This is a genomic window from Uniformispora flossi (assembly GCF_049534875.1).
GTDB lineage: Bacteria > Actinomycetota > Actinomycetes > Streptomycetales > Streptomycetaceae > Yinghuangia > Yinghuangia aomiensis.
Genome location: NZ_JBMULZ010000010.1, coordinates 1 through 57,254, shown reverse-complemented (window position 1 = coordinate 57,254; position 57,254 = coordinate 1). Strand labels below are relative to the sequence as shown.

Below are 57,254 nucleotides of genomic sequence, written 5' to 3'. Positions count from 1 at the left end.
GCCGGTCGCGGGACTGGCGGTACATCTGCTGGAGGATGTTGTACGCCGTGTCGATGCCGACCAGGTCGAGCACCGCGAGCGGGCCCATCGGCAGGCCGCAGCCGAAGCGCATCGCGGCGTCGATGTCCTCGCGCGTCGCGTACTTCTCCTCGAACATCGCCGCGGCATGGTTGAGGTACGCGAACAGCAGGCCGTTGGCGATGAACCCGGCGCGGTCCCCGGCGACGACCGGCGACTTGCCGAGCTTCTCGGCGAGCGCGACGACGTCTTCGAGCACCTCCGGCTCGGTGACCACGGTGCGGACGACCTCGACGAGCTTCATGACCGGCGCCGGGTTGAAGAAGTGCAGGCCGACGACCCGCGCGGAGCGGCCGGTGGCGACGGACAGCTCGGTGACCGACAGCGACGACGTGTTGGTGGCGAGGATGGTGTCCGCGCGGCAGATCTTGTCGAGCTGCGCGAAGATCTCCAGCTTGGCGTCGAGCTGCTCCGGTATGGCTTCGAGGACCAGGTCGGCGTCCGCGACCGCGCCGAGGTCGCTCACGAGGCTGATGCGGTCGAAGATGGCGCGCTCGTCGTCCTCGGTGAGCTTGCCGCGCTCGACGGCCCGCGCCGTGGAGTGCTTGATGCGGGCCCGGCCGCGTTCGACCGCGGCGTCGTCGACCTCGACGCCGACGACGGTCACGCCGCCGCGGGCGAGGACCTCGACGATTCCGGCACCCATGGTGCCGAGGCCGACCACGCCGACCGTAGTGATGTCACGCGCCATCATGCGCTCCTTGAATGCCGTCTCCCGGAGAAGGGAGTACGCCTTGAGGGTTGCCCTGAGGGTTCAGCGGTACTGCAGGTTTTCCTCGGGTTACCGCCTGGTAATCCCGTTGCTGCGGGGAGTATGGCAGGCCCGGCTTTGCACCGGAATTCCCGGGTTTCCCGAGATGCGGAGACGTGGCCGGAAACGCCGGCCGTGACGGTGGGGATCTTCCTGCGCGCGGCCTGGTTCGAGGCCGTTTCCGACGAGGCATGGATCGCCGAGCACCCTGGTGTGCCGTACGGGTTGTGCCCGTCACGGTCACTTTTGTCGCCATGCTACTGGGGCGTAGGCAGAGCCTGCGAGTAGGGACGGCGCATCAGTGTGTCAGCGAACGCGCATTCCGCTTTACTTGCTGCCCGTCCGCTCTGCCGCGTCTACCCCGCGCGCCCTGCCGCCGCCCCGCGCGTGAGCGGCGTCTCCTCCCCCACCCGGGTCAGCTTCTCCGGGTTGCGGACGTAGTAGATCCCGGCGATCCGGCCCTCGGACACGGCGATGGCCATGACACCGTCGAGCACGCCGTCCAGATGCACGGCGAGACCCGGCTGGCCGTTGACCTCGGCCGCCGTGATGGCGATCGCCTCGTCGACCTTGCCGCTGCCGCCGACGATGTAGCGGGCCACCTTGTCGGCGCCCACGACCGCGCGGCGCCCGGCCTTCTTGATGCCGCCGCCGTCGCCGACCAGCACCACGTCGGGCGCGAGGACGTCGAGGAGCCCCTGCGGGTCGCCGGTTTCCAGGGCGCGCCGGAACGCCTCGACCGCGGCCCGGTTCTTGGCAGCGGAGACGACCTGGCGGGGCCGCCGGGCGTCCACGTGGCGGCGGGCCCGGTGGGCGATCTGGCGAACGGCGTCGGGGGTCTTGTCGACGGCGGCGGCGATGTCCGGGTAGCCGACGTCGAAGGCCTCGCGGAGCACGAACACGGCGCGTTCGGTCGGCGACAGCGTCTCCAGCACCAGCATCATCGCCATCGACACGCTCTCCGCGAGTTCCACGTCCTCGGCGACGTCGGGCGCGGTCAGCAGCGGCTCGGGGAGCCACTCGCCGACGTAGGACTCCTTGCGGCGCTTGAGCGTGCGCAGCCGGTTGAGCGCCTGCCGGGTGGTGATGCGGATCAGGTAGGCCCGCCGGTCCGTCACGCGCGCCAGGTCGACGTTCGCCCAGCGCAGCCACGTCTCCTGGAGCACGTCTTCGGCGTCGACGGCCGAGCCGAGCATCTCGTAGGCGACGGTGAAGAGGAGGTTGCGGTGGGCGACGAACGCCTCGGTCGCGGGGTCGGCGCCGTGGACTTCGCCGGGCTTGCCGCCCTCGCTGGGCACGCCGATTTCATCGGGTGCGCCGACTTCGGCGGCGTTGCTGGCGTCATGCATGGCGGGGACCTCCGAGTACCGCACGTTACCCGCGTTCCGGGCTGTGGTCTGGCCGGGGAGCGCGGGGTCAGGCGCGCGTTTTCGCCTGGTCGTCCGTCGGTTCGTCCTGGGTGCGGTCGCGCGGCTCCCTGGTGACCGCCCGGTGCAGCGCCGCTTCGGCCTGTGCGGCCATGGCGGCGACCACGTCGACGGCGGGCGGGCGGTCGGTGATCAGGTCGACGCCTTCGCCGGCCCAGACCGGGATCGGCGGGATCGCGCCGGCGGCGATGTCCTCCGCGTAGGCCGCGCGCGCCGGTGCCGGATCGTTCGCCAGTTCGGTTTCCCGGCCCCGCCAGCGGTCGAGGTAGGGGTGGCCGAGGGTGCGGGCGGTGTACGTGCCGGTGGGCCAGCCGGCCCCGCGGGCGAGGTCCAGCACCGCGTTGCGCTCGGTGTCCTGGCCCCGCCCGGCGACCAGCGCCCAGCCGATCGACGGGTCGATCGCCGCCTCCGCGGTGGCCTGGAACCGGGTGCCGACGAGCGCCCCGGCCGCGCCCAGCGCCAGCGCGGCGGCCAGGCCGCGCCCGTCCGCGATGCCGCCCGCGGCCAGCACCGGCACGGAACCGGCGAGGTCGACGACGAGCGGCACGAAGGGCAGCGTCGACCGCCCGTTCCGGGCGCCGTGGCCGCCGCTCTCGGTGCCCTGCGCGACGAGGACGTCGGCGCCGACCTCGAGCGCCCGCTTCGCCTCGTCGAGGTCGGTGACCTGCACGATCAGCACGGCGTCGGACCGGCGGACGGCATCGACGAACGGGGCCGGGTCGCCGAAGGACAGGAAGATGGCGTCGGGCCCGTACTCCAACGCCCGGACGACGGCGTCCTCGTCGGCCGCCCAGTTCCAGAAGCCGACACCCCACGGCCCGCCGGCGTGTTCGGCGACGACCGGCAACTCGCGTTCCAGCCACACCGGATCGCCGCCGGCGCCGCCGAGCAAGCCCAGTCCGCCCGCCCGCGACACCGCGGCGGCGAGCGCGCCGCCGGCCGAACCGCCCATGGGCGCCAGCGCGATGGGGTGCCGCACGCCGAGCAGGTCGGTGAAGTCCGTCGCGAGTGCCATAGCCGTGAAACCCTTCCGGTCGGTGGCGCGGCGGGTGCCGCCACGCCCACTGGACACCGGGGCACAGGGGCCTGTGACAGCGTGTGAGCCGACTCACAAGGGATTCACAAGGAGGCCACAGGCGCGTGCCAGCCGGTCAGGGAGCGGCCGACTCCCGCACCACCGGTGCCGCGGTCACGGTCGTCGTTTTGGTCGCGCGCCACGGCAGGACGAGCGGGGTCGCGAGCAGGAGCACACCGGCGAGGGCAAGGCCTTCGCGGACGCCGATGACCGAGGCGAGCAGCCCCCACGCCACCGTGCTCAGCGCCACGGCCGCGTTGTTGGTGACCGACCAGGCGGCGAGGACGCGGGAGATGTACGCGCTGTCGGTGCTGCGGAGCCGGTAGGCGGCGAAGACCGGGTTGAAGACCCCGATGCACGTGATGAGCACGAACTCGACGGCGACGACCAGGACCACGCCCCACCAGCCGGGACCGACGAACGCGAGCAGCACGGGCCAGCACACGCGCAGCACGCCGGAGCCGAGCAGGACGCGGCGTTCGCCGTGGCGCGCGACGAGGAGACGGCTGAGGCGGGAGCCGACCAGACCGCCGAGACAGGCGATGCCGAAGGCGAGGCCGTACTGCCAGGGGGCGACGCCGACGATGCGGAGCATGAGGACGGCGAGGAGCGGCCCGGTGCCGAGGATCAGGCAGCGCATGAGGACGCTGTTGACGAACAGCGGGCGGAGGACGGGGTGGCGGAGGATGTAACGCCATCCTTCGGTGAGGCCCGGGTTCCGCTGCTCCGTCGCGTGCGCGGTCTTCGCGGGCGGCTCGGGCTCGGCGGTGCGGATCGCGCGGACCCCGAGCGCGGAGAGCAGGAAGCTGACCGCGTTCGCGACGATGGTGGCCAGCGGACCGAGGATGCCGATCGCGGCACCGCCGAGGGGCGGGCCGACGACGCTGGAGGTCCAGAGGGTGGCTTCGTAGCGACCGCTGGCGAGCAGCAGTTGGTCAGGCGGCACCAGCGCCTTGAGACACGCGCCACTGGCCGCGAGGAAGACGATGTCGGCGGCGGCGATGACGGTCGAGACGGCCATCATCTGCGCGAAGGAAAAGGCGCCGAACAGGTACGCGACGGGCAGCGTCATGAGCGCGGCGAAACGGACGACATCGGCGCCGATCATCACCGGCCGCTTGCGCCGGAACTCCACCCAGGGGCCGAGCGGGACGGCGACAAGGGCCCCGACGGCAAGGCCGACGGAGGCGAGGAGGGAGATCTGGGTCGTGCTCGCGTCGAGGACGGTGAGGGCGACGAGGGGGAAGGCGTCGAGGGCGAGGTAGGTGCCGAGGGTGCTGATGGCATAGGCGAACCAGAGCCGGGTGAAGTCCGCGGGTAGCGATTTCTGCGGCATTGGATCCTCCACCCACCTGCGGTTGCCGACCGGGGTCGATCCAACCGGGGGCGCGGATCAGCGGCAAACAACCTACGCAGGGGGGCAAGACAACTGCCGGTTGTGCTCCATACGCCGACGCATTCGCTCCGTACGGTGAACTGGCACCGAACCCAGGACAGGGATTAACCTGGACCTTATGTTCGCCCCATGTGGGAGATCACCCTGCTCGCCGAGGTCGAGGATTGGTTCCTGACCGTATGTGCAGCAGATCCGGTTACGGCCAAGCAGATCGTCGATGCGCTGGACATCTTGGAGCGTGTCGGCCCCGGCCTGGGAAGGCCGCTCGTCGACACATTGGAGGGCGGGAGACTCGCCAACCTGAAAGAACTCCGACCGGGTTCAACGGGACGCAGCGAGATCCGGATCTTGTTCGTTTTCGACCCGAACCGCGAGGCAATCCTGCTGGTCGCAGGCGACAAGGCAGATCGATGGTCCCAGTGGTACGAAGAAGCAATTCCACTGGCCGAGGAGCGGTACAGCCGGTATCTCGACGAGAGGAGCACACAGTGATTGCTCGACGCTGGGAAGACGTGAAGGCCGAGGCGCACCGCCTTCACCCGCGGATGGAGGACCCGGAGGTCAAGGCCGCTGCCAAAGCCCGCCTCGATGCCTACATCGCCGGGTACCACCTCGCGGAGCTGCGCAAGTCCGTCGGCAAGACGCAGAAGGAAGTCGCCGCCGCCCTGGGGGTGTCTCAGGCTCGGGTGTCGCAGATCGAGCACGGCCGAGTCGAGGTGATGGGCGTCGAGACGCTGCGCGCGTACGCCGCCGCGCTCGGCGGCGAACTCGACATCACCGTGCGCGTCGGACCGCACAGCGTCAAGGTTGCGTAGTCCCGCCCCACCCCGGGCGGCTCAGCGCATGCGAGCCGCCCGGAACAGCTCCCGCCGCGTCGTCAGCTCCGTCCGGGCTTCGGCGGTCAGGGTCCGGAGCAGTGCCCGCCGGTCCACCCCGCGCCGCCCGAACGCCCCCGCCGCGCAGGCCGCCAGGAAGCCCGGCGTCAGCAGCTGACCCGGGCGCCGCACGCGCGAGTACACGTCCAGCAAGCGCCGGGAGCCCTCCGGTTCCTTCGCCAGCATGCGGAGCATCTGTTCCTGCAGCGGGTTGACCTCGTCGGCCCGGGCCAGCCGGTTCGTCCAGTGGTACGTCTCCAGGCATTCGGCTTCGCGGCGCAGCTCCCACTTGCGCAGGACCGCGTCCAGCCGCGCCGGGTGGCCCAGTACCGGTGCCGCGGCCTCGCCCAGCAGTCGGCCGAACCGCAGCGCGTCCCGAATACCCTGGGCCGTGACCGGGTCCTTGAAGTGCCCCGCGTCCCCGGCGAGCGCCCACCCCGGGCCCGACGAGCGCCGGAAATACGACGGTTGTTCGACCGACTGCACGATCTTCGTCACCCGGGTGCAGCCCGAGAGGCGTTCCGCCATGCCCGGCAGCACGGCCACCGTGCGGTCGTACTCGCCTTCCAGGTCCAGCCGGAATTCGTCCGCCCGCTCCTTCGGCGGCATCAGCAGGCTCAGTGCCAGGCCGCCGTCCGTCGGGAAGACCGTGCCGAGTTCGCGGCCCGCAAGCCACATAGCGGCCGTGCCGCGCCACTCGGTCTGCGGGTCTTCGTAGTACGCGTAGTAGCACGCCCGCCCGTTCGGGGTGCTCAGGTGCTCCGACGCGCCGACCAGCCGCGCCACTGTCGACCGCCGTCCGTCGGCGCCGATCACCAACGGTGCCCGCAGGGTGTGTTCGCCCTGCATCCCACGTGCGGAAACCCGCACGCCGGCGACCCGGCCGTCCTCCTCGACGAGCGACGTCACCTTCACGCCCTCGCGGACGTCCGCTCCCGCCGCACGCGCCGTCTCCACCAGCGCGAGGTCGAGCCCCGCGCGCCGCACGCACATGCCGTAGGCGATGCCGTCCACCGGCGAGTACGTGCCCCGCACTTCGGCCCCCGGCATGCCGATGTACGCCTCGTCGTGCCGCGGCGCGCCCAGCGCCTCGACCCGCTCCAGCGCCCCCACGCGCGCGAGTTCGGCCACACCGCCCGCGAACAGCAGGTGTGTCGAGACCGTCGTGGACGGGAACTTCGCCGCGTCCACCGCGACCACCCGCCGTCCGGCTCTGGCCAGGGCCGTCGCCGCCGCCGAACCGGCGCAGCGTGCTCCGACCACGATCGCGTCGACGTGCTCTTCGGACACGGGATCCCCCTGCGTGTGCCTCTGCGTGATGCCTTTGCGCGATGCCTTTGCGTGATGGCTCGTCAAAACCCGGGCGCAGTACCGATGATCGCACCGACAGCAGTGTCGGTTATCGCGACGGTAGACCCGCCGGTCCGCCTCGGACAAGACCTTTCCCGCAGCTAGGCTGAGGGCATGTCTGCGCTGCCGAGCCCCGAGCCGGCCCCCGACGCGACCGAGGTCGACGCCTCCGAGGCCGAGACCCCCGGCAGCGCCGCCCGCAAGCCCGTCCGCCGCCGCATGTCCGGCCCCGCCCGGCGGCGCCGGATCGAGGACGCCGCGCTCGCGGTCTTCAGCGCGAAGGGCTACGGCGCCGCGTCCATGGGCGAGATCGCCGAGTCCGCGGGCGTGACGCGCAGCGTGCTGTACGAGCACTTCGCGACCAAGCGCGTGCTGTTCCTGACGGTGCTCGGCACGCAGAACGCCGCCCTGGTCGCGCACATGGGCACCGCCATCACCGGCCGCGGCGGCCGACGTACGCGCATGCGGGCAACTGTGTCCGCGTACTTCGACTTTGCCGAGGCCAACCCGACCGCCCGGCGCCTGCTGTTCGACCAGACCGACGAAGGCGATCCGGAACTGAGCGCGGTCCGCTGGGGCATCCGGCAGACCCGGACGCGTGCCGTGATGGCGATGATGGCGCACGACACCGAGCGCGCCGGCCTGGACCCGCGGTCCCCCGACGCCGAGGTGCTCATCGAGCTGCTCATCAGCAGCCTCGACGGCGTCGCCCAGTGGTGGGCGCACCACCCGGACACCCCGCGCGCCACGCTGGAGACGATGGCCGCGGACGTCCTGTGGAGCGGCCTGGAAGGCCTCAACCCGCGCCGGGATCCGGCCGAATGAACATCTGACAGACAGTCAAAAACACGCGCATACCCGGGTCTTGACCCTGCCCGCCGGGCCCGGCGATAGTCGCTCTGCATGCTGCCGACAGGTGTGTCGGTTACAACTCCAGAGGAGCACCGCTAGGAGGATCCGTGTCCGCGCACGAGAAGCACCTCCCGCACAGCGCAGCACTCCCCGCAGAGCCGAAACCACGGCCCGTAGAGCCCTCCCGCGACCAGGCCGCCCCGCCGTCGCGCCGCGCGTTCGTCACCGGCGCTCTCGGGGCGGGTGCCCTCGGCGCGGGCGTCCTCGCCGCCGGCGTGGCCGCCGGAGCCGCCCCCGCCTTCGGCGCATCCCTCGTGTCCTCGTCACCGGGCAAGCGGGTGGCCGTCCTCGGCGGCGGGATGGCGGGCCTCACCGCGGCCCACGAACTCGCCGAGCGCGGCTTCCAGGTCACCGTCTACGAGCGCAAGTCGCTCGGCGGCAAGGCCCGCAGCATCCCGGTCCCGGGCACCGCCGGGGGCGTCCGCCGCGACCTGCCCGGCGAGCACGGGTTCCGGTTCTTCCCGGGCTTCTACCGGAACGTCCCGGACTCGATGCGCCGCATCCCGTTCCCTGGCAACGCCAATGGCGTGTGGGACAACCTGGTGTCGGCTCCGCAGGCGATCTTCGCGCAGGCCGGCCGCCCGGACATGCACCTGACCCTGCCGAACGGCATCGAGAACATCACCCCGGAAGCCCTCCGCGACGCGCTGACCGCGGCCGCCAGTGTGGCGAGCCAAGTCCCGCTCTGGGAGGTCGCGTTCTGGGCCGAGAAGATGGTCGTGTTCCTCACCAGCGGCGACCTGCGGCGCCGCAAGCAGTGGGAGTACATGCCGTATTCGGAATACCTCCAGGCTGACAAGATGTCCGCGGGCTACCGCAACATCCTCATCAAGTCCTTCACGTCGACGCTGGTCGCCGCCAAGGAGACCGTCGCCAGCACGCGGACGATCACGATGATGGTCGAGATCTTCCTGTGGACGATGCTCGGCCGCGGCAACGACGGCGCACCCGACCGGGTCCTCAACGGCCCGACGTCCGAGGTGTGGGTCGAGCCGTGGCATCAACTGCTCACGTCGCTCGGCGTGACGTTCAATGTCGGCTGGACGGTCACCGGCCTCGACTACGCGGGCGGCAAGATCACCGGCGCGCGCGTCACCGACCCGCTCGGCAACGCGGGCGTGGTCAACGCGGACTACTACGTCCTCGCGGTGCCCGTCGAACGTGCGGTGCCGCTCATGTCCCCGGCGATGATCGCCGCCGACCCGGCACTCGGCCGCCTGCGCCGGCTCCAGACCGACTGGATGAACGGGCTGATGCTGTACCTGAAGCAGAAGACGCCCATCACGCACGGCCACATGGCGTTCATGGACTCGCCGTGGGCGGTCACCGGCCTCACCCAAGGCCAGTTCTGGCGCAACGACTTCCCGTCGACGTATGGCGACGGCACGGTGCGGGATGTCCTGTCCCTCGACCTGTCCGACTGGGACGCCCCGGGCCTCCTCTACGGCGTCTCGGCGCGCAAGTGCACCCCGCGCCAGATCGTCGACGAAGTCCTCGCGCAGGTCCGGGCGAACCTCGACGACGGCGCGACGATCCTGCCGGACTCGCTCATCCACTCCTGGTTCCTCGACCCGGGCATCACGCAATCGGGTACGCCCGCGGTGGCGAACGACGAGCCGCTGCTGGTCAACACGATCGGTTCGTGGGACGACCGGCCGGATGCCGTGACGCGCATTCCGAATCTGTTCCTCGGCGGCGACTATGTACGGGTGTCGGTGAACCTGGCCACCATGGAGGGTGCCAACGAGTCCGGTCGGCGGGCGGCGAACGGCGTGTTGCAGGCGTCCGGTTCGTCGGCCACTCCGGCCGGGATCTTCGAGCTGTACCAGGAGCCGGCGTTGAAGGGCTTCCGCGACGCCGACGACTGGCGGTACCGGCTCGGGCTGCCGAACGCGTTCGACGTGATCAAACCGTACTGGCCGTAGTACGCCCGGCAGGGGGCGTGCCGTGACGGAGGGGTACCGGGTCGTGCCAGGTAAGCAAGGACCGAAAGACGCTGTCCCTCCCGGGCCCGATGTGCGGCGGGTGGCCATCATCGGCGCCGGTTTCGCCGGCCTGTGCATGGCCATCCGCCTGCGGCGCGCGGGAATCGACGACTTCGTGGTGTACGAGAAGGCCGACGACCTGGGTGGCGTGTGGCGCGACAACACCTATCCCGGCGCGGGCTGCGACGTCCCCAGTGTCCTGTACTCCTACTCCTTCGCCCAGAACGGCCATTGGTCGCGCTCGTTTCCGCTGCAAGGCGAGATCCTGGACTACCTCCACGCCTGCGCGGCCCGCTTCGACCTGGCCCGCAACCTCCGCTTCCGCACGGAGGTGACGGCGGCCCGCTACGACGCCGCGGCGGGTCTCTGGCATATCTCCCTTTCGGACGGCACGGAGGAGTCCGCGCAGTTCCTGGTCACCGGCGTGGGCCAGCTCAACCGCCCGCGCTACCCGGACGTGCCGGGCCGCCACCAGTTCCTCGGCACGTCGTTCCATTCCGCGGAGTGGCGCCACGACCACGATCTGACCGGTCGCCGGGTGGCGGTGATCGGCACCGGCCCCAGCGCCGTGCAGTTCGTCCCGGAGGTGGCCAAGCAGGCGGGGCGACTGTACGTGTTCCAGCGGTCGGCGAACTGGGTGATCCCCAAGCCCGATCGCGAATACGGCCGTGTGACGCTGACGTTGCTGTCCAAAGTGCCCCCGGCGCGCCTGGGCTTGCGCGGCGCAATCTACCTGCGTGCCGAGACCGCGCTGTACTGGGCGATCCGCGGGCGTCGCCGGGGCAAGCTCGTCGAGTTCATGGCCAAGCGCCACCTGAAGTCCCAGATCCCGAACCCGGCCCTGCGGGCGCGCCTGACGCCGACGTTTCCGATCGGCTGCAAACGGATCCTGATCTCCGACGACTGGTACCCGACGCTCGCCCGGGAGAACGTCGAGCTGGTCACCGACCCCATCTCCCGGATCATCCGCACCGGCATCGACACAGCGGACGGAACGCACCGCCCCATCGACACGATCATCTACGGGACGGGCTTCCTGGCCACGGAGTTCCTGCGCCCGATGGAGATCACCGGACGGGACGGCGCGCGTCTGCACGACGTGTGGAAGGACGGCGCGGCGGCGTATCTGGGGTTGACGGTCCCCGGCTTCCCGAACTTCTTCATGCTCTACGGGCCGGGCACCAACCTGGGCCACAACTCGATCATCTACATGATCGAGTCGCAGGCGGAGTTCGTGCTGAAGCGGGTGTTGCGGGGTGGGACGCACGAGGTCACGCAGGGCCAGTTCGACGCCCAGCAGTCGCAGGTGGAAGCGGCGTTGCAGGACACGGCATTCGCGGCGGACTGCAACAGCTGGTACAAGACCGCGGACGGCAAGGTGACGACGAACTGGCCGCTTCGGACCCTCACTTACCGGATGGCGACAAGGCGAGGGTGAGGAAGGAGGACCAGGCGGAGGAGGTGAGGGGAACGATGGGGCTGCCGGCGACCTTGGAGTCACGGACGAGGATCGCGGGGTGGGCACAGGCGACCTCGACGCACTGGCCGCCTTCTGCGCCGCTGTAAGTAGCTTTGCGCCAAGCGATTTCCACGCAGTCTCCGCCTTCTGCGCCGCTGTAGCTGCTCTTACGCCACTCGACCTCGACGCACTCCCCGCCCAATCCGGTGCTGTAGCTGCTCTTGACCCACCCCAGCATGTTGCGGTTCACAGCTCTCCCATCAGCGACTCGACAAACGCAAGCGACTCGTGCGGAGTCAATGCTTGCGCGCGAATGATCCCGTAGCGCGCAGCCAGTGACGCCGTTTCCTTGCGGTCGGCCACCAGGATGCTGCGCCCCTGGGCTTCCATATACCCCACCCGCTGCCCGCCATCGCGCGTGAACAGCGTGAATCCTCCGTCGACGCCTGCATTGTCATCCCTGTCCAACGGCATGACCTGCATCTCGACGTTCCGCATTCGCCCGACCAGCAGGATCTGCTCCAGTTGGCCTCGCAGGACCGCTGCCCCGCCCAGACGCCGCCGAAGCACCGATTCCTCCATCACGAAGCTGAACAGCGGCGCCGGATTCTTGGTCAACACCTTCTGCCGGTGAAGGCGCGCGGCAACACGCTGCTCGATGATCTCCTCCGCGAGCACCGGCCGCCGCATCCGCAGCAGAGCGCGGGTGTAGTCCTCCGTTTGCAGCAGCCCCTTGACCACATGCACGTCGTAAGAGCACAGCTCCACAGCAGCACTCTCAAGTCGCGCGGCATCCCGAAAGAATGCCGGATAGCGCGCCCGCTCCACCTCCTCCTTCATCACGCCCAACAGGCCGCCGGTGTCGAGTACTTCGTCCGCTCGATCGATCGCTTCCGGTCGGGCGATCCGCCTTCCCAGCTCGATCGACGTGATCTGGTCCTCGCCGTACCCCAGCCGCGCGCCCAGCTCCGCGCGGGAGAGGCCGGCCGCCTCACGCAGGATCCGCAACTGCCGCCCAAACGACCGCAGGAACCCGGCATTGTCATCCTGATCCGCCATCACAACCCCCGAACACGCTGTGTTGCGATCACGCTACGGCGTGACACTTCCCCGCATGGCCAGTTGGCGAAATCTCTCTCCTGTCAGCCGTGTACAAACTCAACCGCCGCGTGTACAAAGCGCCTCCCGTACCCGCGTCGCAGCTAGTTCCAGCCATCCCAACCCCGTCAATCTCCTCCCATGGCCGACTTCTCCATGCGCTTCACCCTCACCCCTCGCGGCGCCCGACTCGCCCGTCACCTCGTCGCCGATCAGCTCGAAAAGTGGGGCTACCCCTTCGACGGCGTGACCAGCGAGACCCTCTCCCTCATCACCAGCGAACTCGCCACCAACGCCGTCCGCCACACGTCCGGCGACGACTTCCACCTCCGCCTCACCGCCGGCGCCGACCACACCCTCCGAGTCGAAGTCACCGACGGCAGCGGGCAGCTCCCCGTCAAAGCAGCCCCCACCCCCGGCACCGAATCCAGCCGCGGCTTACTCATCGTCGAAGCGCTCGCCACTCGCTGGGGCTGCCACGAGACCACCCCCGGCAAGACCGTCTGGGCCGAACTCACCGCCCCGGAAAACCAAAAGCCGCCCGGCGCATAACGCACCGGGCGGCTCTCGGGTCAACGGCTACATCTGCTGCGGCCTCTGCCGCGTCCACCACACCGCGAGCGCACCCAGCAGCACCGTGAACACGCCCAGCGCGATCAGGTACGGGATCCGGCTCGCGCCCGTCTTCGGCAGGCTGCCCTCCACCACCGGCTCGGCGGCGACCGGCTGCTGGTCGTCCGGCTGTGCCGCCACCGGGACGTCAGCGGGCGGCTGCTGCACCGGAGGCTGCGACGCCGGCGGGGTCGACGGCACTTCGGACGGCGTCGCCGACGGGCTCTCCGAAACCGAGGCCGAAGGCGAAGCCGACGGAGACTCCGAAACCGACGCCGACGGGGAAGGCGACGCCGACGGGGAAGGCGACGCCGACACCGAAGGCGACGGCTTGGGCGACGTCGACGGCGACTTCGACGGCGTCGGGCTCGACGACGGCGGCTTCGGTGCGCACGCCTTGCCGCCGTTCCAGCCGGCGATCATGTTCGTCGGGTACTTCTTGTCCGGGTAGTGCGGCGTCTTCGCGCCGGTGAACTTGTCACCGCCGCCATACAGGTCGATCTGCCCGTAGCAGGGCGGCAAGTACTTCTTGATGTCCAGCGTCGCCGACGGCTTCTTGGCCGTCAGCGTCACCGTGTCCTTGCCGATGTAGCGCTGCGTGCCGGACGTCTTCCAGGTCGGGCCGTCCGCGCTGTACGAGGCGAGCGACACCTTGTACTGGCAGTTCTTCTCGACCTTGCTCTTGTCGGCCAACCGGACCTGGATCTTGCCGTAGAAGCCGCCGATCAGACCGGAGCGGGTCCAGGTCTTCCCGCCGTCCTTCGAGTACTCGATCTTCGCCGGGCTGCACTTCGGCTTCGGCTTGGGCTTGGTCGAAGCCGACGTACTCGGGCTCGGCTTCGTGCTGGGCTTCGTACTCGGCTGCGCACTCGGCTTGGACTCCGGCTTGCTCGGCGAGGAACCCGGCTTCGGGTCCTCCGCCTTGGAATCCCACGTCGAATTCGCCACGTTGTTGCGCAGATCGGGGTCGATGTCGACCGCACCCGCCCCCACGCCCTCGATCTCGTGCCGCGTCCCGGTCAACTTCACCGTCAGCGCCACGGTCTTCGACTTGCCCTTGGCGATCGTGCCGAGGCCGCACGTCACCGCGTCGAGGTCGTGGCGGCACTCCTTGGGAAGGCTCCCGAAAGCGGCGCCCTTCACCAAGGCCACATGGACCTTGCCGTCGGGTGCGTCCCCCGGTCCCTTGTTGCTGAGCGTGTAGGTCAGGGTCGTGGAGTCCACGCCCTTCTCGCTCTGCTCCTTGCCCTTGGCGACGCTCAACGCCACATCGGCGGTAAGCGTCTCGCGGGGGGCTTCGACAGCTCCCGCGTTGGCGCCGAATCCTGTCGACACCGCGGCCAACGTCACCGCCATCGCGGCGACACTCGCGCTGCGCCCCGCCACGCGCCGTCTCGCGCGTCCAGTCATGTCCCACCCCTCCGAGAGGCATGCCCGCCCCCGGCCACGACGGCATGACGGGGCGATCGAACGCCACGTTCTCAACCGGAACGGCCAGCGCCCGCCCCCTGGCGCGATATGGCTGAATACCCGCGCCACCGCGACGCCCGAGGACCGATCGGCACAGCGACACGGCACGGCAATCCCCGGAATACCGTGGCCGCATGACCGACAACACGCAGCCTCAGGTGTTCACCAATCGCTGGGCAAATTCCGTCGGCCCCAACACCGACACGTCTCCGCAGGACTTCTGCACCTGCGTTCCGGGAAACCGCACCCGCGGCCGGGCGGCGCATGTGCCGCATTTCCACCGCGAACTCCAGGACATCACCGCCCCCGGCTGGCTGCGCCTGCTCGAACTCGTCGACGAAGCCGCCGAGGACGGCCGCGAGGAATTCCGGCCGCTCGTCGAACTCACCGCCGAGCAGCGCCGTCAGATCGTCACACTGCCCGCGAGCATCGCCAAACTCACCGCGGTGAAGCACCTCGATCTGTACCGCAGCAACCTGGTCCGCATCCCGCCCGAGATCGGCATGATGCGAAGCCTTGAGGAGTTCACGCCCTACACGTCCTACCGCCTGCACTGGTTCCCGTACGAGATCACCCGCTGCCCTGCCCTGCGCCGCAGCACGGTCAGCACGCGCGCCCTCTACGGCAACTACAAGGTCCGGTCGCCCTTCCCGGCCCTGCCCGCACCGGGAGACGCCGCCGCCGACCTTCCCGGGACGGATCCTGCCGTCCGCGGCGCCACCGAGATCCGCAGCTGCAGCGTCTGCGACGGGCCGGTGGACGGCACCGCGCTCCGCCAGGTGTGGATATCCCTCCGCACCTCCGGCGCCGACGTCCTCCCCCTGCTCGTCAACGCCTGCTCGGCGGCATGCGTCGACGCGCTGCCGACACCGACCGACGGCTACATCCAGGAACCGCACACCGGCGGACCGGGCGTGGTCCAGCCGCCCCGCAGGTAGGGCTCACGCCTCCGGGCGCCGGGCCGCCAGCGCGTACAGGAACGGCAGCTGCGTCTCCCCCAGCGGAAACCGGTACAGCCCGTCGACCGGTTCCGGGAGCAGCCCCCGCGGGTCCAGCTCGGCCTCGACGAGTTCGGCGAGGCTCTCGATCGCGAGGCCCGCGTCCACCGCCGCCGTCACGACCTCGCCGAGCGAGTACGGGTACTCGACGGCTTCGTGCGGCTCCATCGCCACGTCCGGGTCGGCGTAGGTCGTGGTCGACAGCTCGCGTTGCTCCTCGCCGCCGCCGTACGGCCAGTCCGCCACCAGCGGCTCCCGGGACGCGAAGACCTGGTACAGCGGGTGCACGTCGACCAGGACCAGGCGCCCGCCCGGCCGCAGCGCCCCCGCCGCGCCCCGCATCCAGGCGCCGAGGTCGCGGATCCAGCACAGCACCCCGTAGGTGGCCACCACGATGTCGAAGCGCCCGTACAGCGACGCAGGCAGCGCCTGCGTGTCGGCCTCCACGAAGTCCGCCGCCAGCCCGGCCCGCTCCGCCAGGTCGCGGGCCCGGGCGACGGCGTTCGGCGAGAAGTCGACGCCGGTGACGGTGGCGCCGAGCCTGGCCCAGTTGAGGGTGTCCATGCCGAAGTGGCACTGCAGGTGCAGCAGGTCCCGGCCCGCGACGTCTCCGGCCAGCTCGCGTTCGGTGCGGTAGAGCGTCTGGCGGCCGGAGAGGAACGCGTCGACGTCGTAGAAGCGGTCGTTGGCCGTCGTGCCGTGCGCGAGGGCGCGGGCATCCCACAGGTCGCGGTTCGGCGGCGTCGGCTCGGGCGGATTCGCGGTCATGTGCCGAGTGTCGCCGACGACCGGGCCCGGCACGCACCCGTTTTCCCCCGGTCGCCGCGAAATCACCCAGCGCACGGCCCGCTCGTGCACGAACGCCGGGCCCCCCGACGGTCAGCCCGCCGCGGACCGCGGGCGCACCCGCCACACCCGCCGCCGCAGCCCCCGCATCACTTCCGGAACCTCACCCCCACATACCGGTCCAACATCTCCATCGTCTTCGCCGTGCGCCGGAACGTCGCCGGGTCCATCGGCGTCGCGAACCGCTTGTGGGTGACCGACTGCGCGCGGGCGAACTCGCGCAGGCCGTCCTCACCGTGGATCCGCCCGAAGCCGCTCTCGCCCACGCCGCCGAACGGCAGCGACGGGATCCCGGCGAACGCGATCACCGCGTTCACCGACACCATGCCGGTGCGCAGGCGGCGGGCGATCTCGGTGCCGCGGCGGGTGGGGCCCGCGTACACGGACGCGGCGAGGCCGTAGCCCGTCGCGTTCGCCAGTCTGACCGCCTCGTCGACGTCCTCGACCGTGCGGACGGTCACCGTCGGACCGAACGTCTCCTCGCGGACCGCCGCGCTGTCCTCCGGCGCGTCCACCAGCACGACCGGCGCGATGAACGGCTCCCGCACCGCGTCGGCACCGCCGACGACCGCGGTGGCGCCCTTGGCGATCGCGTCCTCGATGTGCCGGCGGACGACGTCCACCTGCGCAGGCATCGTCATCGGCCCGTAGGAGCGCTCCGGCTCGTCCGCACCGGTCTTCAACTCGGCGATCCCGGACTTGAGTTCGTCCAGGAACGCGGATTCGAGCCCGCGGACCACGTAGACGCGCTCGATGCCGACACACGTCTGCCCGGCGTTGGCCATCGCGCCCCACAGCGCGCCTTCGGCGGCCGCCTTGACGTCGGCACCCTCGGCGACGATCAGCGCGTCCTTGCCGCCGCACTCCATCAGCACCGGCGTCAGGGTCTCCGCACACGCCGCCATCACCTTGCGCCCGGTGCGCGCCGACCCGGTGAACGCGAGCTTGTCCACACCCGACGTGCACAACGCCGCACCGGTCGCGCCCAGGCCGGTCACAACCTGGAAGACCCCGCTGGTGGCATCCGGGTTCGCCCGCGCGAACGCGTCCGCCAGCCACACGCCGACACCCGGGGTGAACTCGCTCGGCTTGAACACCACCGCGTTGCCCGCGGCCAGCGCATACCCGATGGAGCCCATCGGCGTGAACATCGGGTAGTTCCACGGGCCGACGACGCCGACCACGCCCAACGGCCGGTACTCCAGCGTCGCGGCCTGGTTCGCCATCGCCAGACCGCTCGGAACCCGCCGCCGCTTGAGCACGCGGCCGGCATGGGCCGCGGCCCACTTCAGGTGCTCCAGGGACAGCAGCAGTTCGAGGAACGCGTCGTCCTTCGGCTTGCCGTTCTCCTCGTGGATCAGCGCACACAGCTCGTGCCGTTCCCGGGCGATCAGCGCGGCCCACGCGCCGAGCCGCCGCTTCCGCTCGCCGGGCGTCAGCCCCGCCCACCACGCGGCACCGGTCCGCGCCCGCGCCACCGCGGCGGCGACCTCCTCGGGCCCGTCCACCGGATAGCGGCCGATCTCCTCCCCGGTGGCGGGGTTCAACGACGCGAACGTCTCCCGCGCAGCCGGTCGCGCCGTCGCCTCGACCGACGTGGTCATGAGGCACCTTCTTCCGTCGATTGTGCCGAAGTCCGGGTGTCTTCCGCTGCTGCTGCTGTTGCTGTGGCTGCGGTCGTTGCTGTTGCTGTTGCTGTTTTGGTTGTTGCTGTTGCTGTCTCCGCCGCTGCCGATCCGCCCGGCCCCGCGATCCCCGTCCCGCCGTCGTCGGCGTGTTCTCGCAGCACCGTCTTGGCGACCTTCCCCGCCGCGGTCAACGGCAGTTCGGTGACGAACTCGACGCTGCGCGGGCACTTGTAGCCCGCGATCAGGCCGCGCGTGTGCGTCCGGACGTCGTCCTCCGTCAACACGGCGCCCGGATGCAGCACGACGACGGCGTGCACCCGCTCGCCCCACCGCGCGTCCGGCACGCCGATCACCGCACACGACGCCACCGCCGGGTGGGCGCCGATGGCGTTCTCCACCTCCGCCGAGTACACGTTCTCGGCGCCGGTCACGATCATGTCCTTGAGCCGGTCGACGACGGTGACGTAGCCGTCCTCGTCCATGAACCCGAGGTCGCCGGTGTGCATCCAGCCGCCCCGCAAGGCCGCCGCGGTCTCCTCGGGCCGGTTCCAGTACCCGAGCATGACGTGCGCGCCGCGCGCGGCGATCTCCCCGACGGCACCCCGCGGGCATTCGACGTCGTCGGCGTCGACGATCACCACTTCGGTGTGCGCCAAGGGCCGCCCCGCGCTGCGCAGCCTCTTCGCGTTCCCGGCTTCGTGGTCGGCGGGCATCAACAGCGTGGCCAGTGGTGAGAGTTCGGTCTGCCCGTAGGCCTGACACAAGCGGGCGCCCGGCAGCGCGGCGCGGGTCCGGTCGAGAAGGGCGGCGCTGATCGGGGATGCGCCGTACGTGAGGAAGCGCAGCGACGTCAGGTCGTACTTCTCGAAGTCCGGGTGGTCCAAGACCATCTGCACCATCGTCGGGACGAGGAAGACCTCGCTCGCGCGCCGCTCCTGGATCGCCTCCATCACCGCCTTCGGCTCGAAGAACGGCAGCATCACCTGCTGCATGCCGAGCAGCGACGCGATCAGCCACGTCCCGACACCGGCGATGTGGAACAGCGGCGCGGCGTGCAGCGACACCGCGTCGTCTCCGGCTCGCAAGCCTGCGGTGGCGACGAGGCCGCCGTAGGCCGAGGTGAGGAGGTTGGTGTGGCTGAGCATGACGCCTTTGGGGAAGCCCGTCGTGCCGCCGGTGTAGAAGATGCCGGCGAGGTCGTCCCCGGTGCGGCCGACGTCGACGACGGGCTCGGCGGTCGCGAGGAGTTGCTGATAGGCCAGGGTCCCGTCGGGGGAAGGCCCGTTTCCCATGTGCACGACTGTCGCCAGATCCCGGCTCAACTCGCGCAGCTTCGGCACCATCGCCGCGAAGACGTCGTCCACGAAAAGCAGCTGCGTCCCGGAGTCATCGAGCGAGTAGGCGATCTCGGCGGGGCTCCACCGGATGTTGACCGGGTTGACGACGCCGCCCGTCCAGACGGTGCCGACCAGGAGTTCGAGGTACCGCACCGAGTTGAGCGAGAGGATCGCCACCCGGTCTCCGGTCCCGACACCCAGCCCGCGCAGCACACCTGCGGCCAGAGCGGTGCGGTCCCGGAACTCCCGGAAGGTGACCGTGGTGTCGCCTTCGACGAACGCCACCTTGTCCGGATTCTGCTGTGCTTCGCGGTGCAGCGGCTGCGTGATGCCCATGGGCTCCCCTGGAGGAAAGGACGACAGGAGGAGGTGCGGTGGGTGCGGGGGCGTGCCGTGCGCGGGTGCTTGGCAGTGCTTGGCAGTGCTTGGCGCGTGGTGCATGGCGCGTGGTGCTTGGCGGTGCGGCGCAGAGTGATACCCGAGCGCTCGCTAAGCCCCAGCAAACCGCAGGCCGGACCTGCTGGCAACAGACCCGGCCGATGTCATTGACGAGCATTCAGTTGGCGACGCGCCTCACGCGTTCCGTGCAGCCGCCTTGCTCAGCAGTCGCGCAACAGCGGTGACTGGTTGAGCAGTTGCCCGCGTACGGACGTGAACGCGCGGTACCGCGCGGAGTCCTCCGTCCCGGCCGGGAACACCCCCACCCGGTGGCAGTTCTGGAACGCGAGCTTCACCCCGTGGTGCCGCTCCAACGCACCCCGGATCGCGTCACTCGCCATGGCCCGCAGCAGCTGCCCACGCGCCTGCTCGTCCGGCGGCGGCACCTGATTGTCCGCGAACTCCCCACCGTCCACGTCGAGCCGAACGACCAACTCGGCGACCATCTCCCATGCGTACGGCAACGACGTCCGAATGCACTCCACGAACGCGGCCTCGTCCACTTCCCCGGCTTCCGCCTGGGCCAACAACTCCGGCGAGACATCAAGCGACACGACCTCAGCTCCTCTCCCCCGGACGACCCCGCCGCCCGGTCGGCAACCGTGCATGTGCTCCGACCTGACTCACCGTAGGCCAGCCCTCACAGGAGAACCAGGCCAGATCACGCACTCCCGATCAAGACCGACCCAATCCCGCCAAACACTCTCTCCGGATTGGCGGGTTGGCCATGACGCGACCTGCTGGCCTGCAGCCATCGCGCCCCGCGCGATGTTCACCGCAAACCCCACGGGGGAGGTTTCCGACGACCACGCCGTCGTTTCCGCGGATCTCCCAGCGGCTCGACCAACTGACGAACGAGATCTCCTCGGACGCGACCGAAAGCGACGCAGCGCTGTACCGACATGACGAGCGTCACAGCCAGCCCTGCCCCGCCCTGCCCCGCCCGACCCCGGCCGACCCCGGCCGGGCCGCGGGGGCGGCAGTCGGTGTCGGTGGGGGCCGTTAGGCTGGGCGTCATGCGTCTTGTCATCGCCCGCTGCACCGTCGACTATGCCGGGCGGCTCTCCGCTCACCTGCCCTCTGCGCTGCGGCTCATCATGGTCAAGGCCGACGGGAGCGTCAGCATCCACGCGGACGACCGGGCGTACAAACCGCTGAACTGGATGAGTCCGCCGTGCAGCCTCAAGGAAGAGGACGGCACCTGGACGGTCGTCAACAAGGCCGGCGAGAAGCTCATCATCTCGATCGAAGAGACCATCCACGACTCGTCCCACGAGCTGGGTGTCGACCCCGGCCTGGTCAAGGACGGCGTCGAAGCCCACCTCCAGGAACTGCTCGCCGACCGCATCACCACGCTCGGGGCCGGGTGGACCCTCGTCCGCCGCGAATACCCGACCGCGATCGGCCCCGTCGACATCCTGTGCCGGGACTCGGACGGCGCCACCGTCGCCGTGGAGATCAAGCGCCGCGGCGAGATCGACGGCGTCGAGCAGCTCACCCGCTACCTGGAGCTGCTCAACCGCGACCCGCTGCTCGCCCCGGTCCGCGGCATCTTCGCCGCACAGGAGATCAAGCCGCAGGCCAAGGTGCTGGCCACCGACCGCGGCATCGGCTGCGTCGTCCTGGACTACGACGCGCTGCGCGGCGTGGAAGACGACAAGCTCAAGCTGTTCTGACGGAGGCCGGGGCGCGGGCTGGAGTGCAGTCCGCGCGCCGTACCAACCTTTCGGCGCGTCAACGGGTTTGCCCCGGCTGGATGCGGTTCGGATAGGTAGCCTGGTGGCGGACCTAGAGGCCGACCCCGCAGCCGATCAGGAGGCATCCCGTGGCGGACGACGCGCCTTCCGCACTCGACTGGCTCCGCGAGCAATTGCGGCGCAAGGGTGAGGGCGAGGCGGCTCCCGGCATCCGCGGCCTGCGCGTCTCCAAGGGGCTGGCGGTCGCCTTGGTGCTGGCGGTGGTGGTGATCATCCTGGTACTCACGTCCAAGAACGGCGGCACCCCCGCCAAGTCCGCCGCCAAGTCCGCCGCCAACTCGGCCTCCCCCAGCGCGAGTTCCGACGCCACTCCGGCCGAGCAGGCCGACCGCACCCCCAACCCGCAGCCCTCCGGCGGCGGCAACGCCGCCAAGCCCGGCGCGACCACCAAGCACTCCCCGAGCGGCACCACCGGCTACACCCGCCAGCAACGCGCCCTGTTCCTGCGCGAGAAGCCGGACACCGACGGCCGGATCCTGGAGAACCTCCCGTACGACACCGAAGTCACCCTGATCTGCCACACCGAGGGCCCCTCGATCTACGGCATGAACGGCCGCGCGTCGAAACTGTGGGACAAGGTCCGGACCAGCGAAGGCAAGGTCGGATACATCCCCGACGAGTGGGTGGCCACCCAATCCCTGACGACGGAACTCGTGGAAGCGTGCTGAACCCCGGCCGTCACGGCTCCCGCGACGGCGGTGGAGGGTAGTAGGCGTAGGGCACTTCGCCGCCGGCGCCCGGCGCCGCGGGCGGCGGCCGGCGACGACCGCGGAGCACCACGACGGTGAGGGCGGCGATAACGATCACGCCGCCGATGATCGCTCCGGTGGCGATGAGGTTGATCGAGCTTCCGCCGCTGTTGCTTGGCGCGGCTTGGGCGGGGGCGGGGGAATCCGCCGGAGCCGGGGCGGCAGAGACCGCCGAGGGTGCGGCGGACGGCGAGGCCGAGGCCGAGGCTGGGGCCGCCGGAGGGTCCCCGCGCTTGCCCACGAGCGGATTGACGTCCGGCGGGCCCGGATCGCCGGTCCAGCCAAGCGCGCGGCGGGGGCTGATGCCGCCGTAGCCGAGCATGTTGTCGAGACCGGATCCGTCGGAGGGCTTGTTCGCCGAGTCGATCAGGACCTTGATGACCTGGTTGGCCGTCCAGTCCGGGTGCTGGGACCAGACCAGCGCGGCTACACCGGAGGCCAGGGCGGTGGAGTTGGAGGTACCGCTGCCCTTGCAGTAGCCGGTGGGGCCGTTGCACGCACTGACGATGTCGACGCCGGGCGCCGAGATCGAGACCCAGTCTCCCTGGTAGCTCCCGCTCCAAAACGTCCCGCTGCGGTCGAAGGAGCTGACACCGAGAACACCGGGGTAGGCCGCGGGGTAGGCCCGACCGCCGGAGACCGGCGTTTCCAGGTTCCCAACACCTGCGATGACCAGTTTTCCGCGACTCTGCGCAAGAGCAATGGCTTGGGCCAAGCCCGGATCGGCGGCACTTCCCATGGAGACGTTGATGATCTTTGCGGACGATTCGGCCGCCGCATTGATCGCGTCGATCATGGCGCCCATGCCCAGGACGCCCATGTTGAAAGGCACTTGATAGGGCAGGACCTTGGCTTCGGGTGCGATGCCGTAAACGCCTTGCCCGGCAACGCCTTTGCCCGTACCTGCGATCAGGGCCGCCATCGACGTGCCGTGGCCCTTGCCCTGGGTGTCGCTGTCGCCCTCTTTCGCTGAGGGGAGCACTTGGCCACGCAGGTCCGCATGATCGGCGTTAACACCACTGTCGATCAAAGCAACCGTGATGCCCTGTCCCCGCGAGATCTTCCACACTTCGTCGATCTTCCAGGCGTCCAGGTACCACTGCATGGGACGAATCGGTTCCGTCGCATGCGCCGGGCCCGCCACTGCCACGAGCACGCTCACCATGACGAGCACAACAACGCAACGCAGCAAGCGCAGCGGAGAGAAGCTCACGTGCCGCAGTCCTCTGTTCGAAGTCATCCGATGACCGGCGGGACGGCACCAGGTCCGCGACCGTCCCAATCGTCTTCGTCTGCTTGCAGGTAATCGGGACGTCGCGCCCGCCGCCGCCCGGGTTCAGAATCGTTCGGGCCCTGGCCACCGCCCATGGGCCCCACGCGACTATTTCGCCCTGCACTCCCCGGCTCCGCCCGCGTGCCGCCCCCGGCGCGTCCCACCGTCTCCGCCCGATCGGCGCGCAACCCTGATCCGCCGGGCGAGAACGCCGCGCGTCCCGCATTGCCTTCGGACGACGACGGCCGACCTCCGACGATCCCGCCGGGCATGCCGACAGGTCGTGCTCCTCCTCCGACGCGGCCGCCACGCGGTCCACCACCACCTGCAGGCATCCCGCCGGGTGCTCCGGGTGCACCCCCCATCGGCATACCGCCACGCATCGGCGTGCCCAGCCCACCTGATTCGCCCGGCTTCGCGAGCCGAGAGATTCCGCCGCTGACTTCCTCGCCACGCAGACCCGCGGTGCCACTCCGGCTCGGGGCACTCTGCTGGCGCTCGCTCATACCCGCGGCTGGCCTGCCTAAGACCGGGCCTCCGCCCCAACTAGGGCGCATGCCTTGCGGATCGCCCTGTCCCAAACCGCCTGGCGGAGACGATCCAGGCGCGGTCACGTTCGGCTGCACCTGTGAGCCACCAGAGAGTGTGGTGTCCGGGAGAGGGCTTGACCCAGGCGCGTTGGCCGGACGGCCACCGGGCGTGAAGCCCACCTGATGGTCGGTGGTCACCACCTGGGGCACCGCTCCACCCGGTGTCCCCGGCCACATCGCCTGGGTCCGGGAAGCCGCGCCTTGGATCAGCGTTTCGGCGTGGGGAGGAGCACCTGTGCCCGCATCTGGATGAGCTGCCAGCAGGCCGGCTGCGGTTGCGGCGGCCACACCGGTCGCTGCACCGACGTCCTCGGGGCTCGGTTCATATCCGAAGGGATTCCCTGGCGGCGGAAACCCCGGAACCGACAAACCCCCGATGTTGGCGATCCCCGACTGATACACCATGACGATGTTCCGCATCTGGGACAACGCCGCTTGGTGGGCTTCCTCGACCGTCGCCTTCAGCTCGGTCTTCAGCACCTCGCCGGTCTTCCCGGTGTCGGGGTCGACCTGCGCAAGCACCGTCGGGTCGGCCTTGCTCAGCACCTCGAGCTTGTCCATGGCCTGCTGCGGCACCACGGGCATGCGGGCCATCGCGTCCGCGAGTTCGCTGCCCAGGATGCCCAGGTGCATGCCCACCATGTCCGTGTAGAACGCGGTGTCCTGGCCTGCCTTGGCCACTTGCTCGTTCCACGTGCGGAAGGTGTCCGCCGCCTTGCCTTGCCAGACGATCTGGCCTGGTTTGGCCAGCACCCGATCGGCGGCCTCCTTGATTCGGGCAGCGGCTGTGCGGATCCGGTCCGCCGCCACCATGACCCGGTCCGCGTTCACGGGCTGGACCATGTGGTGGATTTCGGGGTGGGACAGTCCGTCGACGTTCGTGGCCACGTCCGCCCCCTCAGCCGACCTGGGCGTTCGAAGGCTTAGTCGGCGCCCCGTCGGCAGCCGCCGCCGGAGCCCCGTCCGCCGGCCGCAGCCCGAGGTCGTACAGCATCTTCGCCATCCGATGGCGATTGCTCTCTTCCGCCGCCGCCGTCGAGTCACTGGCCATCTTCACCGTCAGTGCCATGGCCTCGATGTGCTGGTGCAGCTTGTCGGCCAGGTCCGAGATCCGCATCTCGGTGAATGCCAGCAGCACCGCAACGGCCGGGACTTCCTCGAAGTCCTGGCCGAAGTCCTTCATCGAAACGGCGCCCGCCACCGGGTTCTTGAGCGAGACGTCCCCACCGCTCATATCCGCCAGTACGGCCTGCACTTCGCGCTCGAACGTCCGCAGCGACTCCAAGTCGACCGTCATCTGGTCGAGTGCTGCCTTGTCTTCCGGCAACAACTGGCCCATCGTCCGCGCCTCCCCCGTGGAAGCTCACAACCGCTTGGTGCGGCGGTGCGAGTCTATCCGTCACGTCGTGCCATGTAACGGTTCGCACCGCCGCGAAGCGGACTGCGGTCAGGACGTGGACGCGGGCGACGACGGTTCGCCCGTCGGTTTCGTGGTCTGTGTCGACGGCTCGTTGGTGGGCGACGACGGCCTTGATGTGGCCGGCGACGGCGGCGGATTCCCCGGCGACCCCGGCGACTCTCCCGTCCCCGGCGGCGGCGCCACCTGCGTGTTCCCCTTGGTCGACGTGGCCGACGCCGACTTCGTCGACGTGGCGCTCTTCGTCGCCGTGGACGTAGCCGTCGCCGTCGTCGTCGCGCGTGTGGCCGACGGTGTACCCGATGTCCCGGGCGCGTTCGACGACCCAGGCGCGCCCGGCGCCGCCGGGTCGCCGCCGACCGCCGGGACGCCGTTGGTCACGCTGACGGACGTGTTGCTCGGGTTGCCGCCGCCGCTCGGGTCGTCGCTGCCGATGGCGACGACCACGGCGAGGGTCACCACCAGGACGCCCGCCGCCGCCAGCGTCAGCACGCCGCGCTTGCCCGCCATGGTGACGCGCCGCTGCACGACGCCCGCTTCGGCACCGAACGTGCCGGGCCGTTCGCCGGCGAGAACGAGGATCCGGCGGTCGGCCGCCAACCCCCGTTTGTCCCCCGCGTCCCGCAGCCGGGAAGCCGTGGACGCCTCTTCCCGCGCCTTCGCGTTCTCCCCGGTACACAGCGCCAGGATCGCCAACTCGTGGTGGAACCACGCCTGGTCGGCCACCGCGCCGGTGGCCGCGGAGGCGGAGCTGCCGAGCAGGAGCGTCGCCCGCCACGCCTCGAACCGCAGGGCGGTGGCGAACGCGGGGGCTGCCGCCCGCGCGAGCACGCGTACCGAGCTGGACTTGCCCAGCCGCTCGACCTCGCGCATGCACGCCAGGACGACGTCGGCTTCCTCCGCGATCTCCGCGGGCGTGACCGTCGGATGCGACACCCACCACGTGAAGTGCTGGATCGCCGCGACCGCCCACGACGACGGTCCCCGCATCTGCCCCGCGGCCTCGTCGGCGACACCGCCCGCCAGCCGGTACCGGCCGTTCTCGACGACGACCAGCCCCGCCTCGACGAGTTCGTTCGCCGCGCTGTGCGCGCCGTTGGCGCCGGTGAGCGCCGGCAGGTGCGCCGGGTCGGGAAGGACGCCGCCGAGCGCCGCGCCCAACCGCAGGACCTGTTGCGCCGGACGGGACAGCAGCGGCACCAGCCGCGGCACGAACAGCTGCGGCTCACCCGGCGACGGGAGTTCCGGCAGGGTGTCGTACTCGTCGCGCGCGACCGCCGTGCCGAGCCGGGCGAGCAGCGCCCCGGCCTGCGCGAACCGGCCCGGGTGGCCGTCGACTTCGAACCACAACGCTGCCGCCCACGCCAGTTCCTCGTCGTCGAGTTCGCGGCCGACGACGCGGTTCAGCAGGTCGAACGCCGCATCCTGCGGCAGCCCGCCCAGCATGATCTCGTGGAACGGGGATTCGGCCCGGGAAAGTTCGCCCCCGAAGGCCGTAGTCGCGGGAGCGGGGGTCCCGTCGGGGGCGGGAGCCGGTGACGGCGCCGATACGAGGAACACGCACTCGGGCGCGATGGCCAGTAGTTCGGTCATCTCGTCCGGCCGCAGGTCGAGGTCGTCGATGACGATCAACGCCGCGACACCGCCCAGCAGTTCGCCGAGCGCCTCACGGGTCGGACGGTACGCCTCCGCCTCGAAGCACGCGTCGTGGAACTGCTGGAGCAGGTCGTCCAGCCCGCTGCGGTACCCGTCGAGGACGACCACGCCGTCGGGCGCACCGGCCGCGTCACCCGACGCCAAGTGCTTGAGCAGCGTGCTGCGGCCGATGCCCGCGGGACCGCCGATACGTACGGACGTACCGCGCCCCAGCAGCCCCCGCACTTCCGCAATCTCCGCCTGCCGCCCCAACGGGGGGTACCCCGAAGGCCGCCGGGCGGCCGCACGCCGCCGCGGCAACGGCCGCGACGAGGCGGGCAACGGCACCGCCTCGGTACCGTCGGGCCCGCCGACGGTCAGCAGGTGGTGTCCGACCGCGACCTGCGTCAGCGTCGTCGGCCCTGGCGCGGTGGACGACACCCCGCCACCACCGACACCCGCGGCACCCACGCCAACACCTGCCCCGGCGCCCGTCCCAGGCAACCCCACCCCGCCAAACCCGTCCGCGGCCCCCGGCACAGCACCAACACCCGTACCGACACCCGCGCGGACACCCGCACGGACACCGGCATCAGCACCGGCCGACGCACCGGCAGCCGCGTCCTGGAACCCGACCCCGACCCCGACCGAACCCCCGCTCCCCGACTTCCCCTTGCTCTTCCCCTCCGCCTCAACTCCGCCTTTACCCGCGGCCCCGTTCCCGCTCGCGCTGCCGCTCCTGCCCGAGACACCGACCCCGGCCTCGAACGCCGCATCAAACCCCGCGTCGAAGTCCTCGGCGAACCCCGACGCACCACCGGGCACCGTCCCGACCTCGGTCTCCGGATCCTCCGAAGCCTGCGCATCCTTGGACGACCCAGAAGTGCCGGAAGCCCCGGAAGTGCCGGAAGCCCCGGAAGCGTCCGCAGCCTTCGCGGCCCCGCGGTCGCCCTCTCCGGCCGCGGGGCCGAAGATGTCCACCAGAAACGACGTCGCCGAGACCTCCGACGAGGCCTCCTCCCCATCTCCGCCGCCCGCGGTGCCGTCCGCCGACGCGCCGCCGTACTCCGGCACCACCGCGTCCTCGAACGCCTCGTCGATGACCCGGGCCCACTCCGCCGCACCGCGGGCCGCGCGGGCCTCGCGCATCCGGCGGGCCTCCTCGGCCGCCCGTTCCCGGTCCGCCGCCGCGGATGCCCCGTCGGACACGGCGTCGGCCGCGGCCGCACCGGCCGCCGCCGCGGGTGTCCCGCTCAAGCCCCCGGACGGGGCAGCCGCAGCAGCCCCGGCCCCTGCCTCGGTCGTGGCCTCCGCCGGAGCGCCGCCGAACCAACTCGCCCCGCCCGCGCCGTTCTCGCCGCCCCGGGGTGCGGCCCCGGGCCGTGCGGTCGCGTGGTCGTCACGTGCCGACTCGGTCGACCGGGCGGGCCTGCGCCGCGGCAGCGGCGGTGCGGCGGCGTAGCGCTCCGCCGCGGTCCGGCCGGGCGCGTCGCGCGCCGGTCGGCCCGATGTCTCGTCATGCGCCTCGTGTCCGCCACGGACTTCGGTGTCCGGCACCGGCGTCCGGGCCGCGTTCGCGGCCTCTCCCGGTGCACCTGCGGGCCCGGGGGCGCCCAAGGCGCCTGCGGCGCCCGCGGTCCCGGTCTTCCCCGGTCCCCCGCTCGTGCCCGTCGCGGTGCCGGCGCGGCCCTGCGGTGTCGGCGGCTCGTCCGCGACATCCCGCGGGGTTGCGTTCATGCGTCTCCTTCGGTCCCCGTCGCCATCGGCGCATCCGCCCCCGCTGCACCAGCCGTACCAGGGAGTACGGCCCGGATGTGGATGATCAGTGTGCCGCGCCGCACCTCCGGTCGCCACACCACCCCAGCGTGCCATTGCCGTGGAGGAGACGGCTGTGGTCGAGACCAAACCTTCGCCCACTCTCCACAACGCCCCCAACCCGCACGACGCCACTCGTCCGCTGCATATCCCGGTATACCGCCGCAAAGCGCCGGGCGCCCCGCAGTTCCCTAACGGATCATCAGTCTTCTTTAAGGCAAAGCGATCCCGACCAATACCCGGGCAGACCTATCGTTCTCCCCATGTGTCCCCCGCGGCTCGGGGGTACACCGGATTCGCGCACACCGCACTCGCACACCGCGCCCGCGGCCACCCGGCCCGGCGGCCGTCCGACGAACCGCGCACCGCATCCGTACCGGTACATGCCCAGGGGGGCTCCATGACCGGCACCACCCGATTCCGCACGCCCACTCGCGCCCGCAGGCTGATCGCCGCGGGCGCCGCGCTGCTCACCGCGCTCACGCTCGCGTCCGCCCCGTCCGTCGCCGGCGCCGCCGGACCGGCGTCAGCAGCTGCGTCAGGACCGGCACAAGCCCAAGCCGCCGCGGCCGGCACCGTTCCGGCCTCGTTCCAGGACCAGACCGTGTTCTCCGGGCTCAGCTCTCCGGTCGACGTCGAGTTCGCCTCCGACGGGCGGGTTTTCGTCGCCGAGAAGTCCGGCATCATCAAGGTCTTCGCGAGCACCTCCGCCACCACTCCCACGGTCTTCGCCGACCTGCGCACCCAAGTGCACAACTACTGGGACCGCGGCCTCCTCGGCATGGCCCTCGCGCCGAACTTCCCCGCCGACCCGTCCGTCTACGTGCTGTACGCCTACGACGCCCCGCCCGGCAAGTCCGCCCCTTACTGGGGCACCGCCGGTGCCGACGCGGACGGCTGCCCCAACCCGCCCGGCCCGCAGACCTACGGCTGCGTCGTCACCGGCCGCCTGTCCAAGCTCACCGCCACCGGCAACACCGCCGGGCCGGAGCAGGTGCTGATCACCGACTGGTGCCAGCAGTTCCCGTCGCACTCCACCGGCTCCCTCGCCTTCGGCCCCGACGGCTACCTCTACGCCTCCGCGGGCGACGGCGCCAGCTTCGACTGGGCGGACTACGGCCAGACCGGCGCCAGCGGCCCGATCGCCGGCAAGGATCCGATCCCGGCGAACCCGTGCGGTGACGCCCCCTCGCCGGTCGGCACCGCGCTGACCGCGCCCACCGCGGAGGGCGGCGCCCTGCGCGCGCAGGACGTGCGCACCACCGGCGACCCGACCGCGCTCAACGGCTCGGTCATCCGCATCGACCCGGCCACCGGCCAGGGCGCGCCAGGCAACCCGTTCGCGAGCAGCAGCGACGCGAATGCGCGCCGGATCGTCGCGTACGGCATGCGCAACCCGTTCCGCATCGGCTTCCGCCCGGGCACGAGCGAGCTGTGGGTCGGCGACGTCGGCTGGTCGACCTGGGAGGAGGTCGACCGGATCACCACCACGTCGTCCGCGACCAACTTCGGCTGGCCCTGCTACGAAGGCAACGCGCGCCAGGGCGGCTACGAGTCGAACAGCCTGAATCTGTGCACGTCCCTGTACGCGCAGGGCGCCGGTGCCGTGAAGGCCCCGTACTACACCTACAACCACGGCGCCGCGGTTGCCGCGAACGACGGCTGCCCGACCGCGAACGGCTCCGCAATCAGCGGGATCGCCTTCTCCCCCGCGACCAACTACCCGTCGCAGTACCAGAAGTCGCTGTTCTTCGCGGATCACAGCCGCCGCTGCATCTGGACGATGGCGCCGGACGCCAACGGCCTTCCCGACCCGACCAAGATCAGCGTCTTCGCGTCCAACGTGAACCCAGTGCAGCTGAAGACCGGCCCGGACGGCGACATCTACTACGTCGACCTCGAAGGCGGCCGCGTCGCCCGCCTGCACTACACCGGCAACCGTCCGACGGCGCGCCTGACCGCGACGCCGACGAACGGCACCGTGCCGCTGACCGTCGCCTTCGACGGCACCGCGTCCAGCGACCCGGACGCCGGACAAACGCTCGGCTATGCGTGGGACTTCGACCGCAACGGCACCACCGACGCCACGACGCCCACGGCCACCTGGACCTACTCGGCGCCCGGCACCTACCATCCGCAGCTGACCGTGACCGACCCGACGGGCCTGACCGGCACGGCGGAGACCACGATCGTCGCGGGCAACGCGCCGCCGACGGCGGTCATCGACACCCCGGCGGCCACGCTGACGTGGAAGGTCGGCGATCCGATCCCGTTCGGCGGCCACGCCACCGACCCGCAGGACGGCACCCTTCCGGCGGCGAACCTGCACTGGCAGCTGATCATGCACCACTGCACGACGCCGAGCGCCTGCCACGAGCACGTCATCACCGCACTCGACGGGGTGGCGAGCGGGACGTTCACGGCGGTCGACCACGAGTACCCGTCGTGGCTCGAAGTCCGGCTGACCGCACAGGACTCCGGAGGCCTGACCAGCACCGCGTCGGTGCGGCTCGACCCGAAGACCGCCGACATCACGCTCACCAGCTCGCCGCCCGGACTGACGCTCGGGTTCAACCAGACCCAGCAGGCCGGCCCGGTGACGAAGACGCTGATCGTCGGCGGCACAGGGTCCATCGCGGCGCCGTCGCCGCAGACGCTCAACGGGAAGACCTACCAGTTCGTTTCGTGGTCGGACGGCGGTGCGCAGTCGCACAACATCACCGCACCCGCGACGGCCACGACGTTGACCGCGGTCTACCAGGAGGTCGCCGCGCCGAGCGGGCTCGTGGCGGCGTACGGGTTCAACGCGGGCAGCGGCACGGCCGTCGCGGACGCGTCGGGCAACGGCAACAACGGCACCGCGGCGAACGCGGCGTGGGGCGCCGGCAAGTTCGGGCAGGCGATGACGTTCAACGGGACCAGCTCGATGGTGACCGTGCCGAACACGGCCTCGCAGACGCTGACCACGAAGATGACCCTGGAGGCGTGGGTCAAGCCGACCACGGTGAGCGGCTGGCGCAACGTGATCCTGAAGGAACGCAGCGGCGGACTGTCGTACGGGTTGTACGCGGGCGGCGACGACTTCGCGGCGGGTTACATCCGCATCGGCGCCGACGACCAGGGGATCGGGGCGACGGGGAACCTGCCGGTCAACGTGTGGTCGCATATCGCGGTGACGTACGACGGCGCGACGCTGAAGTTCTTCGTGAACGGCGTGCAGGTCGGCTCGCGCGCGCAGACCGGGACGATCGCGGCGGGGAGCGACCCGCTGCGGATCGGCGGGAATGCGGTGTGGGGGGAGTACTTCAGCGGGCAGATCGACGAAGTACGGATCTACAGCCGGGCATTGAGCGCGGCGGAGATTGCCACGGATATGAACACGGCGATCTGAGCCCGGAACGCAGCGCCCTGACCGGACGCCAAAGATCCCCCTTGGCCGGTGTGATCATCGCACCGGCCAAGGGGGATCCCCTTGCCAAAAGCCTTCCGAACCCAGCGCAGAGCCTGCAACCGGCTGTCCACAGTCCCCGCGTCGTCCACAACCCGGGCGGGGTCGGCCCAGGTCGGCCTCACTCCACCGGCAACCCGTTGGCCTTCCGGATCTCCCCCACGATCCGCCCCATGATCTCGGTGATCCCGAAGTCCTTCGGCGTGAACACCGCCGCCACTCCCTGCGCCAGCAGCGCCTGCTCGTCCGCCGCCGGAATGATCCCGCCGACCACGACCGGCACGTCGTCCAACCCCGCGTCCCGCATCCGCGCGAGCACGTCCGGGATCAGTTCCAAGTGCGACCCCGACAGGATCGACAGTCCCACGCAGTGCACGTCCTCCTCGACCGCCGCCGCCACGATCTGCGCCGGGGTCAGCCGGATGCCCTGGTACACCACCTCGAAGCCGACGTCGCGCGCCCGCACCGCGATCTGCTCCGCACCGTTCGAGTGCCCGTCCAGGCCCGGCTTCCCGACCAGCAGCCGCAGCCGTCCGCCGAGTTCCTCACCGGTCGCCCGCACGGACTCCCGCACCGCGGTCAGTTCCGCGCCGCCTTCCTGCACGCCCACGACGCCCGACACCCCGGTCGGCGCCCGGTACTCGCCGAACTCCTCGCGGAGCGCCCCGGCCCACTCCCCCGTCGTCACCCCGGCCCGCACGCACTCCAGCGTCGCGGGCATCAGGTTGACCGCGGCGTTCGTCCCCGCCGACTTCCACGCCCGCGCGTCGACCCGCAGCCGGTCCAGCGACGCGTCGACCGCGGCCTGGTCGCGCCCGGCACGCCACGCCCGCACCGCCGCCGAGGCGGACGCCTCGACCGCCGCGTCCGGCACGAAGATCGCCGTGTCCAGGTCCGCCGTCAGCGGGTTCGGCTCGGTCGTGTCGAACTTGTTGACGCCGACCACGGTCTCCAGGCCGGCTTCGATCCGCGCCCGCCGCGCCGCGTGCGACGCCACCAGCTGCGACTTCATGTAGCCGGACTCGATCGCGGCGACCGCGCCGCCCATCGCCTGGACCCGGTCGATCTCTTCCTTCGCGCCCGCGATCAGCTCGGCGACCTTGCGCTCGACGACCACCGACCCGGTGAAGATGTCGTCGTACTCCAGCAGGTCCGACTCGTAGGCAAGCACCTGCTGGATCCGCAGCGACCACTGCTGGTCCCACGGCCGCGGCAGCCCGAGCGCCTCGTTCCACGCCGGAAGCTGCACGGCACGCGCCCGCGCGTCCTTCGACAGCGTCACCGCGAGCATCTCCAGCACGATCCGCTGGACGTTGTTCTCCGGCTGCGCCTCGGTCAGGCCCAGCGAGTTGACCTGCACGCCGTACCGGAACCGCCGCTGCTTCGCATCGGTCACCCCGTACCGCTCGCGCGTCAGCTCGTCCCACAGCTCGACGAACGCGCGCATCTTGCACATCTCTTCGACGAACCGCACGCCCGCGTTCACGAAGAACGAGATCCGCGCGACGACGTCGCCCATGCGCTCCGGCGGCACCTGCCCGCTGTCCCGCACCGCGTCCAGCACCGCGATCGCCGTGCACATCGCGTACGCGATCTCCTGCACCGGCGTCGCACCGGCCTCCTGCAGGTGGTACGAGCAGATGTTTATCGGGTTCCACTTGGGAATGTTGGCGACCGTGTACGCGACGGTGTCGGTGATCAGCTTCAGCGACGGCCCGGGCGGGAAGACGTACGTCCCCCGCGACAGGTACTCCTTGATGATGTCGTTCTGCGTCGTCCCGTTGAGCTTGGCGATGTCCGCGCCCTGCTCCTCCGCCGCGACCTGGTAGAGCGCGAGCATCCACAGCGCCACCGCGTTGATGGTCATCGACGTGTTCATGCCCTCCAACGGAATCCCGTCGAAGAGCTGCCGCATGTCGCCGATGTGCGACACCGGCACGCCGACCTTGCCGACCTCGCCGCGGGCCAGCTCGTGGTCCGGGTCGTAGCCGGTCTGCGTCGGCAGGTCGAACGCCACCGACAGGCCGGTCTGGCCCTTGGCCAGGTTGCGGCGGTACAGGGCGTTCGACTCGGCGGGCGAGGAGTGGCCGGCGTACGTGCGCATCACCCACGGACGGTCGCGCTGCGGCCGCTCGGCGGGCGACTGAGAAGAAGGGGAAGAAGGGGAAGGCTGAGCTGAGGGCGTCTGGCTCGCCACGGGAGACCTCCGGAGGGTTCCGGGCCGGCACGGCCACGACGACTGCCGGCCCGGTGGTCGTGGCGGGATCCGCGATCCGCGCACCACGTCCGAAGGGTCCGGCGTACGCCGCACCAGCGCGCGGCCCTGCTTACCTCGGAGTGTACTGACGGGTAATAGCAGTGGGGAGGGTGTGTCACGCCACAACCCGCCACGGGTTCCGCCATCCGGCTGACACCGTGTCATTCCGGCGCGCAGCGGACACCCCTGCCCGCCTTGGCGGACCGGGCCGGGTCAGGCGGCGACCGCCCCTTCCAGCGCCAGGATCCGGTGCAGTTTGGTGATCACCAGAATGCGGTGCACCGGGGGTGTCACCCCGCGCAGCACGAAGCGCCGCTCCCGGCGGCCGGCGCGGCGGTGTATGGCGACGAGCAGCCCGAGCCCGGTCGCGTCGAGGATCTCGACCTCGGACACGTCGAGGACGAAGTCCCCCACACCGCGGTCGACCGCGGTGTGCACGCGCTGGCGGACATCGGCGGCCGTGTGCACGTCCAACGCCCCGCGCAGATACAGCTCGTGGTCGTCGCCCCAGACATGCATGTCGCCTCCTCCGGGTGGGAGCGGCCCGTCGGGCCTCTGCTGGCGCCTGGCCGCCGGGCGTGCACGTCAGGCCTTTGCGTCAGAGAGTGCCCATCAGACCACCGGAGTTCCCGATTGCTCCGATTCCTTGAGGAAAACCACCCCTTCGAGCGACAACAGCCGGTCCGGGATCATTCCCGGACCGGCTGCGCACCACCTGTCGCGTACGTCTCATCACGCACGCTCCGCCTCCCGACGCCGTTGTGCCCCGTCGGCCGCCCGCGAATCCGCAGGGCCCCCCGGATCACCCGAACGTCGCTCGGATCACTCGTACGAGTAGAAGCCCTTGCCGCTCTTCCGGCCCAGGTCCCCCGCCGTGACCATGCGGTTCAGCAGCTCGGGGGCCGCGAACTTCTCGTCCTTGGTCTCGTCGTAGATGTTGCTCGTGGCGTTCCGCATGATGTCGACGCCGGTGAGGTCGATCGTCGCGAGCGGGCCCATCGCGTGGCCGAAGCCGAGCTTGCACGCGATGTCGATGTCCTCCGCCGTCGCCACGCCCGCCTCGTACAGGCGCACGGCCTCGGTGGTCAGCGCGGTGATCAGGCGCGTGGTGACGAAGCCGGCGACGTCCCGGTTCACCACGATGCAGGTCTTGCCGACGTTCTCGGCGAACGTGCGGGCCACGGCCAGCGTCTCGTCGGACGTCTTGTAGCCGCGCACCAGTTCGCACAGCTGCATGAGCGGGACCGGGGAGAAGAAGTGCGTGCCGACGACGAACTCCGGACGCGACGTGACCGCGGCGATCTGGGTGATCGGCAGCGCCGAGGTGTTGGAAGCCAATACCGCGCCGTCCTTGGCGACGGCGTCGAGCTGCCGGAACACCTCCTGCTTGACCTCGATCTTCTCGAACACGGCCTCGACGACGAGGTCCGCGTCGGCGACCGCGTCCAGGTCGGTCGTGACGGTCAGGCGCGCGAGGGCCGCCTCGGCGTCCTCCGCGGACATCCTGCCCTTGGCGACGAACTTCTCGTACGACGCGCTGATGCCCGACTTCGCCCGCTCCAGCGCGGCGTCGGTCACGTCCCGCAGGGTCACCTCGTAGCCGTTCTGGGCGGACACCTGCGCGATGCCGGCGCCCATCAGCCCGGCACCGATCACTGCGATCTTCTTCGTCACGTCGAACCTCTCTCGTACACGTTCACGTACATGCGCTCGTACATGCGATACCTGTCGCGAGAGTAACGGCCACTCGATCGGCCCCTGCCGCTGGTCCCGTATACACCCCCTGGGGCACCCTGGGAGGGGAGGCGAAATGGACCGTTCGTACCTGCTCACGCCGCTGGTCGGGTTCGCCGTGGTGGCCGTCCTCGCGGCCATGCTGCGCTGGACGTTCTCGCGCGGGCATTCGCTCGTCGCGCGTGTCCCACGGCAAAGCACACCCGACGACTACGGCCTGCTGGTCGCGATCGCCGAGCCCGCCGACCGGGCCGCCGGACGCCGCCTCTGCCAGGTGCTGGTCGCCGACGGAATCCGCTGCACCCTGGTCGACACCACCGAAGGCCTTCGCCTCATGGTCTGGCCACCCGACGAGGAGGCCGCGAGGTCGGCGCTGGAACGCCACCGGAGCTGAGTTTCCGCCTTCCCGCGGCATCCACCGCGCGGGATAGGGCGTTCCGCGCGACGCGTCGGGCGGGCGAGCCTCGAATGCCTAGCATGATCCACGACCGCGACCACCGCTCGGGAGACCGGCGGCCGCAGTCCCGGAGCACGCTGGGAGGGGCCCGACTTTGTTCACCGGCCGACGGACCGCACTCGACGCGATACGGACCCCGGGGCCGTCGTGCCGTCGCCCTTCGACGGCGACGACCTCGTCCGCCATCTGCCGCACCGTTTCGCGGGCTTCATCGGCAACGTCCCGCAGACGGACTTCCTGCGCGAAGGCCGGGGCAACCACACCGCGTACATGCGCACCGGCAGCAGACGCGACCGGCGGGCGGGGCACGCCCAGTCCGGAGGCATCTGGGAAGCGGCACCGGCCGGCTACCGGAAGCCGATCCGGCTCGTCCCCGGCGTGAACGATTTCCGGGTCCCGCCCGAAGGCGTCATGCGCACCGCCGCTGCCGTGGAGGACGCGAGAATGCGCTGGCTCGGTCCGTTCGCCGACAAGCTCAAGGACGGCCCCCGCTCGTCCCTGTACGTGATCGCGAACGCCGGCGGGCACTTCCCGGGCGTCGGATCGCAAGCGGTCATCTCGACGGTCGTCGGCGAGGTCGCCGGCTGCCATCCCCTCCGCACCGCGGTCAACACCACCGGACCGCGGGTCCCGCCCGACGTCGCCGTCGTCCCGAACGCGACGGCACCGCTGCAGGCCGCCGAACTCCGGCGCCCGGCCGTGGCCCTGGCCGCGCTGCGCTCCGGCCTTGCGACGTCCGGGCTGGCCGCGGTGAGCCTTCTCGTCCGGGCGGCCGTCCCCCGCCGCCGTGCCGAAACGCGGAGGCCGCCCACCGACCGGCAGGCAGCCCGCGGGCCGGACCGGCGGATCAAGGAAGTCGAACGCCTGCTCCGCCGGTAGTCCCACCGCGCCCTCGGTCCGTCAGAAGCGCGGTTCCGGCTCCAACTCGCGCTGGATCGAGCCGCCCAGCGCGGTGAGCTGGCTGACCAGGTCGTCGTAGCCGCGGTCGATGTGGTGCACGCCGCTGACCAGCGTCTCGCCGTCCGCGACCAGCCCCGCCAGCACCAGCCCGGCCCCCGCCCGCACGTCGGTGGCCACGACCGGGGCACCGGAGAGCCGCTCCACGCCGCGCACGATCGCGTGGTGGCCGTCGGTGCGGATCGAGGCGCCCAGCCGCAGCAGTTCCTGGAGGAACACGAACCGCGCCTCGAAGATGTTCTCGGTGATCATCGCGTGCCCGTCGGAGACCGCGTTCAGTACCGCGAACTGCGGCTGCATGTCGGTCGCGAACCCCGGATACGGCAGCGTCACCACGTCCACCGCGTGCGGCCGCCGGTCCATCACCACGCGGAACCCGTCGTCCAGCGCGGACACCGCGGCCCCCGCCGCGGTCAGCTTGTCCAGCGCGATCTCCAGGTGTTCGGAGCGCGCGTTCCGCACCGTCACGTCCCCGTGCGTCACCGCCGCCGCCACCGCGAACGTGGCCGCCACGATCCGGTCCGGGACGGTACGGTGCCGCACCGGCGCCAGCCCGTCCACGCCGTGGATCTCCAGCATCGACGTGCCCGCGCCGTCGATCTTCGCGCCCATCGCGGTCAGCATCGCGCAGATGTCGACGATCTCCGGCTCGCGCGCCGCGTTGTCGATCACCGTCGTGCCCTTGGCCAGCACCGCCGCCATGAGGATGTTCTCGGTCGCGCCCACGCTCGGGAAGTCCAGCCACACCGACGTACCCACCAGGCCCTTGGGGGCCTTGGCGATCAGGTAGCCGTGCTCGTTCTCCACCGTCGCACCGAGCTTGACCAGCCCGTCTATGTGCATGTCCAGACCGCGCGACCCGATCGCGTCGCCGCCCGGGAACGCCACATGCACCTCGCCGCAGCGGGCGAGCAGCGGGCCCAGCACCGAGATCGAGGCCCGCATGCTGCGCACCAGGTCGTAGTCCGCCTCGTGGCCGGGCACGGCCGGCACGTCGATCGACAACGTGCCGGTGCCGTCTCCTTCGACCACGCAGCCGAGCCGCCGCAGCAGCTCGCTCATGATCGACACGTCCAGGATCCGGGGCACCTCGTCGAGGACGGTCACCCCCTCCGCGAGCAACGCCGCGGCCATCAACTTGAGCGCGCTGTTCTTCGCGCCCGTCACGCGCACCTCACCGGCGAGCCGAGCCCCGCCTGTCACCCGGAACCTGTCCATCACGGCATCGTAGGGTCTCCGGGGGCCCGTTCCGACCACCGTCCGAAAGCCGGGTGGGCACCGTCGCACAGGTGTGACACGTCCGCGTAAATTTGCGGACATGGTCAACCTGACACGCATCTATACGCGTACCGGCGACGACGGTACGACAGCGCTCGGCGACATGAGCCGCACGTCCAAGAACGACCCGCGCCTGGTGGCGTACGCGGACGTCGACGAGACCAACGCGGTCCTCGGGGTGGCCCTCGCGCTCGGCGGCCTGGAACAGGACGTCGCCGAGCTGCTGACCCGCATCCAGAACGACCTGTTCGACGTCGGCGCCGACCTGTGCACGCCGATCGTCGAGGACCCGAAGTACCCGCCGCTGCGCGTCGAGCAGTCCTACGTGGACGCCCTCGAAGCCGCGTGCGACCGCTACAACGACGACCTGCCGAAGCTCCGCAGCTTCATCCTCAACGGCGGCACCCCCGGCGCCGCGCTGCTCCACCAGGCCCGCACCGTCGCCCGCCGTGCGGAACGCAGCACGTGGGCCGCGCTGGACGCGCACGGCGAAGCGATGAACCCGCTGACGGCGAAGTACCTCAACCGGCTGTCGGACCTGCTGTTCATCCTCGCCCGGCACGCGAACCGGGAGAACGGCGACGTCCTGTGGGTCCCCGGCGCCAACCGCTGAGCACCGTCAGCCGAGCAGGACCCGTCGCGCTCAGGCGACGTTGACGCGCTGTCCGGGAGGCGCCGCCTCCAGCCACGCCAGGAACCCGGTCAGCGCGTCCTCGCTCATCGCCAGCTCCAGGAGCCGCCCGCCGTGGCTGCACACCAGCACCACGGCCCCGGCCAGCAGCGCGAGTTCCTCCTGCCCGACGGGCAGGCGGCGTTCGATGACGACGATGTCGTGGCGCTCCAGCGTCCGGCGCGGACGGGGCGCATAAGAGAAGACCCGGAACCACTCGATGCGGTCGCCGTTGTAGCGGGCGATGCCGAACACCCAGCCCTTGCCGTGGTCCACCGCGAGCGGCGGCACGACCTCGCCGTCGGCGGAGGCGGGCTCGGCAGGGTCTGCGGGATTTGCAGGGTCTGCGGGCGAACTTCCCCGGGAATCGGACGCGGCGCCTTCCGGGACCGAACTCCCGGACGGCGCCGCGGCGGAATCCGCCCCCTCGCGGGAGGGGGCGGGTGGTACCTCGGGCAAAACGCGCAGCGAACAGTCGAACGTGCCGCCCGGCCGCTGGATCAGCCGGCGCCGCAACGCGAACACGCCGATCGCCAGCGCGGTCGCGACGACGACGGCAAGGACCACCGCCAGCAGTACGAGGACCATCTCGTCAGACCTCCTCGTTCCGCCTGCGTCCTGGTCCCCGGCCGGCCGTGGACTCGCGTCAGCGTCCGTGCGTGGCCACGCGCAGGCGCGTGTCGGCCCGGCGCTCCGCAGCCACGTCCTTGTCGTGTCCGGCCCGCTCGAACGCGCGCTCGGCGCGGGCGACGTCGATCTCGTCGGCCAGCTCGGCGATTTCCGCGAGCACCGCGAGACGGTTGTTCTCGAACGACACGAACCCGCCGTGCACCGCCGCGACGACGGTGTTCCCGTCGGCCTGGCGGATCGTCACCGGGCCGGACTCCAGGACACCGAGCAGGGGCGTGTGCCCGGGCTGCAGACCGACGTCGCCGTCGGTCGTGCGGGCGACCACGATCGTGGCCTCGCCCGACCACACCTTGCGGTCGGCCGCGACCAGCTCGACGTGCAGCTCAGCCAACGTGGGCTCCTCAGGTCGTACGGACGGGCGCGCTCCGCCCGGCCGTGGCCCGCGGCCCGGAATGCCTCCGGCGCGGGATGCTGTCAGAATATCCGCCCCGCGGACCCCGATTCCAACCGGGACCGCGGAGACCGCTGGACCGCGCGTCCGGCCCGGGAGGCCGCGACGCGCGGGGCTCCGCGCAGGGCGAGGGACGGCCCGGACCGGACCGCCCCTCGCACCTGTACGGACGTACCGCCTGCCGGGCGGCCGCCGGGAACCTGTCGGAACCCCGTCGGCCGCCGCGGACCGCGTCAGCTCTTGGCGAGTTCCGCGATCTTCTTCTCCAGGTCGTCGAGACCACCCAGCATGAAGAACGCCTGCTCCGGAGCATGGTCGTACTTGCCGTCCGCGATCGCGTTGAACGCCTCGATCGTCTCCGACAGCGGAACGTCCGATCCCTCGAGACCGGTGAACTGCTTGGCGACGTGGGTGTTCTGCGACAGGAACCGCTGGATGCGGCGAGCGCGGTGCACGACCAGCTTGTCCTCTTCGGAAAGCTCGTCGATACCGAGGATCGCGATGATGTCCTGGAGGTCCTTGTACTTCTGCAGGATGTTCTTGACCCGCATGGCGGTGTCGTAGTGGTCCTGCGCGATGTACCGCGGGTCGAGGATGCGGGACGTCGAGTCCAGCGGGTCCACGGCCGGGTAGATGCCCAGCTCGGAGATCGGACGCGAGAGCACCGTCGTGGCGTCGAGGTGCGCGAACGTCGTCGCCGGGGCCGGGTCGGTCAGGTCGTCCGCGGGGACGTAGATCGCCTGCATCGAGGTGATCGAGTGACCGCGGGTCGACGTGATGCGCTCCTGGAGGATGCCCATCTCGTCGGCCAGCGTCGGCTGGTAACCCACCGCGGAAGGCATGCGGCCGAGGAGCGTGGACACCTCGGAGCCGGCCTGCGTGAAGCGGAAGATGTTGTCGATGAACAGAAGCACGTCCTGCTTCTGCACGTCGCGGAAGTACTCCGCCATCGTCAGCGCCGACAGGGCGACGCGCAGCCGGGTGCCCGGCGGCTCGTCCATCTGGCCGAAGACCAGCGCGGTCTGCTCGAGCACGTTCGAGTCGCGCATTTCGTCGATGAGGTCGTTGCCCTCACGGGTACGCTCGCCGACGCCCGCGAACACCGACACACCGTCGTGGTTGCGCGCGACACGGACGATCATCTCCTGGATGAGGACCGTCTTGCCGACGCCCGCACCACCGAAGAGGCCGATCTTGCCGCCCTTGACGTACGGGGTCAGCAGGTCGATGACCTTGATGCCGGTCTCGAACATCTCGGTCTTCGAGTCGAGCTGGTCGAAGGCCGGGGCCTTGCGGTGGATGCCCCAGCGCTCGGCGACCTCGAACTTCGCCTTCTCGACGTTCAGCGGCTCGCCGAGGGCGTTGAACACCACGCCCTTGGTGATGTCGCCGACCGGCACCTGGATCGGCGAGCCGGTGTCGGTCACCGTGGCGCCGCGGGTCAGGCCGTCCGTCGGCTGCATCGAAACCGCGCGGACGATGCCGTCACCGAGGTGCTGCTCGACCTCGAGGGTGAGGGTCTTGAGGCCCTCGCCCTCGCCCTGGCCGGTCAGGTCGACGGTGACCTTGAGCGCGTTGTAGACCTCGGGCATCGCGTCGACGGGGAACTCCACGTCGACGACCGGGCCGATGACCCGGGCGACGCGGCCCGTGGCCTGGGCCGTCGCTGCAGTGGCAGTCATTCTCATTCACTCCCCGCGGTCGCGTCGGCCAGGGCGTCAGCGCCACCGACGATCTCGCTGATTTCATTGGTGATTTCGGCCTGACGGGCGTTGTTCGCGAGCCGCGTCAGCGTACGGATGAGTTCCTCGGCGTTCTCGGTGGCCGACTTCATCGCCTTGCGCCGCGCCGCGTGCTCGGAAGCCGCGGACTGCAGGAGGGCGTTGTAGATGCGGCTCTCGACGTACCGCGGCAGCAGCGCGTCGAGCACGCCGTCCGCCGAGGGCTCGAACTCGTAGAGCGGGAAGGCGCCGCCCGGGGGCTCCTCGTCCGTATCCTCGACGACCAGCGGCAGGACCCGGTGTGCGACCGGCTGCTGCGTGAGCATCGAGACGAAGTCGGTGCTGACGATGTGGATCTCGTCCACACCGCCTTCCTCGGTGGGCGTGACGAACGCGTCGATGAGCGCGCCGGCCACCTTCTTCGCGTCGGTGTACTCCGGGTTGTCGGAGAAACCGCTCCACTCGCCGGCCAGCGTCCGGTCGCGGAACCGGTTGTAGCCGACACCCTTGGCGCCGATGACGAAGCGCAGTACTTCCTTGCCCTCGCCCCGGAGCAGCTCGACGAGCTGCTCCGCGGTCTTGATGGCACCGGAGTTGTACGCGCCCGCGAAACCGCGGTCACTGGTGACCAGCAGCACGGCCGCACGCTTCGCGTCCGGCTTGGCCTCGGTCAGCGGGTGCTGCGCGTTGGAGAAGGTGGCGACCGCGGAAACCGCGCGGGTCAGCGCGTCGGCGTACGGCTTGGCCGCCGCCACGCGCTGCTGCGCCTTGACGATCCGTGACGCCGCGATCAGCTCCTGGGCGCGCGTGATCTTCTTGGTCGCCGACACGGAACGGATCCGACGCCGGTAGACCCGAAGTTGGGCTCCCATGGGTCAGGACTCTCCGTTCTCAGTGGCCGGACTTGACGTGGCGCTTGATGGTCTCCTGGCCGACCTCGTCCTTGCCCAGCGCCTCCACCGCGACGTCGCTGATCAGCGGCGAACCGTCGGCCTTGGTGAAGATCTGCTTGAAGGACGTGATCGCGTCCGTCATCGCGTCGATGGTGCCGTCTTCCAGCTTGCCCGTCTCGGCGATGGTGGTCAGGATCTCCTTGCGCGAGGTGCGCAGGGTGTCCAGGAACTCGCGCTCGAAGCGGCGGATGTCCTCGACCGGGACGTCGTCCAGCTTGCCGGTGGTGCCGGCCCAGATGGAGACGACCTGCTCCTCCATCGGGAAGGGCTGGTACTGGCCCTGCTTGAGCAGCTCGACCATGCGCGCACCGCGCTCCAGCGAGCTCTTCGACGCGGCGTCCAGGTCGGAACCGAAGGCGGCGAACGCCTCCAGCTCGCGGTACTGGGCGAGCGTCAGACGCAGCTGGCCGGAGACCGACTTCATCGCCTTGGTCTGCGCGGAACCACCGACGCGGGAGACCGAGATACCGACGTTGACGGCCGGGCGGACGCCCTGGTTGAACAGGTCCGACTCCAGGAAGCACTGGCCGTCGGTGATGGAGATGACGTTGGTCGGAATGTACGCCGACACGTCGTTCGCCTTGGTCTCGATGATCGGCAGACCGGTCATCGAGCCCGCGCCCAGCTCGTCCGAGAGCTTCGCGCAGCGCTCGAGCAGGCGGGAGTGCAAGTAGAAGACGTCGCCCGGGTAGGCCTCGCGCCCCGGCGGGCGGCGCAGCAGCAGGGACACGGCGCGGTACGCCTCGGCCTGCTTGGTCAGGTCGTCGAAGACGATGAGGACGTGCTTGCCCTGGTACATCCAGTGCTGGCCGATGGCCGAACCGGTGTACGGCGACAGGTACTTGAAGCCGGCCGGGTCGGACGCCGGGGCGGCGACGATGGTCGTGTACTCCATCGCGCCGGCCTCTTCGAGCGAGCGGCGAACGCCCGCGATCGTCGAGCCCTTCTGGCCGACGGCGACGTAGATGCAGCGGACCTGCTTCTTCGGGTCGCCCGACTTCCAGTTCTCGCGCTGGTTGATGATCGTGTCGACGCAGACCGCGGTCTTGCCGGTCTGGCGGTCGCCGATGATCAGCTGGCGCTGGCCGCGGCCGATGGGGGTCATCGAGTCGATGGCCTTGATGCCGGTCTGCATCGGCTCGTGGACCGACTTGCGCATCATGACGCCGGGGGCCTGCAGCTCGAGGGCGCGGCGGCCCTCGTTCTCGATCTCGCCCTTGCCGTCGATCGGGTTGCCCAGCGGGTCGACGACGCGGCCGAGGAAGCCGTCGCCGATCGGCACCGAGAGGACCTCGCCCGTGCGGCGAACCGTCTGACCCTCTTCGATCGAGCTGAAGTCACCGAGGATGACGACACCGATCTCGCGCACGTCGAGGTTCAGCGCGAGGCCGAGGGTGCCGTCCTCGAACTTCAGCAGTTCGTTGGCCATGACCGAGGGCAGGCCCTCGACATGGGCGATGCCGTCCGCGCAGTCGCTGACAGTGCCGACTTCCTCGCGCGACGCCGCGTCGGGCTCGTACGAGTCGACGAAGCGCTCCAGCGCGTCCCGGATCTCCTCCGGCCGGATCGTGAGCTCCGCCATCTGGTGTCCCTGCTCTCCTAGGTGGTGGGGTTACGGTCCGCCGTGGCGACGGAATCTCGGAACCGCGTGCTGCTGTGTCTGTTTACGCTGTCAACACTGAGTCGACCGCGGGCCAACGTTCGCGCCGGTCAACGCACCAGGGTGCGTCCGGCCTCCTCAAGGCGGGTCGCGACGGTGCCGTCGATGACGTCGTCACCGATCCGCACGCGCACGCCCCCGAGGACCTCGGGGTCGACCTCGACGTTGAGGTGCACCGGGCGCCCGTAGAGGCGGCCCAGCGCGGCGGCCAGGCGGGTGTTCTGCTCCTGCGTGAGGGGCAGAGCCACCGTGACCAGGGCGACCATGCGGCGCCTGCGCTCGGCGGCGAGCCGGGCGTAGCCCTCGAGCCCTGCCTCCAGGCTACGGCCCCGCGGCTGCGCGACCAGGCGGGTGATCAGGCGGCGGGTGGACGCGTGGGCGCGTCCCTCCAGAAGCCCGGACACCAGCTCGGCCTTGCGGCTGTCCGCGATGGACGGGTTCGTCAGCGTGGACCGCAGCTCGCGCTGTCCGGCCACGATGCGGCCGAAGCGGAACAGTTCGTCCTCGACGTCGTCGAGGTCGCCGTCCCGTTCGGCACTGATGAGTTCGGCGTCGACCGACAGTTCGTCGATCGCGTCGACCAGGTCGCGCGGCTGCGACCAGCGCGCCCGGACCAGGCCGCCGAGCAGGTCGGCGGACTCGCCGCCGATCTGGCCGTCGAGGAGCTGGGCCAGGAACGCGGCCCGGGACTCCCCGGAGCGCGCCGGGTCGGTCAGGACCCGGCGCAGCACCGGCGTGCGGTCGAGCAGCAGCACGACGGAGTTGAGGTCCTCGGCCAGGGCCACCATGGACGAACCGGTGGACTGCGCGAGCCCGTCCAGGCGCTCGCGGGCCTCGGTGAGCGACTGCCGGCTGGCGCCCTGCATCAGCGCACCTGCTCGGCGGTCGCGGCCGCGGCCTTGGTGTCCAGTTCGTCGAGGAAGCGGTCGACGATGCGGCGCTGGCGCGCCTCGTCTTCCAGGGACTCTCCGACGATCCGACCGGCCAGCTCGGTGGCGAGCTTGCCGATGTCGTTCCGCAGCACGGTCTGCGCCTGGTTGCGGTCGGCCTCGATCTGAGCGTGGCCGGACGCGACGATCTCGTCCTTGATGCGGGCGCCTTCGGCGCGCATCTCGGCGATCGCCGCGGCGCCCTGCTCACGGGCGTCCTCGGTCAGGCGGCCGGCTTCACGACGGGCGTCGATCAGCTGAGCGCGGTAGCGCTCCAGCTCGGCCTGGGCCTCGGCCTGGGCCTCTTCCGCACGCGCAAGGCCGCCTTCGATGGCGTCCGTACGGTCCGCCAGCGTCTTCGCGATCCGCGGCAGGAGGACCTTGCCGAGGAAGAAGAAGACGATGAGGAACGCCACGCCACCGATGATGATTTCGTCGAGCGGCGGGAGCAGAGGGTTCTGCTCACCTTCGCTGGCGAGGTAAATCACGGTGGGAACCTCCGTTGGGGGGTTAAGCGTCACTTACCGAAGACGAACGGCATCACGACGCCGATGAGGGCGAGCGCCTCGGCGAGGGCGAAGCCGAGCAGCATGTTCTGGCGGATCAGGCCGGTCGCCTCGGGCTGGCGGGCCATCGCCTGGACACCGTTACCGAAGATGATGCCGATGCCGACGCCGGGGCCGATCGCCGCGAGGCCGTAACCGATGGAACCGAGGCTGCCGGTAACTTCAGCGAGAAGCATTTGGGCTGTTTCCTTTATTCGAGGCCGGTGGACTTTCCACCGGACGACGGTCGAGGAGAGAGTTGGTCTGGTGTCTCTCAGTGCTCTGATTCGAGCGAGCTGGAGATGTAGGAGGCGGTCAGCAGGGTGATGATGTACGCCTGCAGCCCCTGGATCAGCAGCTCGAACGCGGTCAGGGCGACGACCACGACGAACGACGTCGCCGAGTACAGGGCGCCGATGGTCGGGCCGAGCAGGTACCAGGCCGCGACGCTGAAGGTCACGATCAGCATGTGGCCGGCGAACATGTTGGCAAAGAGCCGCACGGCCAGGGTGAAGGGCCGGACGATGATGTTCGAGAGGAACTCGATCGGCGCGAGGAGGACGTAGATCCACTTCGGCAGGCCGGGCGGGAACATCATGTTCTTGAAGTAGCCCACGAAGCCCTGGTGCTTGATGCCCAGGTACAGGTAGGTGAGCCACACCATGGCGACGATGGAGACCGGGTACGCGATACGCGAGGTGACCGGGAACTGAGCGATCGGGATGATCGACATCAAGTTCATGATCCATACGAAGAAGAACATCGAGACCAGGAAGGGGACGAACTTGTCGCCCTTCTTGCCGATCGTCTCCCGCGAGATCTGGTCGCGTACGAACAGGTAGCCGAGTTCGCCCACGTTCTGGATACCGCGCGGGACCAGCTTCGGCTTCGAGAACGAAGCCCAGAAGAAGCTGATCACGATGAGCATCGAGATCAGGCAGAGCAGCATCGGCTTGGTGAAGTCGAAGCTGCCGATCGAGAAGATCGGCTTGAACTCGAAGATGTCCAGACCGGGGGCGGGGAAGCCGCAGCCGTCGTCAAACAGGTGACAGCTGCTGGCGAGCTGGACGTCAGCAGCCACCATCGACTCCTTCGTCGTGAAGCATCTTTGCGGCAACCTCAGTGTGTCGGCGTGGCTTTCGGCCACGGAGCGGCACGCAGCAGGAGCGGTTTACGACCTGCCGTGGCGGACATAGACAAGGACCAGGGACAGAGCGACTCCGACGATCACGCCGATCGGCAGGAAGAGCGTGGAATGCCCCGTCCACCGGTCGATCAGCCAGCCCAGGCCCCCGTACACGGCCATTCCGGCCAGGATGTAGCTGATGCTCGACCAAGCGGCGTCGGCCAGCTTCGGGTCCTTCGGAACCTCGTCTCGGGAACCGTTCGGACCGTGGCGGCGTCCACTCTCGCTCATGACGCACCGGACGATAGCAGGAGGCAAGGCCGGTTTCTGCACCCGCCCCGTGGATCATGCGTCATCGCTTCCCGTCCGGCTCGACGTAAGCGATCTTGAGCTGGCTGAACACCCGCACCTGCGCGGCGATCCACACGAGCGTCGCGGCCAGAATCGCCAAGGCGAACACCTTGGTGTCGAACCACGTGGCGTCGGCGAAGGCGAACAGCAGGATCGCGACAGCGCCCACCTGAACGAGGTACGTCAGCATCGCCATGTTCATGATCATGAACGGGTTGCCGTTTGTGATCTTTCCGATGGCGATCTGCCCGAGCGAGAAGAACGCAAGGACGACCACCGACGCGAACGCCGCGCCGATGAGGCCCTTGGATCCTGCGACAACCGTGCCCACGATCATCGCGACGATCGCGACGACGGCCGTGGGGATGGCCGAGCCGCGCAGAAGCCGTGCGTCATTGGCCTGCATGTCGGTGTCTCCGGCAAGAGTCTGGGGTGCGGGGGGTGTTCCAGGGTCGTTCAAGGGCAATTCCGGTGCGTCACCGGGAGGCCTGGGGTGATGCCCCCCGGACTGCGCTGAGTTCGGGACCCCGATCTCTCGGTTTCCCTAGGGTCCATCGGCCCTTACTCCTGGTTCGTGAACGGTATCACAAACTATTTGAGCAGAGCTTTACCCGTTCCTGTGCCCAAGCTCACAGCAGCGGAGACTGGGAACGCGAGCGCGTTCCCGATACCGGAGCCGACCCCGGCTGCGTCCCGGACTCGCTTCCGCGCCAAGGCTGTTGGCCGTGTTCGGCGGTCGCGCGGTGGTGCTCGTCCGCGGCCGTTATGACAGAGCCGTCGGCGCTTCCGGCGCTGTCGGCTACGTCACGTGCGCGACGGCGGCCGCGCCCGCGGTAGCGCGGCGGCACCACACCGTGCAGCGTCTTCGGAACCCGCGGCCGGAACCACGGCAGCATCAGCACCAGCAGTCCCAGCGCGATGAATCCGAGACCCGCGTACACGATCGGCCGCCGGTCCGGACGGACCGAAATCAGCACCGTGAACGACGCGATCAGGCCGGACCAGAAGTACATGATCAGCACCGCGCGGCTGTGCGAGTGCCCGATCTCCAGCAGCCGGTGGTGCAGGTGGCCCTTGTCCGCGGCGAACGGCGACCGGCCGGCCCAGCCGCGCCGGGTGACCGCCATCACCAGGTCGATCAGCGGCACGATGAGCACCGCGAACGGCAGCACCAGCGGGATGTACACCGGCACGAGCTTGTGGGTGGCGAACGTCTCGGAGCCCGCCTGCGCGGCGATGACCTCCGGGTCCAGGCGCCCGGTCAGGGTGATCGCGGCGGCGGCGAGCATCAGGCCGATCAGCATCGAGCCGGAGTCGCCCATGAAGATCCGCGCCGGGTGCAGGTTGTGCGGGAGGAAGCCGGCGCAGATGCCGATGAGCAGCGCGGTGAACATGGTCGGGGCGGCGGCGCCTTCGATGCCGTACCCGAACCAGAGCCGGTAGGCGTAGGCGAAGAACGCGACGGCGGCGATGCAGACCATGCCCGCGGCCAGGCCGTCGAGGCCGTCGACGAAGTTCACCGCGTTGATGGTGATCACCACGACGGCGATGGTGAGGATGGCGCCCTGCGTGGGCGTGAGGCTGACGGTGCCCTGGCCGGGGATCGGCAGCCACAGGATGACGATGCCCTGCCACACCATGACGCCCGCGGCCAGCGCCTGGCCGAGCAGCTTGATGATCGCGTCGACGCCCCATTTGTCGTCGACGACGCCGAGCAGGCAGATCAGCGCGCACCCGGACAGCAGCGCCTGTACGTCGGTGGAGCCGGTGAACACGACTTCCATGCCCGGCAGGTGACGGGCGATCAGCAGGCCGGCGCACAGGCCGCCGAACATCGCCATGCCGCCGAGCCGCGGGGTGGGTTCCTTGTGCACGTCACGGGCGCGGATCTCGGGCATGGCACCCGCCGCGATCGCGAACCTGCGGACGGCACCCGTCAGGAGGTACGTGACGGCTGCCGAGACGAACAGCGTCAGCAGGTACTCGCGCAAGACTCAGCCACCGTCCCCGGACTCTGCCAACCGCCGCACACAGGTACTCAGCACGGGCAGCACATTAAGGGTCATCGTCGTTCCGACGCACGTCAGGCGTCAGAGGGATGCATCCACCGGAGCAGGGTACGCCGGATGCGAGGCCACCAGATCCGCAACCGCGGCCCGGATCTCCGGCGCGGCGCTCCCGTCGGTGTCCCGCACGGCCCGTCCGACGAGCGTCGCGATCTCCTTCATCTCGCCGTCCGCCATGCCCTGCGTGGTCACCGCCGGGGTGCCCACCCGGATGCCGGACGCGATCATCGGCTTGACCGGGTCGAACGGGATCGCGTTCTTGTTGAGGGTGATCCCGGCGCGTTCGCAGCGGATCTCCGCGTCCCGGCCGCTCACCCCGAGACCGCGCAGGTCGAGCAGCGCCAGATGGGTGTCGGTCCCGCCGGAGACCGCCCGCATGCCCTCGGCTTCCAGGCCGGTCGCGAGGGTCTGCGCGTTGGCGATCACCTGCCGGGTGTAGGCCGCGAAACCCGGCTGCGCGGCTTCGCGCAGCGCGACCGCTTTGGCCGCCACGGCGTGCATCAGCGGGCCGCCCTGACAGAAGGGGAACACCGCTTTGTCGATTCGTTCCGCAATTTCCTCGCGGCACAGAATCATGCCGCCGCGGGGCCCGCGCAGGGCTTTATGGGTGGTGCAAGTCACCACATCCGCGTACGGAACGGGCGACGGGACCGCGCCGCCGGCCACCAGGCCGATGAAGTGCGCGGCGTCGACGACCAGGTACGCGTCCGCCTCGTCGGCGATTTCTCGGAAGAGCGAGAAATCGACCAAGCGCGGGTAGGCGGTGGCCCCGCAGATGATCATCTTCGGCCGGTGCCGCAGCGCCAGATCACGGACCTGGTCGTAGTCGATCGTCTCGGTGCGCTCGTCCACCCCATAGGCCACGGTGCTGAACCAGCGCCCCGAGAAGTTCACCCGTGACCCGTGGGTGAGGTGCCCGCCGTGCGGCAGCGACATGGCCAGCACGGTGTCGCCCGGCACCAGCAGCGCGGCGTAGGCGGCGAGGTTCGCCGAGGCGCCCGAATGGGGCTGGAGGTTCGCGTGCTCCGCGCCGAAGAGCGCCCGGGCGCGTTCGACGCCGATCTCCTCGGCGCGGTCGACGAAGGCGCAGCCTCCGTAGTAGCGGCGGCCCGGGTAGCCCTCCGCGTATTTGTTGGAGAGGGTGCTCCCGAGGACCGCGAGCACCGCCGGCGAGGTGAAGTTCTCGCTCGCGATCAGCTGCAGGCCCTCGCGCTGCCTGGACAGTTCGCCGAGGACCACGTCGGCGATGTCCGGGTCGGTCTCGCGGAGCAGAGAGAAGTCCGGGCCCCAGAAGGGGACGTCGGTCGTGCCCATGGCACAACTCCTCACGGAGGGACGGGGAGGAAGGCACCTCCACTGTAGGTCGGAGAGACCTACATCACATCCCCGTCCGGGCAGTCAACGCCGTCAACATCGGGTCGATCGCCGTGTTGATCTCCGACGCGCAGGCCCGGAAGACGGTCAGCGGCGACCCGTACGGGTCCGCCACCTCGTCCCATTCCGGCCCGGGCGCGGCCAGTCTGCCGCGCAGCGCGGCCGCGGCGCGCACCAGGAAGCGGCCGCGTTCCACCAGGTCGCCGTCCGGCACCGCGGACCCGTCCACAACGCCGACCAGACGGGTGAACTCCTTGAGCGTGAAGGTCCGCAGACCGGACGCATGCCCCATCGACACCACGTGCGCCCGGTGGTCGAGCGTCGCGGTGAGCACCAGGTCGGCCTCCGCGACGTGCTCGTCCTGGAGTTCGCGCCCGCGGAAGTCCTCCGGGTCGCCGCCGAACTCGCGCACCACCTCGGCGGCGAACGGCTCCATCAGGGCGCCTTCGTGGCCCCACGTGCCGGCGCTCGCCAGCTCGATCCGGCCCGACTCGTAGCCGGCCAGTCGGCGCGACAGGCCCAACTGGGTGAGCCGCTCGGCGATGGGCGACCGGCAGATGCTGCCCGTGCACACGAAAAGGATGCGGAACGGACCCCCGCCGGGGACGGGCTCCGAGGGCGGGGGCGGCGTCAATTGACGCCCTCCAAGTCGGGCACGACCTCGCGCAGCGTCTCCAGGGACAGCGCACCCTCGCGCAGCAGGCGCGGGCGGCCGCCGGTGACGTCGACGATCGACGACGGCAGCGTCGCCGGGCACGGGCCGCCGTCCAGGTACACCGACACGGCCTCGCCGAGCTGCGCCACGGCCTCGTCGACGGTGGTCGCCGCCGGGTTGCCGGAGCGGTTCGCGCTGCTGACCGCCATCGGCCCGGTCTCGTTGAGCAGCTCGATCGCGACGGGGTGCAGCGGCATGCGCACCGCGACGGTGCCGCGGGTCTCCCCCAGGTCCCACTGCAGCGACGGCTGGTGGAACGCCACGATCGTCAGCCCGCCCGGCCAGAACGCGTCGACCAGCTCCCAGCCGACCTCCGGGAAGCCGGTGACCAGGCCGTGCAGGGTGGTCGGCGAGCCGATCAGGACGGGCGAGGGCATGCTGCGGCCGCGGCCCTTGGCGTCCAGGACCGCCTTGACGGCATGCGGGGAGAACGCGTCGGCGCCGACGCCGTACAGCGTGTCGGTGGGCAGCACCACGACCTCGCCGCGCTTGACCGCACTGGCCGCCTCGCGCAGGCCGAGTGCGCGGTCCGTCGGGTCCGAGCAGTCGTACCGTCGGCTCATCGGAAGAAGCCTTTCAGGGGGAGGTCGGCAGAAGGCGGGAAGCACGAGAGGCGCGCGGTCACGCCCCCTCCTTGCGCGCCGTGGTGAACCGCGGTCTGTTGTTGAGGTCGCGGTGGTCCGCCGCGTCCACCCAGCCGGATTCCTCGTTGAAGATCCACGGCACGGTGCCGCCCTGCGTGTCCGCGTGCTCGACGACCACCAGGCCGCCCGGACGCAGCAGCCGGTACGCGGTCGCGCACAGGCCGCGGATCACGTCGAGGCCGTCCTGCCCGGAGAACAGCGCCATCTCCGGATCGTGGTCGCGGGCCTCGGGGGCGACGTTCTCCCACTCCTCGAGCGGGATGTACGGCGGATTGCTGATCACCAGGTCCACCGTGCCGTTGAGCTGCGGCAGCGCGAGGAGCGCGTCCCCGTGGTGCAGGTTCACGCGCGACCCGGAGGCATTGCGCATCGCGAACGCGAACGCCCGCTCGTCCAGCTCGACGGCGTGCACCACCGACCGCGGCACCTCCTGCGCGACCGCCAGCGCGACCGCGCCGGACCCGGTGCACAGGTCGACCACCAGAGGCTCGGCGACGTCCATCGCACGCAGCGCGTCTATCGCCCACCCGACGACCACCTCGGTCTCCGGGCGCGGCACGAACACCCCCGGGCCGACCTCGAGTTCCAGGTAGCGGAAGAACGCCCGCCCGGTGATGTGCTGCAACGGCTCACGGGCTTCGCGGCGCGCCACCGCCTCCCAGAACCGCGCGTCGAAATCGCCGTCGGCGACCGTGTGCAGCTCGCCCCGCTTGACCCCGTGGATGTAGGCGGCCAGCTCCTCGGCATCGAAGCGCGGCGAGGGGACGCCCGCGTCGGCCAGTCGCAGGGTGGCCTGGGCCACCTCGGCGAGCAGCAGGTTCATCTTTCTCCGTCCGCAGTCCCGGGGGCTGGTCCTCGGGAAGGTGCCGTGAAGGTGCCCGGGCGGCCCGGGAGCCGCCCGGCGGCCGGCCGCCACCCCGTCGGGTGGGCCGGCCCGCGCTCAGCCCGCGTGGGCCAGTCTGGCCGCCATGTCGGCGTCCACGCACGCCTGGACCACGGCATCCAGGTCTCCGTCGAGCACCTGGTCCAGGTTGTACGCCTTGTAGCCCACCCGGTGGTCCGAAATCCGGTTCTCCGGGAAGTTGTAGGTCCGGATCCGCTCCGACCGGTCGACCGTGCGGACCTGGCTGCGCCGCTGGTCGGCGGCCTCGCGCTCGGCCTCCTCCTGCGCCGCGGCGAGCAGCCGGGACCGCAGGATGCGCATCGCCTGCTCCTTGTTCTGGAGCTGGCTCTTCTCGTTCTGGCAGGACGCGACGACGCCGGTCGGCAGGTGCGTGATGCGGACCGCCGAGTCGGTGGTATTGACCGACTGCCCGCCCGGCCCGGACGACCGGTACACGTCGATGCGCAGGTCGTTCGGGTTGATCTCGACGTCGACGTCCTCGGCCTCGGGCAGCACCAGAACGCCCGCCGCGGACGTGTGGATGCGGCCCTGCGACTCGGTGGCCGGAACCCGCTGCACGCGGTGCACGCCGCCCTCGAATTTCAGCCGCGCGAACACCCCTTCGCCGGGCGCCGGGCTGCCCTTCGCCTTCACCGCGACGGACACGTCCTTGTAGCCGCCGAGGTCCGACGCGTTGGCGTCGATCACCTCGGTCTTCCAGCCCACCCGCTCCGCGTAGCGCAGGTACATGCGCAGCAGGTCGCCCGCGAACAGCGCGGACTCCTCGCCGCCTTCACCCGCCTTGATCTCCAGGATGACGTCCTTGTCGTCCGCCGGGTCGCGCGGCACGAGCAGGTGGCGCAGGCGCTCGGCGAGTTCTTCGCGGCGCCGCTCCTGCTCGTCCGCCTCCGCGGCGAAGTCCGGATCCTCGGCGGCGAGTTCGCGGGCCGTGGCGATGTCGTCGCCGGTCTGCGCCCAGGAGCGGTACGTGTCGACGATCGGGCTCAGCTCGGCGTACCGGCGGCCGAGCGTGCGGGCCTTCGCCTGGTCGGCGTGGACCTGCGGATCGGCGAGCCGCCGTTCGAGATCGGCGTGCTCGGCGAGCAGTTCGTCCATCGCCTCGAACACGGGGTGCTCCTGTCGCTCGGAAAAGTCGCGTGGGATTCGCTCGGGAATGCCGTTCGGGAAACCGCTCGGGATGCGGGGCGCCTCGGGAGGGGGCGGAGAAACCAAAACGGCGCCGGAGGGGGGTGGGTGCGGCTCAGCAGAGCCGCACGGTCCCCTCCGGCGCCGAAGGTCGCTACTTGGTCCCGCCGACCGGGCCCTTGCCGAAGCGCTTCTCGAAGCGGGCGACGCGGCCGCCGGTGTCGAGGATCTTCTGCTTGCCCGTGTAGAACGGGTGGCACTGCGAGCAGACCTCGGCCTTGATCTGGCCGTTCGGCGCAGTGCTGCGGGTGGTGAACGAGGCGCCGCACGTGCAGGTGACGACGGTTTCCACGTACTCCGGGTGGATGTCGGGCTTCACAGGAGTCTCCTTGACGAATTCGGGAGGGCACCGGGTCGCCGCCCTCGCCGGACGGGCGAGGCGGACGTGAACCGGGGCCGACATACCAGTCTGCCAGTCCGCCCGGCCCCGACCAAAATCGGGTCCCCGCACGGGGAACCGGCAAGGCCGCGCGGAGCGGCGGACGCAGCGGAGGGCCCCGCCTCGGCGGGACCCTCCTGACTGCTTTCGGCGCTGCTTCGGCTCTGCCGCGACTTACCGCTGCAGGGCCCCCGCGGCGCCGGGCCGACGTCAGTCGTTCGGCATCGGCGTGGTCTTCTGGATCTGCAGCAGGAACTCGGCGTTGCTCTTGGTCTTGCGCATCTTGTCCTGGAGCAGTTCGATCGCCTGCTGCTGCTCGAGCGCGTGCAGCACGCGGCGCAGCTTCCACACGACCGCCAGCTCGTCCGCGGCGACCAGGATCTCTTCCTTGCGGGTGCTGGACGCGTCGACGTCCACCGCCGGGAAGATGCGCTTGTCGGCGAGCTTCCGGTCGAGCTTCAGCTCCATGTTGCCGGTGCCCTTGAACTCCTCGAAGATCACCTCGTCCATGCGCGAGCCGGTCTCCACCAGCGCGGTGGCGAGGATCGTCAGGGAGCCGCCGTTCTCGATGTTGCGCGCGGCACCGAAGAAGCGCTTCGGCGGGTACAGCGCGGTCGAGTCGACACCACCGGACAGGATGCGGCCGGACGCCGGCGCGGCGAGGTTGTACGCGCGGCCCAGGCGGGTGATCGAGTCGAGCAGCACGACGACGTCGTGGCCCAGTTCGACGAGCCGCTTGGCCCGCTCGATCGCCAGCTCGGCGACGATCGTGTGGTCCTCGGCCGGGCGGTCGAAGGTCGAGGAGATGACCTCGCCCTTGACCGACCGCTGCATGTCGGTGACTTCCTCCGGGCGCTCGTCGACGAGGACGACCATCAGGTGGCACTCGGGGTTGTTCTGCGTGATCGCGTTGGCGATCGCCTGCAGCACCATCGTCTTGCCGGCCTTCGGCGGCGCCACGATGAGGCCGCGCTGGCCCTTGCCGATGGGGGAGACCAGGTCGATGATCCGGGTCGTCAGGATGTTCGGCTCGGTCTCCAGACGCAGCCGGTCCTGCGGGTACAGCGGCGTCAGCTTGTTGAAGTCCGGGCGCTGGCGCGAGTGTTCCGGCTCGGAACCGTTCACGGTGTCCAGGCGGACGAGCGCGTTGAACTTCTCGCGGCGCTCGCCGTCGCGCGGCTGGCGCACCGCGCCGACGATCGCGTCGCCCTTGCGCAGGCCGTTCTTGCGGACCTGGGCGAGGGACACGTACACGTCGTTCGGGCCCGGCAGGTAGCCGGAGGTCCGCACGAAGGCGTAGTTGTCGAGGATGTCCAGGATGCCCGCGACCGGGATCAGGACGTCGTCGTCGGCGACCACGGGCTCGTTCGTCTCGAAGCCGTCGCGGCCACGGCGCCGGTTGCGGTCGCGGTAGCGCCCGCGGCGACGGCGGCCGCCGCCCTCGAAGTCGTCGTCGTCCTGCGGCTGGACGTTGTCGCCGCCGCGCTGCTGCTGCTGCTCGCCGCGGTCGGCGCCGCGGTCCCGGTCGCGGTCGCGGTTGCGGTCGCGGTCGCGCCCGGCACGCTGGCCGTCGCGCTGACCGTCGCCCTCGCCGCCGCGGTCGCGGCGCTGGCCGCGCTCCCGGCGGTCCCGGCGGCTTTCCCGCTCGCCGCCTTCGCCGCGGCCGGACTGGCCTTCCTCGGCGGCGGCGGGCTGCTCGCCCTCGGCCTTCTCGGCGGCCCGCTCGGCGGCACGGCCGCGACGCGGCGCGGCTTCGGCGGTGTCCGCGGCCTCGCCGCGGCGCGAGGGGGACGCGGCGGACGACGACAGCAGTGTGGATTAGGTGGTGGGCGGGGCCAGAGGCGAGGCG

The 57,254-nt window shown here is 70.5% G+C and carries 52 protein-coding genes and 1 pseudogene (1 of these 53 running past the window's edge); 14 read left to right on the top strand and 39 right to left on the bottom strand.

Annotated features, from left to right (window positions below; all coding sequences use genetic code 11):
* The 4 genes from ACPA54_RS22125 to ACPA54_RS22110 form a co-directional block, all read right to left on the bottom strand.
* Positions 1-769 carry the start of a 3-hydroxyacyl-CoA dehydrogenase family protein gene (locus ACPA54_RS22125; protein WP_423532676.1) on the bottom strand. 1,007 nt of this gene lie to the left of the window's left edge, so the window shows 769 of its 1,776 coding nt (coding positions 1-769); it begins with the start codon at positions 767-769; its stop codon lies off the left edge, out of view.
* Between the two features lie 416 nt (positions 770-1,185).
* Complete coding sequence (locus ACPA54_RS22120) at positions 1,186-2,178, bottom strand: RNA polymerase sigma-70 factor (RefSeq protein ID WP_423532377.1); 993 nt, start codon at positions 2,176-2,178, stop codon at positions 1,186-1,188.
* Between the two features lie 67 nt (positions 2,179-2,245).
* Positions 2,246-3,271, bottom strand: coding sequence for a nitronate monooxygenase (locus ACPA54_RS22115; protein WP_423532376.1), 1,026 nt, complete (start codon positions 3,269-3,271; stop codon positions 2,246-2,248).
* A 136-nt stretch (positions 3,272-3,407) separates the two neighbouring features.
* Complete coding sequence (locus tag ACPA54_RS22110) at positions 3,408-4,667, bottom strand: MFS transporter (protein ID WP_423532374.1); 1,260 nt, start codon at positions 4,665-4,667, stop codon at positions 3,408-3,410.
* 189 nt (positions 4,668-4,856) lie between these two features.
* Here ACPA54_RS22110 and ACPA54_RS22105 point away from each other — a divergent pair, with 189 nt between their 5' ends.
* A complete protein-coding gene (locus ACPA54_RS22105) occupies positions 4,857-5,219 on the top strand; it encodes a type II toxin-antitoxin system RelE/ParE family toxin (protein ID WP_423532372.1) in 363 nt (120 codons plus the stop codon).
* Positions 5,216-5,542, top strand: coding sequence for a helix-turn-helix domain-containing protein (locus ACPA54_RS22100; RefSeq protein WP_423532370.1), 327 nt, complete (start codon positions 5,216-5,218; stop codon positions 5,540-5,542). The genes ACPA54_RS22105 and ACPA54_RS22100 overlap by 4 nt, the downstream gene beginning before the upstream one ends.
* A gap of 21 nt (positions 5,543-5,563) precedes the next feature.
* Here ACPA54_RS22100 and ACPA54_RS22095 read toward each other — a convergent pair whose 3' ends face one another.
* Positions 5,564-6,892 (bottom strand): NAD(P)/FAD-dependent oxidoreductase, encoded by a 1,329-nt coding sequence (locus ACPA54_RS22095; protein ID WP_423532368.1) that lies wholly within the window; start codon positions 6,890-6,892, stop codon positions 5,564-5,566.
* Between the two features lie 174 nt (positions 6,893-7,066).
* Between ACPA54_RS22095 and ACPA54_RS22090 the strand changes: the two genes are divergently transcribed.
* The 3 genes from ACPA54_RS22090 to ACPA54_RS22080 all read left to right on the top strand — a co-directional run bounded on the left by ACPA54_RS22090 (position 7,067) and on the right by ACPA54_RS22080 (position 11,287).
* Complete coding sequence (locus ACPA54_RS22090; protein ID WP_423532366.1) at positions 7,067-7,777, top strand: TetR/AcrR family transcriptional regulator; 711 nt, start codon at positions 7,067-7,069, stop codon at positions 7,775-7,777.
* A gap of 134 nt (positions 7,778-7,911) precedes the next feature.
* On the top strand, positions 7,912-9,789 hold the full coding sequence (locus tag ACPA54_RS22085; RefSeq protein WP_423532365.1) for a hydroxysqualene dehydroxylase: 1,878 nt from the start codon (positions 7,912-7,914) through the stop codon (positions 9,787-9,789).
* A 100-nt stretch (positions 9,790-9,889) separates the two neighbouring features.
* Positions 9,890-11,287, top strand: a complete 1,398-nt coding sequence (locus tag ACPA54_RS22080) for a flavin-containing monooxygenase (protein ID WP_423532363.1) — start codon at positions 9,890-9,892, stop codon at positions 11,285-11,287.
* Here ACPA54_RS22080 and ACPA54_RS22075 read toward each other — a convergent pair.
* Both ACPA54_RS22075 and ACPA54_RS22070 read right to left on the bottom strand, forming a co-directional pair.
* Positions 11,256-11,558 (bottom strand): DUF397 domain-containing protein, encoded by a 303-nt coding sequence (locus tag ACPA54_RS22075; RefSeq protein WP_423532361.1) that lies wholly within the window; start codon positions 11,556-11,558, stop codon positions 11,256-11,258. The genes ACPA54_RS22080 and ACPA54_RS22075 overlap by 32 nt on opposite strands.
* Positions 11,555-12,367, bottom strand: a complete 813-nt coding sequence (locus tag ACPA54_RS22070) for a helix-turn-helix domain-containing protein (RefSeq protein WP_423532359.1) — start codon at positions 12,365-12,367, stop codon at positions 11,555-11,557. The genes ACPA54_RS22075 and ACPA54_RS22070 overlap by 4 nt, the downstream gene beginning before the upstream one ends.
* A 180-nt stretch (positions 12,368-12,547) precedes the next feature.
* Here ACPA54_RS22070 and ACPA54_RS22065 point away from each other — a divergent pair, with 180 nt between their 5' ends.
* A complete protein-coding gene (locus ACPA54_RS22065; protein WP_423532358.1) occupies positions 12,548-12,958 on the top strand; it encodes an ATP-binding protein in 411 nt (136 codons plus the stop codon).
* 27 nt (positions 12,959-12,985) lie between these two features.
* On the opposite strand, the gene ACPA54_RS22060 is transcribed toward ACPA54_RS22065, so the two are convergent.
* Positions 12,986-14,428: an LPXTG cell wall anchor domain-containing protein gene (locus ACPA54_RS22060; RefSeq protein WP_423532356.1), complete on the bottom strand. Its 1,443-nt coding sequence runs from the start codon at positions 14,426-14,428 to the stop codon at positions 12,986-12,988.
* A 194-nt stretch (positions 14,429-14,622) separates the two neighbouring features.
* Here ACPA54_RS22060 and ACPA54_RS22055 point away from each other — a divergent pair, with 194 nt between their 5' ends.
* On the top strand, positions 14,623-15,426 hold the full coding sequence (locus tag ACPA54_RS22055) for a leucine-rich repeat domain-containing protein (protein ID WP_423532354.1): 804 nt from the start codon (positions 14,623-14,625) through the stop codon (positions 15,424-15,426).
* Positions 15,427-15,429: 3 nt separating this feature from the next.
* Here ACPA54_RS22055 and ACPA54_RS22050 read toward each other — a convergent pair whose 3' ends face one another.
* The 4 genes from ACPA54_RS22050 to ACPA54_RS22035 all read right to left on the bottom strand — a co-directional run bounded on the left by ACPA54_RS22050 (position 15,430) and on the right by ACPA54_RS22035 (position 20,289).
* Positions 15,430-16,254, bottom strand: coding sequence for a class I SAM-dependent methyltransferase (locus tag ACPA54_RS22050; protein ID WP_423532352.1), 825 nt, complete (start codon positions 16,252-16,254; stop codon positions 15,430-15,432).
* Between the two features lie 167 nt (positions 16,255-16,421).
* The gene (locus tag ACPA54_RS22045; RefSeq protein WP_423532351.1) at positions 16,422-17,936 is read right to left on the bottom strand and encodes an aldehyde dehydrogenase family protein; all 1,515 of its coding nucleotides are present in this window, start codon (positions 17,934-17,936) and stop codon (positions 16,422-16,424) included.
* Positions 17,933-19,633 (bottom strand): acyl-CoA synthetase, encoded by a 1,701-nt coding sequence (locus ACPA54_RS22040; protein ID WP_423532349.1) that lies wholly within the window; start codon positions 19,631-19,633, stop codon positions 17,933-17,935. Before ACPA54_RS22040 ends, ACPA54_RS22045 begins: the two co-directional genes overlap by 4 nt.
* Positions 19,634-19,896: 263 nt before the next feature.
* Positions 19,897-20,289 (bottom strand): SCO5389 family protein, encoded by a 393-nt coding sequence (locus ACPA54_RS22035; protein ID WP_345673122.1) that lies wholly within the window; start codon positions 20,287-20,289, stop codon positions 19,897-19,899.
* 462 nt (positions 20,290-20,751) lie between these two features.
* On the opposite strand from ACPA54_RS22035, the gene nucS reads away from it, so the two are divergent.
* Both nucS and ACPA54_RS22025 read left to right on the top strand, forming a co-directional pair.
* Positions 20,752-21,411 (top strand): endonuclease NucS, encoded by a 660-nt coding sequence (gene nucS / locus ACPA54_RS22030; RefSeq protein ID WP_345673118.1) that lies wholly within the window; start codon positions 20,752-20,754, stop codon positions 21,409-21,411.
* Between the two features lie 149 nt (positions 21,412-21,560).
* Positions 21,561-22,160, top strand: a complete 600-nt coding sequence (locus ACPA54_RS22025; RefSeq protein ID WP_423532346.1) for an SH3 domain-containing protein — start codon at positions 21,561-21,563, stop codon at positions 22,158-22,160.
* 10 nt (positions 22,161-22,170) lie between these two features.
* Here the strand turns inward: ACPA54_RS22025 and ACPA54_RS22020 are convergent, their stop codons facing one another.
* From ACPA54_RS22020 to ACPA54_RS22005, 4 genes are all read right to left on the bottom strand, one after another.
* A complete protein-coding gene (locus ACPA54_RS22020; RefSeq protein ID WP_423532344.1) occupies positions 22,171-23,454 on the bottom strand; it encodes a S8 family serine peptidase in 1,284 nt (427 codons plus the stop codon).
* Between the two features lie 23 nt (positions 23,455-23,477).
* Entirely contained in the window at positions 23,478-24,992 is a 1,515-nt protein-coding gene (locus ACPA54_RS22015; protein ID WP_423532342.1) for a hypothetical protein, read from the bottom strand.
* A 10-nt stretch (positions 24,993-25,002) separates the two neighbouring features.
* Positions 25,003-25,443 carry a hypothetical protein gene (locus ACPA54_RS22010; protein WP_423532340.1) on the bottom strand — a complete coding sequence of 147 codons (441 nt, stop codon included), beginning with the start codon at positions 25,441-25,443 and terminating at the stop codon, positions 25,003-25,005.
* Between the two features lie 108 nt (positions 25,444-25,551).
* Complete coding sequence (locus tag ACPA54_RS22005; protein WP_423532338.1) at positions 25,552-27,627, bottom strand: hypothetical protein; 2,076 nt, start codon at positions 27,625-27,627, stop codon at positions 25,552-25,554.
* A gap of 502 nt (positions 27,628-28,129) precedes the next feature.
* On the opposite strand from ACPA54_RS22005, the gene ACPA54_RS22000 reads away from it, so the two are divergent.
* On the top strand, positions 28,130-28,618 hold the full coding sequence (locus ACPA54_RS22000; RefSeq protein WP_423532336.1) for a hypothetical protein: 489 nt from the start codon (positions 28,130-28,132) through the stop codon (positions 28,616-28,618).
* Positions 28,619-29,371: 753 nt separating this feature from the next.
* A complete protein-coding gene (locus ACPA54_RS21995; protein WP_423532334.1) occupies positions 29,372-32,362 on the top strand; it encodes a LamG-like jellyroll fold domain-containing protein in 2,991 nt (996 codons plus the stop codon).
* 178 nt (positions 32,363-32,540) lie between these two features.
* On the opposite strand, the gene ACPA54_RS21990 is transcribed toward ACPA54_RS21995, so the two are convergent.
* The 3 genes from ACPA54_RS21990 to ACPA54_RS21980 all read right to left on the bottom strand — a co-directional run bounded on the left by ACPA54_RS21990 (position 32,541) and on the right by ACPA54_RS21980 (position 36,350).
* Positions 32,541-34,523 carry a protein meaA gene (locus tag ACPA54_RS21990; RefSeq protein ID WP_423532674.1) on the bottom strand — a complete coding sequence of 661 codons (1,983 nt, stop codon included), beginning with the start codon at positions 34,521-34,523 and terminating at the stop codon, positions 32,541-32,543.
* Between the two features lie 366 nt (positions 34,524-34,889).
* Positions 34,890-35,195 (bottom strand): STAS domain-containing protein, encoded by a 306-nt coding sequence (locus tag ACPA54_RS21985; protein ID WP_423532332.1) that lies wholly within the window; start codon positions 35,193-35,195, stop codon positions 34,890-34,892.
* Positions 35,196-35,498: 303 nt separating this feature from the next.
* Positions 35,499-36,350 carry a 3-hydroxyacyl-CoA dehydrogenase family protein gene (locus ACPA54_RS21980; protein WP_423532330.1) on the bottom strand — a complete coding sequence of 284 codons (852 nt, stop codon included), beginning with the start codon at positions 36,348-36,350 and terminating at the stop codon, positions 35,499-35,501.
* A 136-nt stretch (positions 36,351-36,486) separates the two neighbouring features.
* On the opposite strand from ACPA54_RS21980, the gene ACPA54_RS21975 reads away from it, so the two are divergent.
* Both ACPA54_RS21975 and ACPA54_RS21970 read left to right on the top strand, forming a co-directional pair.
* The gene (locus ACPA54_RS21975; protein ID WP_423532328.1) at positions 36,487-36,804 is read left to right on the top strand and encodes a hypothetical protein; all 318 of its coding nucleotides are present in this window, start codon (positions 36,487-36,489) and stop codon (positions 36,802-36,804) included.
* Between the two features lie 210 nt (positions 36,805-37,014).
* Positions 37,015-37,746, top strand: a complete 732-nt coding sequence (locus ACPA54_RS21970; RefSeq protein ID WP_423532326.1) for a hypothetical protein — start codon at positions 37,015-37,017, stop codon at positions 37,744-37,746.
* 21 nt (positions 37,747-37,767) lie between these two features.
* Here ACPA54_RS21970 and murA read toward each other — a convergent pair whose 3' ends face one another.
* Entirely contained in the window at positions 37,768-39,042 is a 1,275-nt protein-coding gene (gene murA, locus ACPA54_RS21965; protein WP_423532324.1) for a UDP-N-acetylglucosamine 1-carboxyvinyltransferase, read from the bottom strand.
* 100 nt (positions 39,043-39,142) lie between these two features.
* Here murA and ACPA54_RS21960 point away from each other — a divergent pair, with 100 nt between their 5' ends.
* On the top strand, positions 39,143-39,715 hold the full coding sequence (locus ACPA54_RS21960; protein WP_423532322.1) for a cob(I)yrinic acid a,c-diamide adenosyltransferase: 573 nt from the start codon (positions 39,143-39,145) through the stop codon (positions 39,713-39,715).
* A gap of 30 nt (positions 39,716-39,745) precedes the next feature.
* On the opposite strand, the gene ACPA54_RS21955 is transcribed toward ACPA54_RS21960, so the two are convergent.
* The 19 genes and pseudogenes from ACPA54_RS21955 to rho all read right to left on the bottom strand — a co-directional run.
* A complete protein-coding gene (locus tag ACPA54_RS21955; RefSeq protein ID WP_423532320.1) occupies positions 39,746-40,360 on the bottom strand; it encodes a DUF2550 domain-containing protein in 615 nt (204 codons plus the stop codon).
* A 58-nt stretch (positions 40,361-40,418) separates the two neighbouring features.
* A complete protein-coding gene (locus ACPA54_RS21950) occupies positions 40,419-40,793 on the bottom strand; it encodes a F0F1 ATP synthase subunit epsilon (protein ID WP_345673103.1) in 375 nt (124 codons plus the stop codon).
* A gap of 293 nt (positions 40,794-41,086) precedes the next feature.
* Entirely contained in the window at positions 41,087-42,535 is a 1,449-nt protein-coding gene (gene atpD / locus ACPA54_RS21945; RefSeq protein WP_423532318.1) for a F0F1 ATP synthase subunit beta, read from the bottom strand.
* Between the two features lie 2 nt (positions 42,536-42,537).
* Complete coding sequence (locus ACPA54_RS21940; RefSeq protein WP_423532316.1) at positions 42,538-43,446, bottom strand: F0F1 ATP synthase subunit gamma; 909 nt, start codon at positions 43,444-43,446, stop codon at positions 42,538-42,540.
* A gap of 19 nt (positions 43,447-43,465) precedes the next feature.
* Positions 43,466-45,109 (bottom strand): F0F1 ATP synthase subunit alpha, encoded by a 1,644-nt coding sequence (gene atpA, locus ACPA54_RS21935; protein ID WP_345673100.1) that lies wholly within the window; start codon positions 45,107-45,109, stop codon positions 43,466-43,468.
* Between the two features lie 128 nt (positions 45,110-45,237).
* Positions 45,238-46,053: a F0F1 ATP synthase subunit delta gene (locus tag ACPA54_RS21930; RefSeq protein ID WP_423532314.1), complete on the bottom strand. Its 816-nt coding sequence runs from the start codon at positions 46,051-46,053 to the stop codon at positions 45,238-45,240.
* Entirely contained in the window at positions 46,053-46,604 is a 552-nt protein-coding gene (locus tag ACPA54_RS21925; RefSeq protein WP_423532312.1) for a F0F1 ATP synthase subunit B, read from the bottom strand. Before ACPA54_RS21925 ends, ACPA54_RS21930 begins: the two co-directional genes overlap by 1 nt.
* 29 nt (positions 46,605-46,633) lie before the next feature.
* On the bottom strand, positions 46,634-46,858 hold the full coding sequence (gene atpE / locus ACPA54_RS21920) for an ATP synthase F0 subunit C (protein WP_345673097.1): 225 nt from the start codon (positions 46,856-46,858) through the stop codon (positions 46,634-46,636).
* A gap of 77 nt (positions 46,859-46,935) precedes the next feature.
* On the bottom strand, positions 46,936-47,745 hold the full coding sequence (gene atpB / locus ACPA54_RS21915; RefSeq protein WP_345673096.1) for a F0F1 ATP synthase subunit A: 810 nt from the start codon (positions 47,743-47,745) through the stop codon (positions 46,936-46,938).
* A gap of 87 nt (positions 47,746-47,832) precedes the next feature.
* Positions 47,833-48,078 (bottom strand): AtpZ/AtpI family protein, encoded by a 246-nt coding sequence (locus ACPA54_RS21910; protein ID WP_345673095.1) that lies wholly within the window; start codon positions 48,076-48,078, stop codon positions 47,833-47,835.
* A 61-nt stretch (positions 48,079-48,139) separates the two neighbouring features.
* Complete coding sequence (locus ACPA54_RS21905; protein WP_345673094.1) at positions 48,140-48,544, bottom strand: Cg1360 family ATP-synthase-associated protein; 405 nt, start codon at positions 48,542-48,544, stop codon at positions 48,140-48,142.
* Between the two features lie 223 nt (positions 48,545-48,767).
* Positions 48,768-50,129, bottom strand: coding sequence for an MraY family glycosyltransferase (locus ACPA54_RS21900; protein ID WP_423532309.1), 1,362 nt, complete (start codon positions 50,127-50,129; stop codon positions 48,768-48,770).
* 99 nt (positions 50,130-50,228) lie between these two features.
* Entirely contained in the window at positions 50,229-51,518 is a 1,290-nt protein-coding gene (locus tag ACPA54_RS21895) for a serine hydroxymethyltransferase (protein ID WP_423532307.1), read from the bottom strand.
* Positions 51,519-51,582: 64 nt separating this feature from the next.
* Positions 51,583-52,212, bottom strand: coding sequence for an arsenate reductase/protein-tyrosine-phosphatase family protein (locus tag ACPA54_RS21890; RefSeq protein WP_423532305.1), 630 nt, complete (start codon positions 52,210-52,212; stop codon positions 51,583-51,585).
* A complete protein-coding gene (locus ACPA54_RS21885; protein WP_423532303.1) occupies positions 52,209-52,856 on the bottom strand; it encodes an L-threonylcarbamoyladenylate synthase in 648 nt (215 codons plus the stop codon). Before ACPA54_RS21885 ends, ACPA54_RS21890 begins: the two co-directional genes overlap by 4 nt.
* Before the next feature lie 58 nt (positions 52,857-52,914).
* Positions 52,915-53,760: a peptide chain release factor N(5)-glutamine methyltransferase gene (gene prmC, locus ACPA54_RS21880; RefSeq protein WP_345673089.1), complete on the bottom strand. Its 846-nt coding sequence runs from the start codon at positions 53,758-53,760 to the stop codon at positions 52,915-52,917.
* Positions 53,761-53,877: 117 nt separating this feature from the next.
* Entirely contained in the window at positions 53,878-54,948 is a 1,071-nt protein-coding gene (gene prfA, locus ACPA54_RS21875) for a peptide chain release factor 1 (protein WP_423532301.1), read from the bottom strand.
* A gap of 172 nt (positions 54,949-55,120) precedes the next feature.
* Positions 55,121-55,345 carry a 50S ribosomal protein L31 gene (gene rpmE / locus ACPA54_RS21870; protein WP_423532299.1) on the bottom strand — a complete coding sequence of 75 codons (225 nt, stop codon included), beginning with the start codon at positions 55,343-55,345 and terminating at the stop codon, positions 55,121-55,123.
* Positions 55,346-55,615: 270 nt separating this feature from the next.
* Positions 55,616-57,208, bottom strand: a pseudogene (gene rho, locus ACPA54_RS21865) (transcription termination factor Rho); the annotation flags it as partial.
* Positions 57,209-57,254 lie beyond the last annotated feature (46 nt).

Excerpts from the sequence above, each read along its gene's own strand:
- ACPA54_RS22120 (WP_423532377.1), bottom strand. The coding sequence starts at position 2,178 with ATGCATGACGCCAGCAACGCCGCCGAAGTCGGCGCACCCGATGAAATC.
- ACPA54_RS22115 (WP_423532376.1), bottom strand. The coding sequence starts at position 3,271 with ATGGCACTCGCGACGGACTTCACCGACCTGCTCGGCGTGCGGCACCCC.
- ACPA54_RS22110 (WP_423532374.1), bottom strand. The coding sequence starts at position 4,667 with ATGCCGCAGAAATCGCTACCCGCGGACTTCACCCGGCTCTGGTTCGCC.
- ACPA54_RS22105 (WP_423532372.1), top strand. The coding sequence starts at position 4,857 with ATGTGGGAGATCACCCTGCTCGCCGAGGTCGAGGATTGGTTCCTGACC.
- ACPA54_RS22090 (WP_423532366.1), top strand. The coding sequence starts at position 7,067 with ATGTCTGCGCTGCCGAGCCCCGAGCCGGCCCCCGACGCGACCGAGGTC.
- ACPA54_RS22070 (WP_423532359.1), bottom strand. The coding sequence starts at position 12,367 with ATGGCGGATCAGGATGACAATGCCGGGTTCCTGCGGTCGTTTGGGCGG.
- ACPA54_RS22065 (WP_423532358.1), top strand. The coding sequence starts at position 12,548 with ATGGCCGACTTCTCCATGCGCTTCACCCTCACCCCTCGCGGCGCCCGA.
- ACPA54_RS22060 (WP_423532356.1), bottom strand. The coding sequence starts at position 14,428 with ATGACTGGACGCGCGAGACGGCGCGTGGCGGGGCGCAGCGCGAGTGTC.
- ACPA54_RS22055 (WP_423532354.1), top strand. The coding sequence starts at position 14,623 with ATGACCGACAACACGCAGCCTCAGGTGTTCACCAATCGCTGGGCAAAT.
- ACPA54_RS22050 (WP_423532352.1), bottom strand. The coding sequence starts at position 16,254 with ATGACCGCGAATCCGCCCGAGCCGACGCCGCCGAACCGCGACCTGTGG.
- ACPA54_RS22045 (WP_423532351.1), bottom strand. The coding sequence starts at position 17,936 with ATGACCACGTCGGTCGAGGCGACGGCGCGACCGGCTGCGCGGGAGACG.
- ACPA54_RS22040 (WP_423532349.1), bottom strand. The coding sequence starts at position 19,633 with ATGGGCATCACGCAGCCGCTGCACCGCGAAGCACAGCAGAATCCGGAC.
- nucS (WP_345673118.1), top strand. The coding sequence starts at position 20,752 with ATGCGTCTTGTCATCGCCCGCTGCACCGTCGACTATGCCGGGCGGCTC.
- ACPA54_RS22010 (WP_423532340.1), bottom strand. The coding sequence starts at position 25,443 with ATGGGCCAGTTGTTGCCGGAAGACAAGGCAGCACTCGACCAGATGACG.
- ACPA54_RS22000 (WP_423532336.1), top strand. The coding sequence starts at position 28,130 with ATGTCCACCAGAAACGACGTCGCCGAGACCTCCGACGAGGCCTCCTCC.
- ACPA54_RS21995 (WP_423532334.1), top strand. The coding sequence starts at position 29,372 with ATGACCGGCACCACCCGATTCCGCACGCCCACTCGCGCCCGCAGGCTG.
- ACPA54_RS21990 (WP_423532674.1), bottom strand. The coding sequence starts at position 34,523 with ATGCGCACGTACGCCGGCCACTCCTCGCCCGCCGAGTCGAACGCCCTG.
- ACPA54_RS21985 (WP_423532332.1), bottom strand. The coding sequence starts at position 35,195 with ATGCATGTCTGGGGCGACGACCACGAGCTGTATCTGCGCGGGGCGTTG.
- ACPA54_RS21975 (WP_423532328.1), top strand. The coding sequence starts at position 36,487 with ATGGACCGTTCGTACCTGCTCACGCCGCTGGTCGGGTTCGCCGTGGTG.
- murA (WP_423532324.1), bottom strand. The coding sequence starts at position 39,042 with ATGGACAGGTTCCGGGTGACAGGCGGGGCTCGGCTCGCCGGTGAGGTG.
- ACPA54_RS21960 (WP_423532322.1), top strand. The coding sequence starts at position 39,143 with ATGGTCAACCTGACACGCATCTATACGCGTACCGGCGACGACGGTACG.
- ACPA54_RS21955 (WP_423532320.1), bottom strand. The coding sequence starts at position 40,360 with ATGGTCCTCGTACTGCTGGCGGTGGTCCTTGCCGTCGTCGTCGCGACC.
- atpD (WP_423532318.1), bottom strand. The coding sequence starts at position 42,535 with ATGACTGCCACTGCAGCGACGGCCCAGGCCACGGGCCGCGTCGCCCGG.
- ACPA54_RS21940 (WP_423532316.1), bottom strand. The coding sequence starts at position 43,446 with ATGGGAGCCCAACTTCGGGTCTACCGGCGTCGGATCCGTTCCGTGTCG.
- atpA (WP_345673100.1), bottom strand. The coding sequence starts at position 45,109 with ATGGCGGAGCTCACGATCCGGCCGGAGGAGATCCGGGACGCGCTGGAG.
- ACPA54_RS21930 (WP_423532314.1), bottom strand. The coding sequence starts at position 46,053 with ATGCAGGGCGCCAGCCGGCAGTCGCTCACCGAGGCCCGCGAGCGCCTG.
- atpE (WP_345673097.1), bottom strand. The coding sequence starts at position 46,858 with ATGCTTCTCGCTGAAGTTACCGGCAGCCTCGGTTCCATCGGTTACGGC.
- atpB (WP_345673096.1), bottom strand. The coding sequence starts at position 47,745 with ATGGTGGCTGCTGACGTCCAGCTCGCCAGCAGCTGTCACCTGTTTGAC.
- ACPA54_RS21910 (WP_345673095.1), bottom strand. The coding sequence starts at position 48,078 with ATGAGCGAGAGTGGACGCCGCCACGGTCCGAACGGTTCCCGAGACGAG.
- ACPA54_RS21905 (WP_345673094.1), bottom strand. The coding sequence starts at position 48,544 with ATGCAGGCCAATGACGCACGGCTTCTGCGCGGCTCGGCCATCCCCACG.
- ACPA54_RS21895 (WP_423532307.1), bottom strand. The coding sequence starts at position 51,518 with ATGGGCACGACCGACGTCCCCTTCTGGGGCCCGGACTTCTCTCTGCTC.
- ACPA54_RS21885 (WP_423532303.1), bottom strand. The coding sequence starts at position 52,856 with ATGAGCCGACGGTACGACTGCTCGGACCCGACGGACCGCGCACTCGGC.
- prmC (WP_345673089.1), bottom strand. The coding sequence starts at position 53,760 with ATGAACCTGCTGCTCGCCGAGGTGGCCCAGGCCACCCTGCGACTGGCC.